56 protein-coding genes (2 of these 56 running past the window's edge) are annotated in these 55,684 nt (G+C 63.3%); 28 read left to right on the forward strand and 28 right to left on the reverse strand.

The annotated features are described in order from the left end of the window. Positions 1-671, forward strand: partial view of an FKBP-type peptidyl-prolyl cis-trans isomerase gene (locus tag IFT75_RS12815; protein ID WP_192055081.1) — the 3' portion only. 13 nt of this gene lie to the left of the window's left edge; 671 of the gene's 684 nt are visible here — the last part of the coding sequence; its start codon lies off the left edge, out of view; its stop codon occupies positions 669-671. A gap of 18 nt (positions 672-689) precedes the next feature. Here IFT75_RS12815 and rsd read toward each other — a convergent pair whose 3' ends face one another. From rsd to IFT75_RS12850, 7 genes are all read right to left on the reverse strand, one after another. Then, the gene (gene rsd / locus IFT75_RS12820) at positions 690-1,163 is read right to left on the reverse strand and encodes a sigma D regulator (RefSeq protein ID WP_122479915.1); all 474 of its coding nucleotides are present in this window, start codon (positions 1,161-1,163) and stop codon (positions 690-692) included. 285 nt (positions 1,164-1,448) lie between these two features. Then, positions 1,449-2,705, reverse strand: a complete 1,257-nt coding sequence (locus tag IFT75_RS12825) for a heme biosynthesis HemY N-terminal domain-containing protein (protein WP_192055082.1) — start codon at positions 2,703-2,705, stop codon at positions 1,449-1,451. Beyond that, positions 2,702-3,838: a uroporphyrinogen-III C-methyltransferase gene (locus IFT75_RS12830; RefSeq protein WP_192055084.1), complete on the reverse strand. Its 1,137-nt coding sequence runs from the start codon at positions 3,836-3,838 to the stop codon at positions 2,702-2,704. The genes IFT75_RS12825 and IFT75_RS12830 overlap by 4 nt, the downstream gene beginning before the upstream one ends. 49 nt (positions 3,839-3,887) lie before the next feature. Then, on the reverse strand, positions 3,888-4,646 hold the full coding sequence (locus tag IFT75_RS12835) for a uroporphyrinogen-III synthase (protein ID WP_192055086.1): 759 nt from the start codon (positions 4,644-4,646) through the stop codon (positions 3,888-3,890). Next, on the reverse strand, positions 4,643-5,584 hold the full coding sequence (hemC, locus tag IFT75_RS12840) for a hydroxymethylbilane synthase (RefSeq protein ID WP_122479919.1): 942 nt from the start codon (positions 5,582-5,584) through the stop codon (positions 4,643-4,645). Before hemC ends, IFT75_RS12835 begins: the two co-directional genes overlap by 4 nt. A gap of 90 nt (positions 5,585-5,674) precedes the next feature. Next, positions 5,675-6,421, reverse strand: coding sequence for a LytR/AlgR family response regulator transcription factor (locus IFT75_RS12845; RefSeq protein ID WP_122479920.1), 747 nt, complete (start codon positions 6,419-6,421; stop codon positions 5,675-5,677). After that, positions 6,418-7,485 carry a sensor histidine kinase gene (locus IFT75_RS12850; protein WP_122479921.1) on the reverse strand — a complete coding sequence of 356 codons (1,068 nt, stop codon included), beginning with the start codon at positions 7,483-7,485 and terminating at the stop codon, positions 6,418-6,420. The genes IFT75_RS12845 and IFT75_RS12850 overlap by 4 nt, the downstream gene beginning before the upstream one ends. 226 nt (positions 7,486-7,711) lie before the next feature. Here IFT75_RS12850 and argH point away from each other — a divergent pair, with 226 nt between their 5' ends. From argH to IFT75_RS12865, 3 genes are all read left to right on the forward strand, one after another. Beyond that, the gene (argH, locus tag IFT75_RS12855) at positions 7,712-9,106 is read left to right on the forward strand and encodes an argininosuccinate lyase (RefSeq protein WP_122479922.1); all 1,395 of its coding nucleotides are present in this window, start codon (positions 7,712-7,714) and stop codon (positions 9,104-9,106) included. Between the two features lie 129 nt (positions 9,107-9,235). Further along, positions 9,236-9,514: a hypothetical protein gene (locus IFT75_RS12860; protein WP_192055245.1), complete on the forward strand. Its 279-nt coding sequence runs from the start codon at positions 9,236-9,238 to the stop codon at positions 9,512-9,514. 125 nt (positions 9,515-9,639) lie between these two features. Beyond that, complete coding sequence (locus tag IFT75_RS12865; RefSeq protein ID WP_122479924.1) at positions 9,640-9,888, forward strand: TIGR02647 family protein; 249 nt, start codon at positions 9,640-9,642, stop codon at positions 9,886-9,888. 29 nt (positions 9,889-9,917) lie between these two features. On the opposite strand, the gene IFT75_RS12870 is transcribed toward IFT75_RS12865, so the two are convergent. Continuing rightward, positions 9,918-10,154, reverse strand: coding sequence for a DUF1289 domain-containing protein (locus tag IFT75_RS12870; RefSeq protein ID WP_192055088.1), 237 nt, complete (start codon positions 10,152-10,154; stop codon positions 9,918-9,920). Further along, positions 10,154-10,480, reverse strand: a complete 327-nt coding sequence (gene cyaY / locus IFT75_RS12875) for an iron donor protein CyaY (RefSeq protein ID WP_122479926.1) — start codon at positions 10,478-10,480, stop codon at positions 10,154-10,156. The genes IFT75_RS12870 and cyaY overlap by 1 nt, the downstream gene beginning before the upstream one ends. A 184-nt stretch (positions 10,481-10,664) precedes the next feature. Between cyaY and lptM the strand changes: the two genes are divergently transcribed. From lptM to IFT75_RS12905, 6 genes are read left to right on the forward strand one after another with little or no spacing between them, the layout of a single operon-like run. Further along, positions 10,665-10,814: an LPS translocon maturation chaperone LptM gene (gene lptM, locus IFT75_RS12880; RefSeq protein WP_043192229.1), complete on the forward strand. Its 150-nt coding sequence runs from the start codon at positions 10,665-10,667 to the stop codon at positions 10,812-10,814. A 9-nt stretch (positions 10,815-10,823) separates the two neighbouring features. Next, entirely contained in the window at positions 10,824-12,071 is a 1,248-nt protein-coding gene (gene lysA, locus IFT75_RS12885) for a diaminopimelate decarboxylase (RefSeq protein WP_192055089.1), read from the forward strand. A gap of 4 nt (positions 12,072-12,075) precedes the next feature. Continuing rightward, positions 12,076-12,906 carry a diaminopimelate epimerase gene (gene dapF / locus IFT75_RS12890; RefSeq protein ID WP_122479928.1) on the forward strand — a complete coding sequence of 277 codons (831 nt, stop codon included), beginning with the start codon at positions 12,076-12,078 and terminating at the stop codon, positions 12,904-12,906. A 13-nt stretch (positions 12,907-12,919) separates the two neighbouring features. Next, positions 12,920-13,627, forward strand: a complete 708-nt coding sequence (locus IFT75_RS12895; RefSeq protein ID WP_185794683.1) for a DUF484 family protein — start codon at positions 12,920-12,922, stop codon at positions 13,625-13,627. A 1-nt stretch (position 13,628) separates the two neighbouring features. Continuing rightward, on the forward strand, positions 13,629-14,525 hold the full coding sequence (gene xerC, locus IFT75_RS12900; RefSeq protein ID WP_192055091.1) for a tyrosine recombinase XerC: 897 nt from the start codon (positions 13,629-13,631) through the stop codon (positions 14,523-14,525). Then, positions 14,522-15,217 (forward strand): HAD family hydrolase, encoded by a 696-nt coding sequence (locus IFT75_RS12905; RefSeq protein WP_192055092.1) that lies wholly within the window; start codon positions 14,522-14,524, stop codon positions 15,215-15,217. Before xerC ends, IFT75_RS12905 begins: the two co-directional genes overlap by 4 nt. Before the next feature lie 123 nt (positions 15,218-15,340). Here the strand turns inward: IFT75_RS12905 and sutA are convergent, their stop codons facing one another. The 4 genes from sutA to glnK all read right to left on the reverse strand — a co-directional run bounded on the left by sutA (position 15,341) and on the right by glnK (position 18,104). Continuing rightward, the gene (gene sutA / locus IFT75_RS12910) at positions 15,341-15,664 is read right to left on the reverse strand and encodes a transcriptional regulator SutA (protein ID WP_192055094.1); all 324 of its coding nucleotides are present in this window, start codon (positions 15,662-15,664) and stop codon (positions 15,341-15,343) included. A 99-nt stretch (positions 15,665-15,763) separates the two neighbouring features. After that, positions 15,764-16,189, reverse strand: a complete 426-nt coding sequence (locus tag IFT75_RS12915) for a secondary thiamine-phosphate synthase enzyme YjbQ (RefSeq protein ID WP_122479933.1) — start codon at positions 16,187-16,189, stop codon at positions 15,764-15,766. A gap of 201 nt (positions 16,190-16,390) precedes the next feature. Beyond that, on the reverse strand, positions 16,391-17,725 hold the full coding sequence (locus IFT75_RS12920; protein ID WP_122479934.1) for an ammonium transporter: 1,335 nt from the start codon (positions 17,723-17,725) through the stop codon (positions 16,391-16,393). Positions 17,726-17,765: 40 nt separating this feature from the next. After that, on the reverse strand, positions 17,766-18,104 hold the full coding sequence (gene glnK / locus IFT75_RS12925) for a P-II family nitrogen regulator (RefSeq protein ID WP_002555808.1): 339 nt from the start codon (positions 18,102-18,104) through the stop codon (positions 17,766-17,768). A gap of 413 nt (positions 18,105-18,517) precedes the next feature. Between glnK and IFT75_RS12930 the strand changes: the two genes are divergently transcribed. After that, positions 18,518-18,778: an accessory factor UbiK family protein gene (locus IFT75_RS12930; protein WP_122479935.1), complete on the forward strand. Its 261-nt coding sequence runs from the start codon at positions 18,518-18,520 to the stop codon at positions 18,776-18,778. An 86-nt stretch (positions 18,779-18,864) separates the two neighbouring features. Beyond that, complete coding sequence (locus IFT75_RS12935) at positions 18,865-19,806, forward strand: LysR family transcriptional regulator (protein WP_192055096.1); 942 nt, start codon at positions 18,865-18,867, stop codon at positions 19,804-19,806. Here the strand turns inward: IFT75_RS12935 and IFT75_RS12940 are convergent. Further along, positions 19,754-20,665, reverse strand: a complete 912-nt coding sequence (locus IFT75_RS12940) for a LysR family transcriptional regulator (RefSeq protein ID WP_192055097.1) — start codon at positions 20,663-20,665, stop codon at positions 19,754-19,756. The two genes, IFT75_RS12935 and IFT75_RS12940, sit on opposite strands and share 53 nt — an antisense overlap. 90 nt (positions 20,666-20,755) lie before the next feature. Between IFT75_RS12940 and IFT75_RS12945 the strand changes: the two genes are divergently transcribed. The 3 genes from IFT75_RS12945 to IFT75_RS12955 all read left to right on the forward strand — a co-directional run bounded on the left by IFT75_RS12945 (position 20,756) and on the right by IFT75_RS12955 (position 24,142). Beyond that, positions 20,756-21,628: an aspartyl/asparaginyl beta-hydroxylase domain-containing protein gene (locus tag IFT75_RS12945; RefSeq protein WP_192055099.1), complete on the forward strand. Its 873-nt coding sequence runs from the start codon at positions 20,756-20,758 to the stop codon at positions 21,626-21,628. 9 nt (positions 21,629-21,637) lie between these two features. After that, on the forward strand, positions 21,638-22,498 hold the full coding sequence (locus tag IFT75_RS12950; RefSeq protein ID WP_197975888.1) for a DMT family transporter: 861 nt from the start codon (positions 21,638-21,640) through the stop codon (positions 22,496-22,498). A 150-nt stretch (positions 22,499-22,648) separates the two neighbouring features. Then, positions 22,649-24,142, forward strand: coding sequence for a YifB family Mg chelatase-like AAA ATPase (locus IFT75_RS12955; protein WP_192055101.1), 1,494 nt, complete (start codon positions 22,649-22,651; stop codon positions 24,140-24,142). A gap of 297 nt (positions 24,143-24,439) precedes the next feature. Here the strand turns inward: IFT75_RS12955 and amaA are convergent, their stop codons facing one another. Then, positions 24,440-25,726 (reverse strand): L-pipecolate oxidase, encoded by a 1,287-nt coding sequence (amaA, locus tag IFT75_RS12960; RefSeq protein WP_192055103.1) that lies wholly within the window; start codon positions 25,724-25,726, stop codon positions 24,440-24,442. 82 nt (positions 25,727-25,808) lie between these two features. Beyond that, a complete protein-coding gene (amaB, locus tag IFT75_RS12965; RefSeq protein ID WP_185794677.1) occupies positions 25,809-27,299 on the reverse strand; it encodes an L-piperidine-6-carboxylate dehydrogenase in 1,491 nt (496 codons plus the stop codon). Between the two features lie 131 nt (positions 27,300-27,430). On the opposite strand from amaB, the gene IFT75_RS12970 reads away from it, so the two are divergent. Next, positions 27,431-28,318, forward strand: a complete 888-nt coding sequence (locus IFT75_RS12970) for a LysR substrate-binding domain-containing protein (protein ID WP_122479940.1) — start codon at positions 27,431-27,433, stop codon at positions 28,316-28,318. 121 nt (positions 28,319-28,439) lie between these two features. Then, complete coding sequence (gene hglS, locus IFT75_RS12975) at positions 28,440-29,813, forward strand: 2-oxoadipate dioxygenase/decarboxylase HglS (protein ID WP_192055104.1); 1,374 nt, start codon at positions 28,440-28,442, stop codon at positions 29,811-29,813. 24 nt (positions 29,814-29,837) lie between these two features. On the opposite strand, the gene IFT75_RS12980 is transcribed toward hglS, so the two are convergent. Further along, positions 29,838-31,829 carry a methyl-accepting chemotaxis protein gene (locus IFT75_RS12980; protein WP_192055106.1) on the reverse strand — a complete coding sequence of 664 codons (1,992 nt, stop codon included), beginning with the start codon at positions 31,827-31,829 and terminating at the stop codon, positions 29,838-29,840. A 224-nt stretch (positions 31,830-32,053) separates the two neighbouring features. Here IFT75_RS12980 and IFT75_RS12985 point away from each other — a divergent pair, with 224 nt between their 5' ends. Next, complete coding sequence (locus IFT75_RS12985; RefSeq protein ID WP_192055108.1) at positions 32,054-33,433, forward strand: NorM family multidrug efflux MATE transporter; 1,380 nt, start codon at positions 32,054-32,056, stop codon at positions 33,431-33,433. On the opposite strand, the gene IFT75_RS12990 is transcribed toward IFT75_RS12985, so the two are convergent. Continuing rightward, entirely contained in the window at positions 33,414-35,084 is a 1,671-nt protein-coding gene (locus IFT75_RS12990; protein WP_122479944.1) for a putative bifunctional diguanylate cyclase/phosphodiesterase, read from the reverse strand. The two genes, IFT75_RS12985 and IFT75_RS12990, sit on opposite strands and share 20 nt — an antisense overlap. A 214-nt stretch (positions 35,085-35,298) precedes the next feature. On the opposite strand from IFT75_RS12990, the gene rep reads away from it, so the two are divergent. Next, complete coding sequence (rep, locus tag IFT75_RS12995) at positions 35,299-37,308, forward strand: DNA helicase Rep (RefSeq protein WP_192055110.1); 2,010 nt, start codon at positions 35,299-35,301, stop codon at positions 37,306-37,308. A gap of 58 nt (positions 37,309-37,366) precedes the next feature. Next, positions 37,367-37,939, forward strand: a complete 573-nt coding sequence (locus IFT75_RS13000; protein WP_122716026.1) for a xanthine phosphoribosyltransferase — start codon at positions 37,367-37,369, stop codon at positions 37,937-37,939. A gap of 155 nt (positions 37,940-38,094) precedes the next feature. Here IFT75_RS13000 and IFT75_RS13005 read toward each other — a convergent pair whose 3' ends face one another. The 4 genes from IFT75_RS13005 to dadA form a co-directional block, all read right to left on the reverse strand. Next, entirely contained in the window at positions 38,095-40,026 is a 1,932-nt protein-coding gene (locus tag IFT75_RS13005) for an acetyl-CoA hydrolase/transferase family protein (protein ID WP_192055112.1), read from the reverse strand. An 11-nt stretch (positions 40,027-40,037) separates the two neighbouring features. Further along, entirely contained in the window at positions 40,038-40,586 is a 549-nt protein-coding gene (locus IFT75_RS13010) for a cupin domain-containing protein (RefSeq protein WP_192055248.1), read from the reverse strand. A gap of 138 nt (positions 40,587-40,724) precedes the next feature. After that, the gene (gene alr, locus IFT75_RS13015; protein WP_192055114.1) at positions 40,725-41,792 is read right to left on the reverse strand and encodes an alanine racemase; all 1,068 of its coding nucleotides are present in this window, start codon (positions 41,790-41,792) and stop codon (positions 40,725-40,727) included. Between the two features lie 74 nt (positions 41,793-41,866). Then, a complete protein-coding gene (dadA, locus tag IFT75_RS13020) occupies positions 41,867-43,168 on the reverse strand; it encodes a D-amino acid dehydrogenase (protein ID WP_192055116.1) in 1,302 nt (433 codons plus the stop codon). 156 nt (positions 43,169-43,324) lie between these two features. On the opposite strand from dadA, the gene IFT75_RS13025 reads away from it, so the two are divergent. Then, complete coding sequence (locus IFT75_RS13025; RefSeq protein WP_043192202.1) at positions 43,325-43,813, forward strand: Lrp/AsnC ligand binding domain-containing protein; 489 nt, start codon at positions 43,325-43,327, stop codon at positions 43,811-43,813. Between the two features lie 12 nt (positions 43,814-43,825). Here IFT75_RS13025 and IFT75_RS13030 read toward each other — a convergent pair whose 3' ends face one another. Further along, on the reverse strand, positions 43,826-44,179 hold the full coding sequence (locus IFT75_RS13030; RefSeq protein ID WP_122479951.1) for a YkgJ family cysteine cluster protein: 354 nt from the start codon (positions 44,177-44,179) through the stop codon (positions 43,826-43,828). Between the two features lie 110 nt (positions 44,180-44,289). Here IFT75_RS13030 and IFT75_RS13035 point away from each other — a divergent pair, with 110 nt between their 5' ends. Then, the gene (locus tag IFT75_RS13035; protein WP_192055117.1) at positions 44,290-45,582 is read left to right on the forward strand and encodes an NAD(P)/FAD-dependent oxidoreductase; all 1,293 of its coding nucleotides are present in this window, start codon (positions 44,290-44,292) and stop codon (positions 45,580-45,582) included. A 36-nt stretch (positions 45,583-45,618) separates the two neighbouring features. Here the strand turns inward: IFT75_RS13035 and IFT75_RS13040 are convergent, their stop codons facing one another. Then, positions 45,619-45,855: a DUF1127 domain-containing protein gene (locus IFT75_RS13040; RefSeq protein WP_122479953.1), complete on the reverse strand. Its 237-nt coding sequence runs from the start codon at positions 45,853-45,855 to the stop codon at positions 45,619-45,621. 165 nt (positions 45,856-46,020) lie between these two features. On the opposite strand from IFT75_RS13040, the gene IFT75_RS13045 reads away from it, so the two are divergent. After that, positions 46,021-47,460, forward strand: a complete 1,440-nt coding sequence (locus tag IFT75_RS13045) for an aminotransferase-like domain-containing protein (protein WP_192055119.1) — start codon at positions 46,021-46,023, stop codon at positions 47,458-47,460. A 43-nt stretch (positions 47,461-47,503) separates the two neighbouring features. After that, positions 47,504-49,066, forward strand: coding sequence for a phospholipase D family protein (locus IFT75_RS13050; protein ID WP_192055121.1), 1,563 nt, complete (start codon positions 47,504-47,506; stop codon positions 49,064-49,066). 24 nt (positions 49,067-49,090) lie between these two features. Here IFT75_RS13050 and IFT75_RS13055 read toward each other — a convergent pair whose 3' ends face one another. Further along, the gene (locus IFT75_RS13055) at positions 49,091-50,584 is read right to left on the reverse strand and encodes an aldehyde dehydrogenase (protein ID WP_192055122.1); all 1,494 of its coding nucleotides are present in this window, start codon (positions 50,582-50,584) and stop codon (positions 49,091-49,093) included. 163 nt (positions 50,585-50,747) lie between these two features. Here IFT75_RS13055 and IFT75_RS13060 point away from each other — a divergent pair, with 163 nt between their 5' ends. Then, positions 50,748-51,110 carry a cupin domain-containing protein gene (locus tag IFT75_RS13060; RefSeq protein WP_122479957.1) on the forward strand — a complete coding sequence of 121 codons (363 nt, stop codon included), beginning with the start codon at positions 50,748-50,750 and terminating at the stop codon, positions 51,108-51,110. 144 nt (positions 51,111-51,254) lie between these two features. Here the strand turns inward: IFT75_RS13060 and rpmG are convergent, their stop codons facing one another. Then, positions 51,255-51,410, reverse strand: a complete 156-nt coding sequence (gene rpmG / locus IFT75_RS13065) for a 50S ribosomal protein L33 (protein ID WP_022960960.1) — start codon at positions 51,408-51,410, stop codon at positions 51,255-51,257. Positions 51,411-51,422: 12 nt separating this feature from the next. Continuing rightward, positions 51,423-51,659: a 50S ribosomal protein L28 gene (rpmB, locus tag IFT75_RS13070; protein ID WP_122479958.1), complete on the reverse strand. Its 237-nt coding sequence runs from the start codon at positions 51,657-51,659 to the stop codon at positions 51,423-51,425. A 372-nt stretch (positions 51,660-52,031) separates the two neighbouring features. Between rpmB and IFT75_RS13075 the strand changes: the two genes are divergently transcribed. Further along, entirely contained in the window at positions 52,032-53,621 is a 1,590-nt protein-coding gene (locus IFT75_RS13075; RefSeq protein ID WP_192055124.1) for an ABC transporter substrate-binding protein, read from the forward strand. Between the two features lie 16 nt (positions 53,622-53,637). Here IFT75_RS13075 and radC read toward each other — a convergent pair whose 3' ends face one another. Further along, positions 53,638-54,312, reverse strand: coding sequence for a RadC family protein (radC, locus tag IFT75_RS13080; RefSeq protein ID WP_192050170.1), 675 nt, complete (start codon positions 54,310-54,312; stop codon positions 53,638-53,640). A gap of 134 nt (positions 54,313-54,446) precedes the next feature. Between radC and coaBC the strand changes: the two genes are divergently transcribed. Both coaBC and dut read left to right on the forward strand, forming a co-directional pair. Next, positions 54,447-55,655: a bifunctional phosphopantothenoylcysteine decarboxylase/phosphopantothenate--cysteine ligase CoaBC gene (gene coaBC / locus IFT75_RS13085; RefSeq protein WP_122479961.1), complete on the forward strand. Its 1,209-nt coding sequence runs from the start codon at positions 54,447-54,449 to the stop codon at positions 55,653-55,655. A gap of 8 nt (positions 55,656-55,663) precedes the next feature. After that, a protein-coding gene (gene dut, locus IFT75_RS13090; protein ID WP_122479962.1) for a dUTP diphosphatase crosses the window boundary here: on the forward strand, positions 55,664-55,684 show its beginning. It continues 435 nt past the right edge of the window; the window shows 21 of its 456 coding nt (coding positions 1-21); the start codon lies at positions 55,664-55,666; its stop codon lies beyond the right edge, outside the window.

Below are 55,684 nucleotides of genomic sequence, written 5' to 3' on the forward strand. Positions count from 1 at the left end.
TGCTGTTGTCGTTGTCCCTGGTGCCATTGTCCCTGGCCCTGCCACAAGCGCACGCGCAAGCTGCGCCGGACGGTGCCCGCGACCTGGCCTACAGTGTGGGCGCCAGCCTGGGGGAACGCCTGCGCCAGGACGCCCCCGGGCTTCAACTCGACGCCCTGCTCAAGGGCTTGCAGGAGGCGTATCGACAAGAGCCGCTGGCATTGAGCGACGAGCGCATCGGCCAATTGCTGGCTCAATATCAGGCACAGGCGGACAAGACGGACAAGCCTGACGAAGCAGCCGATACGGAACAGGCGCTGGCCGCCGAGCGCCGCTTCATGGCCGCCGAACGAGCCAAGGCCGGGGTGCGGGAGATCGCTGAGGGCATTCTGGTAACCGTACTGGAACCTGGCGCAGGGGCACCTGCCACCGCCGATGGGCGTATGCAGGTTCAATACGTGGGGAAGCTGCCCGACGGCAGCGTGTTCGACCAAAGCACCCAGGCGCAGTGGTTTCGCTTGAACAGCGTCATCGAGGGCTGGCGTACGGTGTTGCCGCAGATGCCGGTCGGCGCGAAGTGGCGTGTGGTCATTGCATCGGCGCACGCCTATGGAACAGACGGCGCCGGTGCCTTGATACCACCCAATACACCGCTGACGTTCGACATTCATCTGCTGGCCACGGCCCCTTAGGGCCACGTCGAAAGAGAGTCACGCCTGGGCGACGGACTCTTCCTTGTGAGCGTTGTGCAAGACCTCAATCAGGCAGTCCTCGAGCTCGAAGCGCTCGTGCAACAACCGACCCAGCTCCTTGAGCTTGTCCAGAATGACGGCGGCATCGGAGCAGTCGCCCTTGTCGCAGTAATCGTTGAAGTCGAGCGCTTTCTGGGTGATTTCGTCGATGCGTGGCCAGATCGTGTCGGCCAGTTCCAGACCACGCTTGTCATTGAACGCCTTGGCTTCGTCGGTCAACTGTTCGTAGATTTCAAAATGGCCGGCCGATGTGTAGTCGACCAGCAAGCCGCAGAAATCCTGCAGCCTCTTGCGATCTTCGACCAGGGCCTGAGGCGTGTCGCCCAACGCATCGAACGCCTTGATCAGCTCATTGCGCTCCTGCAGCCAGCGATCGATCAGCAGGTGAACTCCGCCCCAACGTTCCTGGGCATTCTGGCAACTTTCCAACATGATGAGTGCTTCCCTTGTGGGTCATGCCCGGCTTCGCGCTCCTGTACGACAGGAAGCAGGGCTCGGACCGATTCGCGGTCTGTGACGGCGAATGTCGATGTACATGCAGGGGGAGATTATGCCCGTGCGCCAATGGCATCAAGGTACGCATCGGATAAAGTTCATACAAGCGTTTAATCAGGGGGACATTGCGCCAAATGCCGGTTTTACTGGCGCCTGCCCCTGCCTCCGGGTGCGCACGGGGGCAGAGCAGTGGCGCGGCCTCGTTCTACGCGCGAAAGCGATTCAGAGCGTGCGCACCGAAGTGGGCAGGGGTGCAGCCAGCAAACGTTCGTCAAGCAGCCCGAGGCCTTCCTGGAACAACTGGTTGCTGCGTTCGGTATCGCCCAACTGGGCGAGCAGGCGTGCAAGTTCTGCGCAGGTTTCCGGGCTGCGCTGCAGGCGCAGGCTGCTTTCCAGGTAGTCGCGGGCCTTGCCCCACAAGCGGTTCTGCAGGCACAGGCGACCCAGGGTCAGCAACAACCCGGCATCGTGGGGATGCTGTTTGAGCCAGCCTTCGGCAGTCTGCAATTGGCGCGCAGGGTCGGTGCCGATCACCAGGCCATAGAGGCGAGCCAGGTGCGTGTCGTACTGACGCTTCTGCGCAGTCCGTAGCACGTCTTCAGCCTGGGCTTGCGCACCCACCTGACGCAGTTGCTCGGCATAGGCGAGCACCAATGCGGGTTCCTGGCGCTGTGCCGAGCTGAGTGCCTGCCAGGCGCGCTCCAGTGCAGCCAGGCCGGCCTCTCCCTGCCCTTGTTCCTGCACGGGCGCGTGCGCCGCCACGCTCAGGTTCTCGCCCCAGGCACGTCGCTCGAGTTCGGCGAGTTCGGCCGCCGGCAGGGCCTTGTCCTTGCGCAGTTGTGGCAGCAGCTTGACCACTGCTGGCCAGTCACCACGCTGCTGATGCACACGCTGCAGCTGCCGCAGCACCTGCACGTTACGCGGATGACGCTCGTGCATGGCCTGCAGGGTCTGCAGGGAACCGTCACTGTCGCCGCGATCGCTCTGCAACTGAGCATGGCTCAAGGCAATTGCCAATTCCGCTTGTGGCTGACGTGCCAGGGCCCGTTCGAGCAGGTTGTCGCTGTCTTCGTAGCGGCCCTGCTCATTGGCGGCGCGTGCTGCGCCGAGGTAATAGAGCAATGGCTGGCGTTCATTTTCGGCTGCGTGCTGCAAGTGCTTCTGGGCACTGGCCCAGCGCCCTTCGGCAAGGTCCAGCTGGCCCTTCTCGATGGATGTCTGCACGCGGCGGTTGCGATTGCGGCCCGACCATGGATTGACCACGCGGCCGGAGCTGACCAGAACGCTGATCAGCAGGCAGATGACGAACGCCACCAAGACCAGCACCAGCAACGCCAGCAGCGTGCTCCACAGGCCCGACTCGTAGCGCATCACATGGGGGTAGTCGATCAATACGTAGCCGGGGTGTTTGGCCACGGCCAGGCCGAGGCCGACCATGGCGGCAATCACCAGAAACAGGATCACGTAGAACCGTTTCATGGTTGGCTCTCCACAGCGGCCGGCGCTGCTTCGGTCGACTTCTGCAGGCCTTCGACCGGCGTGTGACGATGTTGCAGGTAGGCCTGGATGGCGTTGAGGCTTGCATCCAGATCAGGTGTGGTGACCGAAACCGGCTGATTCTTCAGGGCGGTCAACTGTTCGATCATGGCCTGGGTCGTGCCATTCTCGCGATTGAAGCCCGCCACCAGAATACTGCGGGCGTCGTCCAGCGCTTGCGTATACACCTTGCCCTGACCATTGAGCGCGGCCCACTGGGCCTGCTCCAGCGCCAGGCTCAAGGCCAGGCGAACCTGACTCAGGCTCTGCCCGGCCAGCAACGGCCGGATGCTGTCGTCGGGGCTGAAATCGACCCGGAAGAAACCGGAAATCTTGTTCCACCACTGGCGCCAGCGGGTCTCGCCTTCTGGTGAGTTGCCCTGCGCAGCTGCCGCGGCCGCCTGGAATTCGGGCGCCAGCGCCGTCAGCTGCGTGGCCTGCTCGCGCAAGGCGCTGAGCTGCAGGAACAACCCGGTGCGATCCGGCTGGGTGGTGCCTTGCAGCGACGCCAGGCTGCGGGTCAGTTGCTCGCGTGCGGCGAAGGCCTGTGGGTCATCCTGCTCGCGCAGGATTTCGTCGGCGCCCTGCACCAGCGCCTTGGCGCTGGTGACGTCCTGCAGAGCAGACAGGCGCAGGCTGGCCAGGCGCAGCAGGTGCTCCGCTTCGGCCAGACGCCAGTCCTTGCGGCTGGCGCCCAGCACGGTTTCCAGGCGCTGGCTCAAGCGCTGCTGCTCGCCCTGCAACTGGGCGAGCAGGCGGTGGCGGTCTTCGAGTTCGTTGGAGTCGGGCAACTGCGCGAGATCGGCACTGAGTTGCCGTTCGTTGTGTTCCAGCGTCAGCGTTTGCGTGGCGAGCCCTTCGATCACCCGCGACTGCTGCTGGTGGCCGGCGGTCAGCGTGCGCACCTGCCACACGCCCCAGCCTGCTGCGGCCAGACCGGCAGCGGCAAGCAGCAGCGCAATGATCGCCAAGCCGTTGCCATTGGCCGAGCGCTGCGGGGGCAAGGCGGCTGGCTGTTCGAAAGGCACCTGTGGGGCGCTCTTGGGTTCGTCTTTGGGCAAGGCTGTTTCGCTCACGTGTCCATCCTTTGCATAGGGGCGCGGTCGCCTCGCTGGCGGTCGCGCCTTACGATCTGGGTGCGGCCTGCGTGCGCAGCGCCGCCAGCAACGCCGAGGTACTGGCACCTCGGCAATCCACAACATTCACCGCACCGGCTTCACGCGCCAGCGCAGCTACACGCGGGCTGGGCACGAACAGCGGCAGGGTACGGATCACCGACCACTGCTCGCCTGCCAATTGGTGCAAGTGTTGAAAACCCTGCCCACTGCTGACCACCAAGGCGTTCAAGCGTTCCGATGCGATACGGGACGCCAGCGCACCCGGTGGGTAGACCGGAATGCTGCGTCGGTACAGTTGCAGATACTCTACCGCCGCGCCCTGCTCACGCAAGTGCCCGGCCAGAGCCTCGCGTCCGCCTTCGCCACGGATGATCAGCACCCGTGGATGGGGGCTCGCCAATGCGGCGCGCAATTGGGCCAGATTCAGCAAGGCTTCGCTATCGTCTCCTGTTTCAGGATACGTCACGGTCAGCCCACGCGCTTCGAGAATGGCCGCCGTGCCGGCACCGACGCTGAACCACGAGGTCTGCCCGAGGTTGGCAGGCGCGCGGTCCAGGGCCAGGCGCGCGGCGGGCTTGCTGACCACGATCACGGCATTGTATCGATTCAGTTCGGCCAACACCTGCCGCTGAGTGTCGCTGTCCGCTAGCGGCTCGATCGCCAGCAATGGCAGGCTCGCCGCGAACACGCCCTGTTCCAGCAGCGCCTGGGCTTGCAGCGCGCACTCGTCGCAGGGTCGGGTCAGCAACACTCGCCAGGGGTTCAAGGATGACCGGCCTCGCCGTACACCGCGCGCAGAATGTCGTCGGCGCCCTGCTCCAGCAAGGCTTCAGCCACCTGTACGCCCAACTGTTGCGCATCGGCCAGCGGCGCGCGTGCCTGAGCATGCAGCAGACGCTGCCCAGCCGGGTCGCCCACCAGGCCACGCAGCCAGATCTGTTCCCCTTCGAGCACGGCGTAACAGGCGATGGGCACTTGGCAACCACCGTTGAGGTGCTTGTTCAAGGCACGCTCGGCGCTCACGCGAAATTCGGTATCGCGGTGATGCAATGACCCCAGCAGCGCGTGGATCTCGCTGTCGGCCGTCCGGCACTCGATGCCGACCGCGCCCTGGCCGCCCGCAGGCAGGCTGTCTTCGACGCTGATGCTGGTGGTGATGCGCTCTTCGAAGCCCAGGCGAATCAGGCCGGCCGCAGCCAGAATGATCGCGTCGTATTCACCGGCATCGAGCTTGGCCAGGCGGGTGTTGACGTTGCCGCGCAGAAAGCGGATCTGCAGGTCGGGACGTCGCGCCAGCAGCTGGGTCTGGCGACGCAGGCTGGAGGTGCCGACGATGCTGCCGGGCGGCAGCGCCTCCAGGCTGTCCCAGGCGTTGGAAACGAAGGCGTCGCGAGGGTCTTCGCGCTCGCAGATGCAGTACAGCCCCAGCCCGTCGGGGAAGTCCATCGGCACGTCTTTCATCGAGTGCACGGCGATGTCCGCCGTGCCTTCGAGCAGGGCGGTTTCCAGCTCCTTGACGAACAGCCCCTTGCCGCCGATCTTCGACAAGGGTGAGTCGAGCAGCTTGTCGCCGCGACTGACCATCGGCACCAGGGTGACCTGCAGATCGGGATGCGCCTGCTCCAGGCGGGCCTTGACGTATTCGGCCTGCCACAGAGCAAGCGCGCTTTTACGGGTGGCGATGCGGATTTCGCGAATGGGCATGAATCGATCCGTATGAAGATTAGCGGACGATGATACCAGCTGTGCGCCAGGCCGCGCCCAGCCCGGCGGACTGGGCAGGCCTGCTGAGGGCTAGAGGTGCTGCATCATCTTGCGCACGCCGGCCACATGGCGTCGGCTGACGATCAGCGCGTCGCCGTTGAGCCCCTTCAGATAGAGCTGAAAGTGACCCAGGGGCGTGCGCTGCAAGCGCTCGATGCGCTCGCGGGCCACCAGGGCGTTGCGATGGATACGCACGAAGCGATCGCCAAACTCGTCTTCCAACGCCTTGAGCGGTTCATCGAGCAAGACCTCGCCGCCTTCGTGGCGCAGGGTGACGTACTTGTGGTCGGCAATGAAATAGATCACCTGATCCAACGGAATCAACTCGATGCCTTTGCGGGTTCTTGCGCTTATATGGCTGCGCGGACCGGTCCCCGCCTCGGCTGCCGGACGTGTCAGGGCAGCCAGTTGCACGCGGTTGGGTTTTTCCGCCTTCTTCAACGCTTCGAGCAGGTGTTCGGAGCGCACCGGCTTGACCAGGTAGCCCACGGCACTGACCTGAAAGGCATCCAGGGCAAACTCGTCATGGGCGGTGCAGAACACCACCGCCGGCGGCGTGTCGCGCTCGCACAGCCTGGCGGCGACTTGCAGGCCATCCAGGCCGGGCATGCGAATGTCGAGCAGGACTACGTCCGGCTTCTGTGCCTCGATCATGCTCAGGGCTTCTTCGCCGTTGCTGGCGCCGGGTTCGAGCACATGGTAGCCCTCGAGCTCGCCAACCAGTCGGCTCAAACGTTCGCGGGCAAGGGGTTCGTCATCAACGATCAGGACATTCATAGAGCGCTGGATTCCTGCGTGAGTCTCGCACATGGATAACGTAGACAAGTGAAGTGACGACCGTCACGGCGATTCACGCTAAGACTTGCGCGCGGACCGAAAAGTGCCGCAAGTCGAGCGCCAATGTTTGCCAGCGCCTGCTGGGTTCCGCCCGACGCCTGCGCTGTGGCGGCCTCTTGGTAGGGATTGCTGATGGTCAATATGAACTCTCCCCCTTTGTAGTCGGCCTCCACGCTGACCACCCCGCCCGAAATCAAAGGGGCGATGCCATGTACCAGCGCATTCTCCAACAACGGTTGCAAAGTAAGTTGGGGGATCGGCAGATCATCCGGGATTGTTTCGATCCTCCAGTGCAACTGTAGACGCTCGCCGAGACGATATTGCTCAATCGATAAATAACGTTTGGCCAACTCCACCTCATCACGCCACATCACCAGGCTGTTGGGCTGGGCCAGACTGGCACGAAACAGGTCGGACAGATTGAGCACCGCCTGCTCGGCCTTGACCGGATCGCTGACCACCAGGCTGGCGATGCTGTTCAAGCTGTTGAACAGGAAGTGCGGGCGAATGCGCGCCTGCAAGGCCTGGATACGCGACTGCAATTCGGCCTGTTGCTGGCGCCGCCACTGGCTCTGCAGGTAGAAGTAGCGCAGCAGCAGGGCCGACATGATCAGCCCGATCAGAGCGTGGCGCAGGTACCGATTGACCTCCACGGTCGGCGTGTCGAGCCCGCCCAACTGGAAGTAGTCGATCACCGCCGTGCCCGCGAGGGTCAGGCCCACCACCAGGGCGCAGCACAACCCACCCGCCATACCGGGGCGCAGGCGCGCCAGCCAGGGGCGCAGGGCACAGAGCAACGCAGCCGAGAGCAGCACGATCCATTGCACGAACAGCGAAGTGAGGGCCAAACGCACCCAGTTGAAGCCTGGGTTCATGGGTTCGGCCAGCACCAGTACGAACACCAGCAGCTGCGCCAGCACGATCAGCATCAACAATGCCTGGGGCAGGCAAAGCTCGGGCAGGAAGAAATCCGGCTCGGGAGGGTTCGACGGCTTGCTGAACATGTACGGCTTCCTGGCTGCTGTAGTGTGTCGCAGGCCTCTTCGCGGGCAGAGACCCGCTCCCACAGGTCAACATGATCACTTGTGAGAGCGGGGGCGGGCGGCGAGCCCTCTGCCCGCGAAGGGGTGAATGCAGACAATAGACACCTGCACTATGCCGCCAACAGACCCGGGCCGCATTTGTTATTATTGCGGCAACTTCCCGTTCACGCCTTGCACGAGCCAATTCATGAGCACTGACAAGACCAACCAGTCCTGGGGCGGCCGCTTCAGTGAACCCGTCGACGCCTTCGTCGCCCGCTTCACCGCCTCGGTCGATTTCGACCAGCGCCTGTACCGCCATGACATCATGGGCTCGATCGCCCACGCCACCATGCTGGCCAAGGTCGGTGTGCTCACCGATGCGGAGCGCGACACCATCGTCGATGGCCTGCGCACCATCGAGCAGGAAATCCAGGCGGGCCAGTTCGACTGGCGCACGGATCTGGAAGACGTGCACATGAACATCGAAGCGCGCCTGACCGATCGCATCGGTGTCACCGGCAAGAAGCTGCACACTGGACGCAGCCGCAACGACCAGGTGGCCACCGACATTCGCCTGTGGCTGCGTGACGAGATCGACCTCATCCTCAGCGAAATCACCCGCCTGCAGCAGGGCTTGCTGGAACAGGCCGAGCGCGAGGCCGACACCATCATGCCGGGCTTCACCCACCTGCAGACCGCGCAGCCGGTAACCTTCGGGCATCACCTGCTGGCGTGGTTCGAAATGCTCAGCCGCGACCATGAACGCCTGGTCGATTGCCGCAAGCGCACCAACCGCATGCCGCTGGGCAGCGCCGCGCTGGCCGGCACCACCTACCCCATCGACCGCGAGCTGACCTGCACGCTGCTGGGCTTCGAAGCCGTCGGCGGCAACTCGCTGGATGGCGTTTCGGACCGTGACTTCGCCATCGAATTCTGCGCTGCGGCCAGCATCGCGATGATGCACCTGTCGCGCTTCTCCGAGGAGCTGGTGCTGTGGACCAGCGCGCAATTCCAGTTCATCGACCTGCCCGACCGCTTCTGCACCGGCAGCTCGATCATGCCGCAGAAGAAGAACCCCGACGTACCGGAACTGGTGCGCGGCAAGAGCGGCCGGGTGTTCGGTGCGCTGATGGGCCTGCTGACCCTGATGAAGGGCCAGCCGCTGGCCTACAACAAGGACAACCAGGAAGACAAGGAACCGCTGTTCGACGCCGCCGACACGTTGCGCGACTCGCTGCGGGCCTTTGCCGACATGATCCCGGCCATCAAGCCCAGGCACGCCATGATGCGCGAAGCCGCGCTGCGTGGTTTCTCCACCGCCACCGACCTCGCCGATTACCTGGTGCGCCGTGGCCTGCCGTTCCGCGATTGCCACGAGATCGTCGGGCATGCGGTCAAGCATGGCGTGGACACCGGCAAGGACCTGGCGGAAATGAGCCTGGAAGAACTGCGCCGGTTCAGTGACCAGATCGATGCGGACGTGTTCGAGGTATTGACCCTGGAAGGCTCGGTCAATGCCCGCGACCACATCGGCGGCACGGCGCCTGCTCAGGTGCGTGCGGCAGTCGCTCGCGGCCGCGATTTGCTGGCGGCTCGCTAGGCGCTTGGCAGGTCCGGCCTCTTCGCGCCCCGCTCCCACAGTAGATGTTAGATATCCTGTGGGAGCGGGTCTCTGCCCGCGAAAGGCTCCCCACAGAACCCGACATTGACCCTGATCGAGAACATCCCCATGAGCGACAACCAGCCAGACGACGACGAAGCATTTGCCGAAGCCACCCTCACCCAGGCCATCGAGAATCAGATCGAAAGCGACAACCCGCCCGCGGCCAAGGCCACGTTCAACAAGCTGACGCTGGTGGGCTATGAGCGCGAGGACATCCTCAACATGATGGCTCATGTACTGGCGATCGAGATCGATGCCATTCTGGAGCAGGATCGTGCGTTCGACACGGCCTGGTACGAAGCCGCTCTGCGCGCCTTGCCCGAGCTGCCAGCGGAAAAAGTCTGACGCTGAACAGGCGCGTTCGCCTGCGGCTGACTACACTGGAAAAACCCCGCTGCCACGGTGTCGGGGTACAGCGTTCAGCGCCCCTCGGTGCTGTCGTTCATTCCATAAGAAAGTCGGGAGCGCCTATGTCGTCCTACACCCCGGAACTGGTTGCCGAGCTGGAAATCCTTGCCCTGTTCAACCTCGGCAACACCATGGAAGGTCTGAAAATCCACCACACTGCATCACCTGCGGCCATTGCCGCCGCGACTCGCCTGCATGAAAAGGAATTGATCACCAAGCCCGATGGCGGCTACCTGACCAGCCTGGGCCATGAGGCTGCCGGGCACGCGCAGTCATTGCTCACCATCCTGACGGTTGCCGAGCCTGCCTGAGCATTGGGGCTTGATGGAAGCAGGTGCTGTCAGTCGCCAGCAGGCGCCGACAGCGCCTGCAACCGGCGCTGCTCGGCCACAGCGATGATCTGGCGCCGCGTATCGTCATCGGCCGAGCGCCAGGCGCGGATATCCTCGACATGGCGGAAACACCCTTGGCAAACGCGTTCTTCGTCCAGCCGGCACAGGCTCACGCAAGGTGACTGTACCGACGGGCTGACGTTGCTGTAGAGCGGCTTGGGGGCGCGTGCGGGCTGGCTCACCATCAGATCTCTTCGAAATCCAGCTCGACGCCGGCCTGTTCCTCGGTCGCCCGGGCCAGTACCTCGCCCAGCAATTCCTCGGATTTCTCGCAGCGCCACTTGCCCGACTCTTCGTCGTAATCGAAGTGATAGCCACCGGAGCGCGCGGCCAGCCACAGCTGGCGCAGCGGCTCCTGGCGGCTGATGATCAGCTGGCTGCCGTTGTCGAACTTGATGGTCATCATGCCGGCGGAAATTTCGATGTCGTCGGCGTGGTCTTCGAGCAACTCCTCCAGCGCCTGCTGGGTGGCATCGACCAGGTCGTGGAAACGGGCTTCGGTCAAACTCATTGCAGGAACCTCGGAAAGTGTCTGTTCGCGCTACGGGCGGCAAGATACGAGCAGCCAGCCGTTTATGCAAAGCATAATGCACCCGTCTGGATCGGTGGCACCGCTGGCGGCCCACCTGCATAGCCACCATGCCGGGCGCTGGGTATACTCGGGCGCAATTACTGCTTATACAAAGGATTTCGCCATGAAGCGCCTGATCTCTTCCCTGGCCGCGCTCGTCGCCGTTGCCTGCCTGGTGTCCGCCTGTGGTCAAAAGGGCCCGCTGTACCTGCCCGATGACAGCAAATCTCCCGAGGACCAAGCCAAGTCGTCGCAACCGCACAAGCACTACTAAGGGAACACCATGGACGCTTTTGAACGCCGCGACGGTGAACTGTTTGCCGAAGGCGTAGCCCTGTCGGCCGTGGCCCAGCGCTTCGGCACGCCGACGTACGTCTACTCGCGCGCCCACATCGAGGCGCAGTACAACGCCTACGCCGATGCCCTGCAGGGCACCCCGTCGCTGGTCTGCTTTGCCGTGAAGGCCAACTCCAACCTGGCCGTGCTCAATGTCCTGGCGCGTTTGGGCGCCGGTTTCGACATCGTCTCGGGCGGCGAACTGGAGCGCGTGCTGGCTGCGGGCGGGCGCGCCGAGCGCGTAGTGTTTTCCGGGGTCGGCAAGACCCGCGCCGACATGCGCCGCGCCCTCGAAGTAGGCGTGCACTGCTTCAACGTCGAATCCACCGACGAGCTGGAACGCCTGCAGGAAGTCGCCGCCGAGCTAGGCGTGCGCGCGCCTGTGTCGCTACGGGTCAATCCGGACGTCGACGCGGGCACCCACCCGTACATTTCCACGGGCTTGAAAGAGAACAAGTTCGGCATCGACATCGCTGCAGCCGAAGACGTCTATGTACGTGCCGCGCAGTTGCCCAACCTCGACGTGATCGGCGTGGATTGCCACATCGGCTCGCAACTGACCACGCTGGCACCGTTCCTCGACGCCCTGGATCGCTTGCTCGACCTGGTCGATCGCCTTGGCGACTGCGGCATCTACCTGCGCCACATCGACCTGGGCGGTGGCCTGGGCGTGCGCTACAGCGAAGAGCAGCCGCCCTTGGTTGCCGACTACATCCAGGCCGTGCGCGAGCGCCTGGACGGTCGCGAGCTGACCCTGGTGTTCGAGCCGGGGCGGTTCATCGTGGCCAATGCCGGGGTCTTGCTGACTCAGGTGGAATACCTCAAGCATACCGAGCACAAGGATTTCGCCATCGTCGACGCGGCGATGAACGACCTGATCCGCCCGGCCCTGTACCAGGCATGGATGAATGTCAGCCCGGTCAAGCCGCGGGAAGGTCAGGCACGTGCCTACGACATCGTCGGGCCGATCTGCGAAACCGGTGACTTCCTCGCCAAGGAGCGTGAACTGGTGCTGGCCGAAGGCGACTTGCTGGCCGTGCATTCGGCCGGCGCCTACGGTTTCGTCATGAGCTCGAACTACAACACGCGCGGCCGCTGTGCCGAGGTGCTGGTCGATGGTGACCAGGCATTCGAAGTACGCCGCCGCGAAACCGTGGCCGAGCTTTTCGCCGGCGAAAGCCTGTTGCCGGAGTAATCCCATGCTACTGCGTTTTACCAAGATGCATGGCCTGGGCAACGACTTCATGGTGCTGGACCTGGTCAGCCAACATGCCCATATCCTGCCCAAGCATGCCAAGCAGTGGGGCGATCGCCACACCGGCATCGGCTTCGATCAATTGCTGCTGGTCGAAGCGCCGAACAATCCCGATGTCGACTTCCGCTATCGCATCTTCAATTCCGACGGTTCGGAGGTGGAGCAATGCGGCAACGGCGCGCGCTGCTTCGCCCGCTTCGTGCTGGACAAGCGCCTCACGGCCAAGAAGACCATTCGCGTGGAAACCAAGGGCGGCATCATCACCCTGGACGTCCGCAGCGATGGTCAGATCAGCGTCGACATGGGCCCGCCGCGCCTGGTGCCGGCCGACATCCCGTTCCAGGCCGACTCCCAGGCGCGCAGCTACGAGCTGTCCGTCGATGGCCAGAGCGTCGAGATCGCCGCCCTGTCCATGGGCAACCCCCACGCAGTCCTGCGTGTCGACGACATCAACAATGCGCCGGTGCACGCACTGGGGCCGAAGATCGAACACCATCCGCGCTTTCCGGCACGGGTGAACGTGGGCTTTCTGCACGTAGTCGATCGCACCCGCGCGCAGTTGCGTGTCTGGGAGCGTGGCGCCGGCGAGACCCAGGCCTGTGGCACCGGCGCCTGTGCTGCCGCAGTCGCAGCCATCAGCCAGGGCTGGATGGATTCGCCACTGCTGCTCGACCTGCCGGGCGGCCGCCTGTCCATCGAATGGGCCGGGCCAGGCCATTCGGTGATCATGACCGGCCCTGCGGTTCGGGTCTTCGAAGGACAAGTGCGTTTATGACCGAGTACAGCCAATGACCGACCAGCCTCAAGTACCCGCGCCTGCGGAGGTCCTGGAGGCTTCGGCCGTGGCCGACTTTCTTGCCGCCAACCCGGCGTTCTTCGAGCAGCATGAGGAATTGCTGACTCAGCTGCGCCTGCCCCACCAGCGCGGCGACACGGTGTCGCTGGTGGAACGGCAGATGACGCTGCTGCGTGACCGCAACGGCGAGATGCGCCAGCGCCTCTCGCACCTGATGGAGGTCGCGCGCGACAACGATCGCCTGTTCGAGAAGACTCGCCGCCTGATTCTGGCCATGCTCGATGCCGCGTCCCTGGACGAGCTGGTGATCAGCGTCGAAGACAGCCTGCGCGAAGACTTCCAGGTGCCCTTCGTCAGCCTGATCCTGTTCAACGACATTCCCGCCCCGGTAGGCCGCAGCGTGACCAGTGGTGAAGCGCAGCAGGCCATCGGTGGGCTGTTGTCGGAGGGCAAGTCGCTCAGTGGTGCCTTGCGCGAACACGAACTGGCGTTCCTGTTCGGCAGCGACCAGGCCCCGCAGGTCGGCTCGACCGCGCTGGTGCCATTGCTGCATCAAGGCCTGCACGGCGTACTGGCCATCGGCAGCCGCGACCCTGCGCACTACAAGAGTTCGGTGGGCACGCTGTTCCTCAGCCATATCGGCGAAGTGCTCAGCCGGGTATTGCCACGCTACACCGGCGCGCTGCGCTCGGTACGTTGAGGTGCGCGAACAACTGGATGCCTACTGCACGCACCTGCGCAGTGAGCGCCAGGTGTCGGTGCATACCCTGGATGCCTACCGGCGCGACCTGACCAAGGTCGTCGAATTCTGCGAGAAGGAAGGCCTGGCGACCTGGCAGGCACTGGACATCCAGCTGCTGCGGCGTCTGATCGCTCGCCAGCATCAGCAAGGGCAGTCGTCGCGCAGTCTGGCGCGCCTGCTTTCGGCCGTGCGTGGCCTGTATCGCTACCTCAATCGCGAAGGCCTCTGCAGCCACGACCCGGCCAATGGCCTGGCGCCGCCCAAGGGCGAGCGTCGCCTGCCCAAGACGCTGGACACCGATCGCGCCCTGCAGCTGCTCGAAGGTGCGGTGGAAGACGACTTCCTGGCCCATCGCGATCAGGCCATTCTCGAGCTGTTCTATTCTTCGGGTCTGCGCTTGTCGGAGCTGACCAGCCTCGACCTCGGGCAGCTCGACCTCGCCGACGGCCTGGTGCAGGTGCATGGCAAGGGCAGCAAGACCCGTGTACTGCCCGTGGGTCGCAAGGCGCGCGCGGCGCTGGAGCAGTGGCTGGCGCTGCGCTCGATGAGCGACCCCATCGACGATGCCGTGTTCGTCAGCCAGCAGGGGCGCCGGCTCGGGCCGCGTGCCATCCAGGTACGGGTCAAGGCCGCCGGCGAGCGTGAGCTGGGGCAGAACCTGCATCCGCACATGCTGCGTCATTCGTTTGCCAGCCACCTGCTCGAGTCGTCCCACGACCTGCGCGCCGTGCAGGAGATGCTTGGCCACGCCGACATCGCTACCACGCAGATCTATACCCACCTGGACTTCCAGCACCTGGCCAGTGTCTACGACAGTGCCCACCCACGGGCAAAACGCAAAGGCGGCGACTCATGAGCATCAAGCTGATCACTTTCGACCTCGACGACACCCTGTGGGATACCGCCCCGGTCATCGTCAGCGCCGAAGCCATCCTGCGCGACTGGCTGGCCGACCAGGCGCCGGCACTGGGCCCAGTGCCGGTCGAGTACCTGTTCCAGATCCGCCAGCGCCTGGTCGACGCCGACCCTTCGCTCAAGCACCGCATCAGCGCGCTGCGCCGTCGTGTGCTGCGGCACGCCATGCAAGACGCTGGCTATGCCGAGGATGAAGCGGCCTCGCTGGCCGACAAGGCCTTCGAGGTATTCCTGCACGCTCGGCATCAGGTGGACATCTTTCCCGAGGCCCAGCCAGCCCTGGAGATCCTTTGCCAGCGTTATACCCTGGGCGTGGTTACCAACGGCAACGCCGATGTGCGTCGACTGGGCATCGCTGATTTCTTCACCTTTGCGCTGTGTGCCGAAGACCTGGGCGTGGGCAAGCCGGATTCGCGGCCCTTTCTGGAAGCCATGCGCCTGGGCGATGCGGGCGCCCACGAATCGGTGCACATTGGCGATCACCCCAGCGATGACATCGCCGGCGCGCAGAAGGCGGGCATGAAGGCCATCTGGTACAACCCGCAAGGCAAGCCATGGGCCGCCGAAGGCAAACCCGACGCCGAGATCGCCAGCCTGGCACAGTTGCCTGCACTGCTGCTGCAACTGGGCTAGCTGTGGGAGCGGGCGAGCGGCGAGTTCTCTGCCCGCGAAGAGGCCGTCAGTGTCTACCCCGCACCCACAAAAAAGCCCGCAGCGACCGCGGGCTTTTTCTATGTTGCTTCGAGCGACGAGCCTTCAGATAGGGCGGCTGCCGTACTTGTTGTCGGGCTTCTTGGGTGGATCGGCCACCACGTTGGGCTCGACTTCCTGCACCTTGCCGCCGCGCGACAGGAACTCTTCCATCGCCCGAGCCAGCGCATCGCGCTCTTTGTTCTTGACTTCGATACTCGGCAGTTCATCCACCGACACCGCCGCCTTGGCCTTGCCCTTGGCAGCGGGTACGGGTGTGTCGCCACCGTCGTCCTCCGCAACGTCTTCGGCAGCCGCCTCGAGGGTTTCTTCGGCCTCGTCTTCTTCGCCTACTTCGAGGTCGTCGTTTTCCAGATCATCGTCGCTCATGTTCTACCTCATGACTTGCGAAAGCAGATTATTTATAGCCCAGCTTTACCTTATGTCGACGGTTGCCGGAAAAAATTCACATCCACTGGTAACCAGCGGTCAAGCGTCCTCACCATACAGCGTGGCAAGGACCCGACGCGCGCCGCCATGATCGCGATGCTCGCCCAAATAAATACCTTGCCAGGTACCTGTCGCCAGCCTTCCCGAGGTCACCGGAACGGTCACCTGGCAGCCCAGCAAGCTGGCCTTGAAGTGCGCTGGCAGGTCGTCGGGCCCTTCGTCGTTGTGTTCGAAACCGTCTGCACCCTGTGGCACGAGGCGGTTGAAGAAACGCTCGAAGTCCCGGCGAACGGCCGGATCGGCGTTTTCGTTGACGGTCAACGACGCCGAAGTGTGTTGCAGCCACAAATGCAGCAGGCCCACGCGGCATTCGCGCAGGCGCGGCAGTTGTGCGAGCAACTCGTCAGTCACCAGGTGAAACCCGCGAGGCCTGGCTCGCAAGGTGATGAGGGTTTGCTGCCACATACCGTTCTCGTCCGTTCGGGGCGCATTCTAGCGCGCTCTGGGAAAAAGCAAAGAGCCTGTTCGCGACTGTTTTGCACTGAGCCGCCGCGCGCGATCGCTACGGCAGCCGACAGCCCCGGCGGCAAACCCGCCGGACCTGAAGCAGATGACAAATCGCAGGCAAAAAAATGCCCGGCAAGCCGGGCATTTTTTTCCGAACGGTTACAAGTTGTAGCCGCGCTCGTTGTGCTGCGCGAGGTCAAGGCCCACGGCCTCTTCTTCTTCGTTGACTCGCAGACCCATCACCGCATCCAGCACCTTGAGGATGACGTAGGTCACGATACCGGTGTAGACCACGGTGAAACCGACGCCCTTGAGCTGGATCCAGACCTGCGCGCCGATGTCTTCGACGGTGCCGAAACCACCCAGCGCGGGCGCTGCGAACACGCCGGTCAGAATCGCGCCGACGATGCCGCCGATGCCGTGTACGCCAAAGGCGTCCAGTGAGTCGTCGTAGCCCATCTTGCGCTTGAGCGTAGTAGCGCAGAGGAAGCAGATGACACCGGCCACCAGGCCGATTGCCAGTGCACCCATCGGACCGACAGTACCGGCCGCCGGGGTGATGGCCACCAGGCCAGCAACCACGCCCGAAGCGATGCCCAGTGCGCTTGGCTTACCGTGGGTCAGCCACTCGGCGAACATCCAGCCCAGCGCCGCAGCGGCGGTGGCGATCTGGGTGACCAGCATTGCCATACCGGCAGTGCCGTTCGCCGCTGCAGCCGAACCGGCGTTGAAGCCGAACCAGCCGATCCACAGCATGGCCGCGCCGATCAGGGTGTAGCCCAGGTTGTGCGGCGCCATCGGGGTGGTCGGGTAGCCCTTGCGCTTGCCCAGCACGATGCACGCAACCAGACCGGCAACACCGGCGTTGATATGCACCACGGTGCCGCCCGCGAAGTCCAGCACGCCCCAGTCCCACATCAGGCCGCCGTTGCCGGACCAGACCATGTGCGCGATGGGTGCATAGACCAGGGTGAACCAGATGGCCATGAAGATCAGCATCGCGGAGAACTTCATGCGCTCGGCGAAGGCGCCGACGATCAGCGCCGGGGTGATGATGGCGAAAGTCATCTGGAAGGTGATGAACACTGCCTCAGGGAACAGTGCCGCCGGGCCGGTGACGCTGCTCGGCGTCACGCCACTGAGGAAAGCCTTGGACAGCCCGCCGACGAACGAATTGAAGTTGACGACGCCCTGCTCCATGCCAGTGGTGTCGAAAGCCAGGCTATAGCCGTAGACCATCCACAGGATGCTGATCAGGCCAGTAATGGCGAAACACTGCATCATCACCGAGAGCACGTTCTTGGAGCGCACCATGCCGCCGTAGAACAACGCCAGGCCAGGAATGGTCATGAACAGCACGAGGGCGGTCGCGGTCAGCATCCAGGCGGTATCGCCGGAGTTGAGAACGGGGGCTGCCGCCTCGTCCGCCAGGGCAAGGCCTGGCATTGCGAGGGACAACAGGGCTCCTAGCCCTGCGAATTGACGCAGAGTCATATTGTTTACTCCTGGGGCGTTGGGTTGTGTCGGCTTTTTTTTAGATTGCGTCGGTATCGGTTTCGCCGGTACGAATGCGAATCGCCTGTTCCAGATTGACCACGAAAATCTTGCCGTCGCCGATCTTGCCGGTGTTGGCGGCCTTGGTGATGGCTTCGATGACGCGATCCAGATCCTTGTCATCGATGGCGACGTCGATCTTGACCTTGGGCAGGAAGTCGACCACGTACTCCGCGCCGCGATACAGCTCGGTATGGCCTTTCTGCCGACCGAAACCCTTGACTTCGGTAACGGTGATGCCTTGCACGCCGATTTCCGACAACGACTCGCGCACGTCGTCCAGCTTGAATGGCTTGATGATGGCAGTGACTAGCTTCATGAAACTCTCTCCCGAATTGGTGGACTTGCCCCAGGAAAACAAACCCGGATCAAGTCTAAGCGCAGTGCCTGGCTTTGTAACGCGTCGTCGACCCCGCAGCCCGGACCGACAACCGATAAACAACTGCTGACGAAACACTTCCCTTGAAGCTGCGCACCGTTCTCGTCACGACGAGTCCATCAGTGCCTGGGTCTCTTGGCTCTAAGCAGAAAGCTTGCCATGTCGTGCAAACCGCGAGATTTGGCCACCCTGCGCGGCTTTTGTGCAGCGGTTTGAGCAGGCAGCGCGGGCAAGCGCACAACAAGGGTGCAGCGCTGGGCACACCTGTGCGCGAAAACCGTGCGCCGCGGCTCGGCTTTTCAGCGCATGGCTGCGTGATACACTGCGCATCACTTTGTCTCAGGAAATTTCCCATGCTCCCGCCCAAAGCGTTCCTCGACACCCTGAGCGACCACGCCTCGCGCTTGTTCAGCGGTGACACCGCACAGCCGCGCGCGGAGCTCGAAGGTCAGTTCAAGGCATTGCTGCAGTCCGGCTTCAGCAAGCTCGACCTGGTCAGCCGCGAGGAATTCGACAGCCAGATGGTCGTGCTGGCGCGTACCCGCGCGCGCTTGGAGAGCCTGGAAGCCAAAGTCGCCGAGATGGAAGCCAAGGCAGCACCCAAGGCCGAGTAATATCTGAGACGCAGCTCGGTTGCCGATCGGCTGCACCGCTTTGTGCCACGCTCGGCATTGCCATTGAACAGCAGGGACGTGCTTCGATGAACCGCAACGAGCTGCGCAAGGCTGATATCAACCTGATGGTGGTGTTCGAAGCCCTCATGCTCGAGCGCAACGTCACCCGCGTCGCGGAAAAGCTGTTCCTCGGCCAGCCCACGGTCAGTTCAGCGCTGAACCGACTGCGCGCCCTGTTCAACGACCCGCTGTTCATCCGCATCGGCCATCGCATGGAACCCACCGCGCGCGCCGAGGAAATCATCCGGCACCTGTCCCCGGCGCTGGACGCGATGTCGATGGCGCTGAGCCTGACCCATGATTTCGACCCGGCCGTAAGCACCATGACCTTCCGCATCGGCCTGTCCGACGACGTCGAGTTCGGCCTGCTGCCGCAAGTGCTGCGCGCACTGCGTACCGAGGCGCCGAAAGTGGTGATCGTGGTGCAGCACGTGGATTACTGGCGTATTCCCGACCTGCTCGCCTCCGGCGACATCACCGTGGGCATCAGCCAGACCCGCGGCCTGCCGGCCAATGCCAAGCGCAAACTACTACGCCGCATGCGCCCGCGCGTGCTGCGCGCCGACAAGTCGGCTACCCCACTGACCCTGGACGAATACTGCGCCCGCCCCCACGTACTGGTGTCGCCGACTGCGCACACCAGCGGCATTGCGGACGAGTGGCTGCAGGAAATTGGCCGCACCCGCCAAGTGGTGCTGTCGGTGCCCCAATTCAGCTCGCTGCCCGCCCTGCTCGCCGGCACCGACATGCTCGCCGGCCTGCCCGACTACGCCGCGACCGCGATGGCCGCTCACGGCAACCTGTTCGACGAACCGCTGCCGTTCGATGCGCCGACGCTGGATTTGTCGATGGTGTGGTTGAGCATCACCGATACGGATCCGGCGGAGCGGTGGTTGCGGTCGCGGTTGGAGGCGTTCATGGGGGATCGGGGTGGGGTAACGGACTTTTCTGCTGCTCGAGGTGTTTGAAGTAGCTACGTACTATTTCACTGAAATGTTGCAGTACGTTTGAGTTGGCGTCGCTGCGGCAAGCGAGCGACAAGCCCACTCGGCCAAGCCGTGGAAATCCATCATCCGGGCCTAGCGCGCGATAGTCACCCGTCATCGAGCTGGGGAGAACAGCCGATACATAGCGACCAGAACCGATTGCGGCTAAAATGCCAGCATACGTTGTGCTCTGTAGGCCGACGCTATATGCCTTACGCACCCGATCCAGCGCACTCAGCGCCACAGCACGGTCGCCGCATCCGGAAGTGAACAATGCCAAGGGTAGCGGCTCAATAGACGCAACGTTACTCGCTGTTGAGCATACCCAAGCGAGTGTTTCGGTATAAACAAGTTCGGCGTTTATATGATGAGGACAGGCCTGGGTCAAGACGAGATCAAGCTGTCCAAGCTCGTAAAGCTTCCATATGTCAACGCCGTATCCTGTAACAACCTCAAAATTCACCTCTGATGTATCTGTTGCAAGAAATGCGCGCAACAACTCAGATAGATAACTTGATGCATAGACGTCTGAGGTGCCGATACGAATCACCCGAACGGAGCGCTGGCCTGTAAGCTCTGACACTGCCCGATCGTTGACCTCAAGCAGGCGTAGAGCATAGGACAACAACCGCTCCCCGCTAGCCGTCAGTTCAAGGCCATGCGTATCTCTTTTGAATAACCGTACTTGTAGTTGAGCCTCCAGCTTTTGTATCTGTTGACTGACCGCTGACTGCACCCTGTGCAATCGCAAAGCGGCCCTGGAAAAACTCTTGGTGTCCACGACCGTCACGAACGCTCGGAGCTGGTTGTGATCTAAATTCACAATTTTATCGGTTATCACGTTTCAAGATACCTCTCATCATCATTTCTCGTACACAGCCGATCAATCAAGCCGCTAATATTGGCGCATCAAAAGCACAAGGAGTGCAATATGACATCCATCATCATCGGAAAAATAGACATAGCTTCTTACAATATTGAAAGTGAAATAAAGCATCTGAATGGTATCGAAAAAATCCCTGAAGCCTACGACGAGTTTGGTCAAGGGCATTGGAAGAACATATCGCTTTACAATGCTTCCGGAGACTGTGGTGATAGCACCTACCGGAACACTAGCGAATGTCGACCAACCTCACACTTGACAACGTGCGTTGAAATCAATCGCTTGATAGTTGAAAACTTTAAATTTGACGATTTGAAGATGGTCCGCGCACGCAGCCTTGTCGATGGCATGGTTATTCCGCATCGGGACTTCGTCGAGTTTGATGGACAACACCAATATTTGCGCTTATTTGTACCGCTTGAAGATAACTCTGAAGCTTTTCATTCCGATGAAACAGGTGTATTTCAAATGAAATCGGGCGAAGTCTGGTTTCTTGACGCAGCGGTGAATCACGCCGCTATCAATGTTGGCCTGAAGAGCCGGATGTTTCTGTGCTTGGACTTTCTGCTTGGGCCGGAAGACGAACAGCGATCTGTGCTCTTGCAATCTTCAAAATTATTACCTCTAGAGCAGAGAATTGATATCACGCGAGCGGCGATAGCGGAAAGCCGCATTGAAGGAATCATAGACGCAGTGGCCGTGATCATCAGCCGCCATACAATGAAAGATATTATCTTTGCCCTGTCAAAGTACCACTTCAAGTATGACATTCCTGTTCTGGCGTGTTACGACTGGATAAGGGATGCGGCATTACGTGCCGGCGATCAAGAAGTAGCGGCCAGGATGCAGGCCCTCAAACATTATCTGGTCGAACATAGGTCGATCAACGAACGCTTCAGGATCAACGACTGGCGTAACTAAGGGCGCGGTATGATGATCGCCTTACAGAGTTGCTTGCCTCTTTTATTCCTGCTGGCGTGGAGCAGTGGAGCCGTGTTTGCCAAGCTAGGGTTGGAAGACGCTTCGGTTTCAGTTTTCCTGGCTATCCGCGCATCAGGTGCTCTGCTGGCGGTGTTGGTTTTGTGCACACTGTATAGCGGAGGAGCAGGCATAAGGTCCAAGCTATCATTACCTGTCAACCTCTTGCTAAAAACGCTCGTCACAGGACTTCTACTGCAAGTTTTTTATCAATCAGCCTACTTCCTTGCCTTGGACCACGGCCTGACTCCAGGGCTGCTGGCGCTGGTATTGGGATTACAGCCATTGCTTACTCCGTTGATAGCGGGCGAGCCCATTGCCCGCCATCGGTTTCTCTTCCTAGCGCTAGGGTTAGGTGGCCTAGTGCTCGCGGTGATAGGCGCCAAAAATGTCAGCGGTTTCACATTAGCGGGATTGGCATTCGCATGGGTTTCTGTCATAGCGATCACTCTCGGCTCGGTCATGCAAAAAAAATTGAGCATTGACCCTATGGTATCTGCTTTTTATCAAAACCTGATCGCCGCAAGTGTCTTTATAACAGCACTACCATTAACGACTGTCCGGCTCGACATTACACCTACCTTCATGATGTCGGCAGCGTGGATGATCCTTGTTGTCTCAACGCTCGCCGTACTCCTGTTGTTTTATATGCTGTCATCTAGGTCGGCCAGCCAAGTTAGCTTTTTATTCTATTTGGTACCGCTATTTACGATAGCACTGGACTACCTGGTCTTTGGACACTCTATAAGCATCGTTACGTGTATCGGTGCGTTCTTCATCATCATGGCCATGAGAGGTTTCAACCAGACGTAGGAGCGTATGCCACCTCCTGCGAGGTGAACTGACAGCAACTTCCAATCAGTAGCACCGTGAATCACTTCCCCACTGGCATACCCGCCCTCATCCACTACCCTCGCACCACCACCGCAGGAAGCGGTTCATCTTTCAACGCATGGAGCATGCATGTCTCTCGCTATCGTTCACAGCCGGGCTCAGGTGGGTGTGGGTGCGCCTGCGGTCACGGTCGAGGCGCATCTGGCCAATGGGCTGCCGGCGCTGACGCTGGTGGGGCTGCCGGAGGCCTCGGTCAAGGAGAGCAAGGATCGGGTGCGCAGCGCGATTCTCAATTCGGGGCTGGAGTTTCCGGCGCGGCGGATCACCCTGAACCTGGCGCCGGCGGATCTGCCGAAGGACGGCGGGCGGTTCGACCTGGCCATTGCGCTGGGTATCCTGGCGGGCAGCGGGCAGATTCCGGCCATTACCCTGGATAACGTGGAATGCCTGGGCGAGCTGGCGCTGTCGGGCGCCGTGCGGCCGGTGCAGGGTGTCTTGCCCGCTGCCCTCGCCGCTCGCGATGCGGGGCGAACGCTGATCGTGCCCAGGGATAACGCCGAAGAGGCAGCGCTGGCCTCGAACCTGACGGTGATTGCCGCGGATGATCTGATGCAGCTGGTCAGTCACTTCAATGGGCGCAACCCGATCAGTCCTTTCAATGCCAATGGCCTGCTGCTGTTGAGCAAGCCTTATCCGGACCTGAGCGAAGTGCAGGGCCAGGTTGCGGCCAAGCGTGCGCTGCTGGTGGCCGCTGCTGGCGCGCACAACCTGTTGTTCAGCGGCCCACCGGGAACGGGCAAGACCTTGCTCGCCAGTCGATTGCCCGGATTGCTGCCGCCGCTGGACGAGCGCGAAGCGCTGGAGGTGGCGGCCATTCAGTCGGTGGCCAGCCATGTGCCGCTGAAGAACTGGCCGCAGCGGCCCTTTCGGCATCCTCATCATTCGGCCTCGGGCGCTGCCTTGGTAGGCGGTGGCAGTCGGCCGCAGCCAGGAGAAATCACCCTGGCGCATCATGGCGTGCTGTTTCTCGATGAATTGCCGGAGTTCGACAGGAAGGTACTGGAAGTCTTGCGCGAACCCTTGGAAAGCGGAGAGATCGTGATTGCGCGGGCGCGGGACAAGATCCGTTTTCCGGCGCGGTTCCAGTTGGTGGCGGCGATGAACCCGTGCCCGTGTGGGTATCTGGGTGACCCCAGCGGCAAATGCCAATGCGGCAGCGACCAGATTCAGCGGTACCGCAACAAGCTGTCCGGGCCGTTGCTCGACCGGATCGATCTGCATCTGACGGTGGCGCGCGAGGCGACGGCGCTGAGCCATGTGCCACAGGCGGGTGAGAATACGGCCAGCGCTGCCAGCAAGGTGGCCGAGGCGCGCGAGTTGCAGAGTCGGCGTCAGGGGTGTGCCAATGCCTTTCTCGATCTGCCGGGGTTGCGCGAGCATTGCAGGTTGTCGGCCGAAGATGAGCGCTGGCTGGAAACCGCCTGTGAACGGTTGACGCTGTCGCTGCGGGCGGCGCACCGGTTGTTGAAGGTGGCCCGCACCTTGGCGGATCTGGAGCAGGCGAAAGACATCGAGCGGGCGCATGTGGCGGAGGCGTTGCAGTATCGGCCGTCGGCGCAGTGATCGGTAAGACGCCGGGCGTCATTGCGTTTCAGCAGGCCAATCGGGGATACCGCCGACGCGGCTTGCGCCGCTGCTACAGGGGATTGGGTATTCATACATGACCGCGTCGGCCATGGATGCGGTGGTCGTGCAGCACCACGTCGGTCGTGAATGCGGTGTTCGGGGCTCACCACGCCGGCGGGGGATTGCGATACCTCTGTAGCAGCGGCGCGAGCCGCGTCGGCGGTGGGTGCGGTGTGGCTGTCGGAACGCGATCGGGGCCAAAGCGGCTTGCGCCGCTGCCACAGGGCTTGGAGGCTACAAAACCACGCGCAGGACTTGGCCGGCGTGGTAGAGCGAGAAGCCGGTTTCATAGACGCCGGTGCGCAGGGTCGGTACCGAAACGGGTTTATCCGTGCAGAACGGCAGGGGCAGCCTGTCGGCCTGGCCATGCAGCAGAAACTGCGCCAAGGCCTTGCCCACGACGGTGCCGGTGGTGTTGCCGCGGCCGTTGTAGCCGGTGACCGAAACCAGCCCCGGGGCGGGTTCGAACAGGCGCATGAGGTGGTCGGGGGTGAAGTCGATGCAGCCGGTCCAGTGCATTTCCCATTCGACCGTGCCCAGTTGGGGAAAGTAATGGGTCTGGATGCGGTCGGCCCAGCGGCGGATGAACCAGGCCGGCTTGTTGTCCACGCGGCCCATGCTGCCGAGCAACAAACGGCCATCGTCGTCACGGCGAATGCTGCTCAGTACCAGGCGGGTGTCCCAGGAACCCTGGCCGTGTTTGAGCACAGCGTCTGCCGCGGCCGAGTGCAGAGGTTTGGAAGCCACCTGGTAGTAGTAACCACGGAAGAACTGGCCATGCAGGTTGCACCAGTCGCCTTCGGTGTAGGCGCCGGTGGAGATCAGTACCTTGTCGGCGTTGACTTCGCCTTTGGCAGTCTTGACCAGCCAGCCACCACCCTGCTGTTCCAGGCCCAACACCGGCGAGTGCTGGAACACCTGCCCGCCCAGACGCTCGACGGCCGCGCCGAGGCCACGGGTATAGGCCATGGGGTTGATGGTACCGGCGCGCCGGTCGAGCAAGGCGGCCTCGATCTTTTCAGTGCCGCAGTAGTCGACGCATTGCGCCCCGGTGAGCAGCTCGACGTCGGCGCCGCGCCGTTGCCATTGCTCGCAGCGCGATTTCAGGTCGGCCACGCCATTGGCGTTGTGGGCCATGTGCAGGGTGCCGTCGTTGTGCGCCTGGCAGTCGATGCCATAGCGCTTGATCAGTGCGAACACTTCAGCCGGCGCGCCGCCGAGCACGCTGTTGAGGCGACCGCCCACCGCACTGCCCAGGGTCTGCTCGACTTCGTCGGGCGGAATCCAGGTGCCAGCGTTGACCAGTCCGACGTTGCGGCCCGAGCCGCCGGTGCCGATTTCACTGGCATCGAGCAGCACCACACGCTTGCCCTGCTCCAGCAACTCGATGGCAGCGCACAACCCGGTGATGCCGCCGCCGATCACGCAAACATCCGCCTTTACCGCACTGGCCAGGGCCGCCGTGTGAGGGGGCCTGGCGGTGATGTGTTCCCAAAGACATTGTTGCCGTAGTTCGCTCATGACTCATTCCAAGCCAGGGAAATCGGGTTCGGACCGCGCCGTCGTCATCGCGGGCAGAGCCCGCTCCCACATCAATCAACCATCAATCAAACACGATGCCTTGGGCCAGCGGCAGTTCGCGCGAGTAGTTGACGGTGTTGGTCTGGCGGCGCATGTAGGCTTTCCAGGCATCGGAGCCGGATTCGCGTCCGCCACCGGTTTCCTTTTCGCCGCCGAAGGCACCGCCGATTTCCGCGCCGCTGGTGCCGATGTTGACGTTGGCGATGCCGCAGTCGCTGCCCGCTGCGCTCTGGAATCGCTCGGCTTCACGCAGGTCGGTGGTGAAGATGCACGAGGACAGGCCCTGTGGCACTTCGTTGTTCAGGCGCAGGGCCTCGTCGAAGTCTTCGTAGCTCAATACATACAGGATCGGCGCGAAGGTTTCGTGGCGCACGACATCCGACTGACCAGGCATTTCGACGATGGCGGGTGCGACGTAATAGGCGTTCGGGTATTGATCGGCCAACTGACGCTCACCGCCGAACACTTCGCCCCCCTCGTCACGCGCCTTGGCCAGGGCACCCTGCATGGCATCGAAGGATTGCTTGTCGATCAGCGGGCCGACCAGGTTGTCCTTGCGCGGATCGCCGATGCGTACTTTGGCGTAGGCGGCTTTGACCCGAGCAACCACTTCGTCCTTGATCGAGCTGTGCACGATCACCCGGCGCAAGGTGGTGCAGCGCTGGCCAGCGGTGCCCACGGCACTGAAGAGAATGCCGCGCACGGCCAGGTCGAGGTCGGCGCTGGGGGCCAGGATCATGGCGTTGTTGCCGCCCAGTTCGAGGATTGTGCGGCCGAACCGCGCAGCGACCCGCGGACCGACTTCGCGCCCCATGCGAGTGCTGCCGGTAGCGCTGACCAGGGCGACGCGCGGGTCATCGACCAACGCCTCGCCCGCTTCGCGGTCACCGATGATCAATTGCGCCAGGCCTTCTGGCGCATCGCCGAACTGCTGCAGGGCCTTGTCGAACAGTGCCTGGCAGGCCAGCGCGGTCAACGGGGTCTTTTCCGATGGTTTCCAGATCACCGAATCGCCGGCGACCAGGGCCAGGGCGGTGTTCCATGCCCACACTGCCACCGGAAAGTTGAAGGCGCTGATCACACCGACCACGCCCAGCGGCTGCCAGGTTTCACGCATATGGTGGCCTGGGCGCTCGGAAGCGATGGTCAGGCCGTACAGCTGGCGAGACAGGCCGACGGCGAAATCGCAGATGTCGATCATTTCCTGCACTTCACCCAGACCTTCCTGGGTGATCTTGCCGGCTTCGACCGAGACCAGCTCACCGAGCTGGGCCTTGTGTGCGCGCAGGACTTCGCCGAACAGGCGCACCAGCTCGCCACGACGGGGGGCCGGCACGGTGCGCCAAGCCAGGAACGCCTCGTGCCCGAGGGCGATCTTGGCCACGACCTGCGCCTTGGATTCCAGGCTCACCGAGGCGATCTGGCTGCCGTCGATTGGGGTGTGAACAGGATGGTTGCCATCCTTGAATGCACTCGCCGCAACACCCAGGCTTTCGAGCAGGCCATCGACCATTGTTTTCTCCTCACAAGGCTTTAACGATAAGAACGGATTGAGATCAGTATTAATCCGCAGGCCAGACCACCACAACGGAGCAATATTCCATATATCATTCCCTCACCTCATGACCTTGCGGCGATGCCTCCATGTCAAAACGCCTTGTTCCTTCGATGACGGCCTTGCAGTGCTTCGAAGCGGCCGCCCGCCACCTGAGCTTCACCCGCGCAGCGGAAGAACTGCACCTGACCCAGAGCGCGGTCAGCAAGCAGGTTGCGCAGCTCGAAGACATGCTGCGTCACCACCTGTTCCTGCGCATCCGCCGACGCCTGCAACTGACACCGGCCGGCTCGCTGTACCTGGCCGAGGTGAACAAGATCCTCACTCAGGTGGACATTTCCAGCCGCTACATCCTGTCCTACGGCGACGAAACCGAAGTGCTCACCGTCGCCACCCAGCCCAGCTTCGGCGTGGGCTGGCTGATCCCCAAGCTCAAGGGTTTCGGCAAGGCGCACCCCAATATCCATCTGGACATCCGCAACGAACTCGAGCCGTTCGCCTTGCTGCAGGCCAAGGCCGACGTGGGGTTTTTCTTCGGCCAGGGCACCTGGCCCGGAGCGACCTGCATCGAGCTGTTCGACGATCAGGTGGTGCCGGTGTGCGCGCCCGACCTGCTCGATCAGCCGCTGACCCACGCCGAACAGTTGGCCGAGCTGGTATTGATGCAATGTACGTCGCGCCCCGAGGCGTGGCACGAGTGGTTTCTGGAGCAGGGCCTGAGCGCCCAGAACAGCTACCACGGCCCGCGCTTCGATACTTTCTACATGTGCCTCAGCGCTGCCCTGTCCGGCTGTGGCGTGGCCCTGGTGCCGCGCTACCTGGCAGAGAACCACCTGGCCAACGGCAACCTGGTCATGCCCTGGCCGCACACCATGAGCAGCCAGGGCGCGCATTTCGTCGCCTTTGCCGAACACGCCGCGGAAGTGCCGAAGGTGCGCGCGCTGGTCGACTGGATTCTGGGGCAGATCGCCCACTAGCGGCGCAGCATGAACGACAGCGAAGCCGACCTGCGGGAATGACCCCCGCACTTTTTTTCGCTTGATCGCACAGGTCATTCCCCGCTTTCATACTCCCAGCCCTTTGCGCCAGGAGTTCGCCATGCCTTTCGTCAGCCCCGACCAGACCCGTACCGCGTTTTCCCGCGCCATGTCCGAGATGTACAAGAACGAAGTGCCGTTGTATGGCGACTTGATGAGCCTGGTCGGCGAAGTCAATCGCCAGGGGCTGGAACAACAGCCGGATTTGGCCGCGTCCCTGGCGCGCACCGGCGAGATCGAGCGTCTGGATGCCGAGCGCCATGGCGCGATTCGGGTCGGCACCGCCGCAGAGCTGGCGACCATCGCTCGGCTGTTCGCGGTGATGGGCATGCAACCGGTGGGCTACTACGATCTCACCTCGGCGGGTGTGCCGGTGCACTCCACGGCATTTCGCGCGGTGCACGAACAGTCTTTGCAGGTAAGCCCGTTTCGCGTGTTCACGTCCCTGCTGCGTCTGGAACTGATCGAGGATGCCGCATTGCGCGAACAGGCCACCCACCTGCTGGCGCAGCGGCAGATATTCACCTCGCCGTGCCTGGCCCTGATCGAGCGATTCGAGCGCGACGGCGGCCTCGACCAAGCCGACGCCGATGCGTTCGTCGAGCAGGCCCTGGAAACCTTCCGCTGGCACCACGATGCCACGGTGACAGCGGACCAGTATCAACGCCTGCACGACGCCCATCGACTGATCGCCGATGTGGTGGCGTTCAAGGGGCCGCACATCAATCACCTGACCCCGCGCACGCTGGACATCGACAAGGTGCAGGCGCTGATGCCCGCGCGCGGGATCACACCCAAGGCCGTCATCGAAGGGCCGCCGCCGCGTCGCCATGCCATCCTGTTGCGGCAGACCAGCTTCAAGGCGCTGCAGGAAAAGGTCGCCTTCACCGATCAGGCCGCTGTCGCCGAAGGCAGCCACACCGCGCGCTTCGGCGAGATCGAGCAACGCGGCGCGGCGCTGACGCCCAAGGGGCGTGCGCTGTACGATCGCTTGCTGAACGCCTCGCGCAGCGCGCTTGCCGGGTTCCCCAGCGAGACCAATGCCGACGAGTACATGCGTCTGCTGGGCGAGCAGTTCAGTGAGTTTCCGGATGATCTGGGCCAGATGCGCGAGCAGGACCTGGCGTTCTTTCGCTATTTCGCCAGCGGCCAGCCCAGCGCGGGCCAGACGACGCTGAAAGGTCTGCTGGACAATGGCGCGATTCGCTGCGAGCCCTTGGTCTACGAAGATTTCCTGCCGGTCAGCGCCGCAGGCATCTTCCAGTCCAACCTGGGCGACGATGCCCAGGCCGACTATGGTTTGGGGTCGAGCCAGGAGGCGTTCCATCAGGCCCTGGGCCGAACGGTGCTCGACGAGCTGGCGCTGTACGCCCAGACCCAGCAGCGCTCGCTGGACGACTGCGCCCGCGCACTGGGCCTTGCCGCGCTGAACTGAGGCCGGTCGCGCCGAAGCCTGCCGCTAGCGGGCACCGCCTACACGGAAACGGTTCACTTCCTGGCGCAGCTCTGCGGCCAGGCCTTCCAGCTCGCGGGCGGTCTGGGCCAGGTTGGACACCACCTCGCGCTGCTCGCCGTTGGTCATGGCAATGCTCTGCAGGTTGCTGCTGAGCATGGTGGCCGTGCTGCTCTGCTCCTGGGTGGCGGTGCTGATGGCATCGAACTGATGCCCGGCCGAACGGCTCTGCTCGTCGATCTGCGCCAACGCCTGGGCGACCTTGGCGTTGCGCGTCAGGCCTTCGCGCATCAACACGTTGCCCTGGTCCATGGTGCTGATGGCGTTGGCGGTTTCCTTCTGGATGCTGCTGATCATGCCGGAGATTTCATCGGTGGCCTGACGGGTGCGCGAGGCCAGGCTGCGCACTTCGTCGGCGACCACGGCAAAGCCCCGGCCCTGCTCGCCGGCACGGGCCGCTTCGATGGCGGCGTTGAGGGCCAGCAGGTTGGTCTGCTCGGCAATCGAGGTGATCACGCCGACGATGCCGCCGATTTCCTGCGAGCGCTGGCCCAACGTGTTGATCACCCCAGCGGTGCTGTTCAGCGCGCCGGCGATCTGCTCGAGAGAATTGGACGCCTCGTCCATGGAGGTTCGACCGATGCGGGTCTGCTGGGCGTTGTCCTGGGCCATCCGCTGGGTGTGGCCCATGTTGTCGGCGATATCCAGGGACGTCGCACTGAATTCCTCGACCGCGCCGGCCATGCTGGAAATCTCGCCGGACTGGTGTTCCATGCCCTCGTAGGCGCCCGCCGACAGGCTCGACAACGTTTGCGCGCGGCCACTGACTTCATGGGCGGCATTGCGGATGTGCACGACCATGTTCGACAAGGCTTCGCCCATGTGGTTGAAACTGCTGGCCAGCTGGCCTATTTCGTCATGGCTGGACACCTTCAGGCGTGCATCGAGGTCACCCGCGCCCAGGGCTTCGGCCTGGCGCACCAGTTCGCCCAGAGGCCGCAGCTTGCTGCGCAGCAGCCAGATGGCTGCGCCCACGGCGATCAGCATGGCCAGCAGGCTGCCGATCGCCAGTTGCGTCCCCACGCTCCAGGTCACGGCATTGATTTCTGCCTTGGGCATGCTCGCCACGACGCTCCAGGGCCCGCCGGGGAATGTCACCGCTTCGGAAAAGATGTCCTGCTTGCCGTCGTTCCACAACCGGCCCTTGCCATCCAGCAGTGCCAGGTCGGCCAATGCCTTGGCGGCGGCGTCCGGGTCGTTGACGTTGGCTGGCGCTACCAGCCAGCGATTCTGCTCGTCGAGCAAGGCCAGCGAGCCGGTCTGGCCGATGCGGAAGCGCTGCAGGTTGGCGAACTGGGTGTTCTGCGCGTCGGTGTAGTCGAAGCCGACGAACAATACCGCAATCACTTGGCCCGAGCCGTCGCGCACCGGTGTGTACTGGGTCATGTAGGAACGTTCGAACAACACCGCACGGCCGATGTAATTCTGGCCGTCGAGCAAACGCTGGTAGGCGGGATGGGCATGGTCGAGCGCGGTACCGATCGCGCGGCTGCCATCCTGCTTGGTCAGGGAAGTACTGATACGCACGAACTCGGCGCCGCTGCGCACGAACACCGTAGCGACACCCGCTGTCAGCTGCTTGAAATCGTCGACTTCCTTGAAGTCGTTGTTCAAGGTCTGGCTGCCCAGGCGCAGGCTCGGTGTCTGCTGGTTGGCCACGGTGACCGGGCTGTTGGCGTCCACGCTGAGGCCGCCGGCGAAGCGCTTCTCGAACAGCCCGCTCAAACGCTGGGTGCTGTCGCGCAGGGTGCTGTGGAAGGTGCTGAGCTGGTCGGCCAGCAGCCGCGCCTCGCTGGCCATGTGCTGTTCGCGGATGGCCAGGTTGGCGATGTCCAGCGAACGCAGGGCGAAGGCGGTGCTGCCGGTGATGACGATCGCGAGGATCACGGCCAGGGCAATGCCCAGTTGCGTGGCGATACGAGCGCGAGGTTGAGACATGTGAAGCTCCTGGGAAACGTGTACGTGGCAGGCAGTGCCAGGGATGGTCCAGACCTTTCTTGCACCTGCCATCCTTGATTTTATTGGTACTGCTACATCGGCGATCCAAACGAATACTTGAGCGCCGCACTGCGACATGAACGTTACACATCACATTTGCGTTGCGCTGCCACAAGGCTGAGAATCCTGCGTCCCACCCCTGAGCCGACCGAGCCGGATTCATCATGCAGCCCACCGTACGTATCGAACTTCAGGCCCTGCTTCGGCTGGCGGGGCCGCTGATCGCCTCGCAGCTGGCACACATGCTGATGGTCCTGACCGACACCCTGATGATGGCCCGCCTGAGCCCCGAGGCGCTGGCTGGCGGCGGCCTGGGGGCGGCCAGCTATTCCTTCGTCTCGATTTTCTGCATCGGCGTGATCGCTGCAGTCGGCACCCTGGTGTCGATCCGCAAGGGTGCCAACGACCAGCAAGGCGTGGCGCGCCTGACCCAGGCCGGGTTGTGGCTGGCTTGGGGCATGGCGGCGGTGGCGGCGGTTCTGCTGTGGAACCTGGGGCCGGTCCTGGCCATGCTCGGGCAGACTCCGGCCAACGTCGCTTTCGCCACCCAGTTCCTCTTGCTGCTGCCCTTCGCGCTGCCAGGCTTCCTGAGCTTCATGGCGCTGCGCGGCTTCACCGCCGCGCTGGGTCGGGCGACGCCGGTGATGGTCATCAGCATCATTGCCACAGTAGCCAACTACCTGCTCAACCATGCGTTCATCGAGGGCCTGTTCGGCTTGCCCAAACTGGGCCTGGTGGGCATCGGCATGGTCACCGCGATCGTCAGCAACCTGATGGCCATCGCGCTGGCGCTGTACATCCGCTATCACCGTGCCTACACGCCCTACCCGCTGCTCAAGGGTCTGGCCCGGCCGAACCTGCCGGCCTTGCGCGAGTTGTGGCGATTGGGGCTGCCGATCGGTGGCACCTACGCCGTGGAAGTCGGCCTGTTCGCCTTCGCCGCGCTGTGCATCGGCACCATGGGCAGCACGCCCCTGGCGGCGCACCAGATTGCCCTGCAGATCATCTCGGTGGCTTTCATGGTGCCTGCCGGCATGTCCTACGCGGTGACCATGCGCATCGGCCAGCACTACGGCGCCGGGCACTTGCTGGCTGCGCGCCTGGCCGGGCGGGTCGGCATCGGCTTCGGTGCGGTGGTGATGCTCGGCTTCGCCCTGCTGTTCTGGCTCGCACCGGGCCCTTTGGTGGGCGTCTTTCTGGACCGCGCCGATCCGGCCTTCCACGGTGTCATCGAACTGGCCATCAGCCTGTTGGCGGTGGCGGCCTGGTTCGAGATGTTCGACGGCATCCAGACCATTGCCATGGGCGCCATTCGCGGCCTCAAGGACGCCAAGACCACGTTTCTGGTGGGGCTTTTCTGCTATTGGGCAATCGGTGCGCCAGCGGCCTGGAGCCTGGCGTTCCACTTCCAGCTGGGTGCGGTGGGCGTGTGGTGGGGGTTGGCGCTGGGCCTGCTGTGCTCGGCCTGTACCTTGACCTGGGCGTTCGAGTGGCGCATGCGCCGACTGCGCCGTCTGGCCGGGCCTACGGCGCTGGCGACCTGATGGCCTGGGCCTGGCCGAAACGCAGGAATGCCTGCAGCTGCTCCAATGGCAGGGGCCGGCTGATCAGGTAACCCTGCACCTGATCGCAGCCGAAATCACGCAGCAACGCCAGCTGCTCGGGGGTTTCGACGCCCTCGGCAACGACCTTCAGGTCAAGGTTGTGCGCCAGGTTGATCATGGCGTGAACCAACTTGCTGTTTTCCGGACGCTGCTCCATGCCACTGACGAAGCTCTTGTCGATCTTGAGCAAGGCGATCGGCAGGCTGCTCAGGTGGACGAACGAGGAGAAGCCGGTGCCGAAATCGTCGAGGGAGAAACGCACGCCCAGGCAGCCCAAGGCGTCCATGGTCCGCTTCACCAGGTCGTTGCGGCGCATCACGGCGGTTTCGGTGAGTTCGAATTCCAGCCAGCCGGCGTCGATGCCGCGCTCGGCGATCAAGCGCCCCAGAGTGCTGAGCAGCTGGCTATCCTGGAACTGCCGGAACGACAGGTTGATTGCCATGTGCAATGGTTCGAAGCCACCATCGCGCAAGGTCTGCATGTCGCGCAGGGCGCGGGCGATCACCCAGTAACCCATCGGTACGATCAGCCCACTCTGCTCGGCCAGGGGCACGAATTCGCCGGGGGCAAGCACGCCACGCTCGCGGTGGCGCCAGCGCACCAGGGCCTCGAGACCGACGATGGTATTGCCGCTCAGGTCCAGCCGCGGCTGGTAGTGCAGCTCCAGCTCGTCACGCCGCAGGGCGCGGCGCAGCTCGCTTTCCAGGTCCGCCAGGCTGCGCGCGTGACGGTTGATGCGTTCGTTGAACAGATGATAGCTGCAGCCCTGGGTGCTCTTGGCCTGCTGCATGGCGATGTGCGCATGCCACATCAGCGGATCGGCGCCAGCACCGGCACGGGCATGGGCGATGCCCAGGCTGCAGCCGATCAGCAGGCTCTCGCCGTCCACGTAATACGGCTCGGCCATGGCCTCGATGATGTTGGCGGCCAGGCGTTCGGCGCGCGATGGATCGCGCCGGGTGTCGAGCAACAAGGCGAACTCGTCGCTGCCCAGGCGAGCGACCTGATCGCCCGCCTCGAGCTGCTTCTTCAGGCGCGCCACCACCTGCAGGATCAGCCGGTCGCCGGCCTGGTGCCCGAGCGCATCGTTGGCATGGCGGAAGTTATCCATGTCCAGGTGGCCCAGGGCTACGCCACGGCCCTCCTGCTCGGCCAGGCGCGCGGCCAGTAGTGTCTGGAAACCGGGGCGGTTGGCGATGCCGGTCAGCGGGTCCTGCTCGGCCAGGCGCTGCAGGGTGTCCTGCAGCACGCCACGCTCGCGCACATGGCGCAGGCAGCGGCGCAGCGTGTCGCTGGTGAGTTCGCCCAGCACCAGCCAGTCGCTGGCACCCGGCGGCGGCTCGTCCGGCTCCTGGGTCAGCAGCAGCACGATCGGCAGCGCGCAACGGCCGGGCGCCGGCAGCAGGGCGGTGGTGGTCAGCAGCAAGGTGCCGGGCTGGTTGTCGAAGTGCGCAGCCACAGGATCCCAGGCGGACGCCTCGATCAATGTGGCCACATTGCCAAGGGTCGCCAGACACTCACGCAGCGACGTGGCCCAGGTGCGATCCTGGGCCAGCAGCAACAGCCGCGCGGGTTCGACAGGCGTAGACAAACGAGCTCCTTGGGACAGTTTCACAGTCATTCGATAGCGCTTAAAAACGGCCTCGCCAGCAGCTCGGGGCAGACCCAATCCACAGTACGTGTCAACGTGTAACCACATCCTGCTGCAAAGTCGGCAAACCGGCAAATTTTAATGGATCTGCGGTCGCGGCACAGTTGAACCAGCGGTGCTAAAATGCGCGGCCATTTCGTCAGTGACTCCCGTCATGTCCCGACTCAACCCCCGGCAGCAAGAAGCCGTGAACTACGTCGGCGGCCCTCTTTTGGTGCTCGCCGGTGCAGGCTCCGGCAAGACCAGCGTGATCACCCGCAAGATCGCCCATCTGATCCAGAACTGCGGTATTCGTGCCCAGTACATCGTCGCCATGACCTTCACCAACAAGGCGGCGCGCGAGATGAAAGAGCGCGTCGGCAGCCTGCTGCGCGGCGGCGAGGGCCGCGGCCTGACCGTGTCGACCTTTCACAACCTGGGTCTCAACGTCATCCGCAAGGAACACGCGCGGCTGGGCTTCAAGCCAGGCTTCTCGATCTTCGACGAAGCCGACGTGAAAGCGCTGATGACCGACATCATGCAGAAGGAGTACTCGGGCGAAGACGGCGTCGACGAGATCAAGAACATGATCGGCGCCTGGAAGAACGACCTGGTCCTGCCGCCCCAGGCGCTGGAGCAGGCACGCAACCCCAAGGAGCAGACCGCCGCCATCGTCTACAGCCACTACCAGCGTACGCTGCGCGCGTTCAACGCGGTGGACTTCGACGACCTGATCCTGCTGCCGGTCAAGCTGTTCCAGGACCACCCCGACGTTCTCGAAAAATGGCAGAACAAGGTCCGCTACCTGCTGGTGGACGAATATCAGGACACCAACGCCAGCCAGTACCTGCTGGTGAAGCTGTTGATCGGCGCGCGCAACCAGTTCACCGTGGTCGGCGACGACGATCAGTCGATCTACGCCTGGCGTGGCGCGCGTCCGGAAAACCTGATGCTGCTCAAGGACGACTACCCGTCGCTGAAGGTGGTCATGCTGGAGCAGAACTATCGCTCCACCAGCCGTATCCTGCGCTGCGCCAACGTGCTCATCTCGAACAACCCCCACGCGTTCGAGAAACAGTTGTGGAGCGAAATGGGTCACGGCGATGAAATCCGCGTGATCCGCTGCCGCAACGAAGATGCCGAGGCCGAGCGGGTGGCCGTCGAGATTCTCAGCCTGCACCTGCGCACCGACCGGCCCTACAGTGACTTCGCCATCCTCTACCGGGGCAACTACCAGGCCAAGCTCATCGAGCTGAAGTTGCAGCACCACCAGATTCCGTATCGCCTGAGCGGCGGCAACAGCTTCTTCGGGCGTCAGGAAGTGAAGGATCTGATGGCCTACTTCCGCCTCATCGTGAACCCGGACGACGACAATGCCTTTCTTCGCGTGATCAACGTGCCGCGCCGGGAAATCGGCTCGACGACCCTGGAGAAACTCGGCAACTATGCCACCGAGCGCAAGATCTCGATGTACGCGGCCACCGATGAGATCGGCCTGGGCGAACATCTGGACGCCCGCTTCACCGATCGCCTGGGCCGCTTCAAGCGCTACATGGACAAGGTCCGCGAGCAGTGCGCCGGTGAAGACCCGATCGGCACGCTGCGCAGCATGATCATGGACATCGACTACGAGCAGTGGCTGCGCACCAACAGCTCCAGCGAGAAGGCCGCCGACTACCGCATGAGCAACGTGTGGTTTCTGGTCGAGGCCTTGAAGAACACCCTGGAGAAAGACGAAGACGGCGCCATGACGGTTGAGGAAGCGATCGGCAAGCTGGTGCTGCGCGACATGCTCGAACGTCAGCAGGAAGAAGAGGACGGCGCCGAGGGCGTACAGATGATGACCCTGCACGCCTCCAAGGGGCTGGAATTTCCCTACGTGTTCATCATGGGCATGGAAGAGGAAATCCTGCCGCACCGTTCCAGTATCGAAGCCGACACCATCGAGGAGGAACGCCGTCTGGCCTACGTGGGCATTACCCGCGCGCGGCAGACCCTGGCGTTCACCTTTGCCGCCAAGCGCAAGCAGTACGGTGAGATCATCGATTGCGCGCCCAGCCGCTTCCTCGACGAGCTGCCGCCCGACGATCTGGCCTGGGAAGGCAACGACGATACGCCCACGGAAGTCAAAGCCGTGCGCGGCAATACTGCATTGGCCGATATCCGCGCCATGCTCAAACGCTGAATTCAACCCTGCCCGGGCCACAGCCGGCCCGCGCACATTGGTACATCGAGGAACCACCGTGGAAGCTCTGCACAAAAAGATTCGCGAAGAAGGCATCGTGCTTTCCGATCAGGTATTGAAGGTCGATGCCTTTCTCAATCACCAGATCGATCCGCTCTTGATGCAGCAGATCGGCGACGAGTTCGCCCGCCGCTTTGCCGATGCCGGGATCACCAAGATCGTCACCATCGAGGCCTCGGGTATCGCGCCGGCGGTGATGGCCGGGCTGCGCCTGGGCGTGCCGGTGATCTTCGCGCGCAAGCATCAGTCGCTGACGTTGACGGAAAACCTGCTGGTGGCTTCGGTGTATTCGTTCACCAAGCAGACCGAAAGCACCGTGGCCATTTCGCCGCGTCATTTGAACAGCAGCGATACCGTGTTGGTGATCGATGATTTCCTGGCCAACGGCAAGGCGTCGCAGGCATTGATTTCGATCATCAACCAGGCCGGTGCCAAGCTGGCCGGGCTGGGTATCGTCATCGAAAAATCCTTCCAGGGCGGCCGCGCCGAGCTCGATGCACAGGGCTATCGCGTAGAGTCCCTGGCGCGCGTGCAGTCGCTGGCCAACGGCGTCGTGACCTTCCTGGAGTGACCTGATACACCGCATCCAGCCCTTCGCGGCCGATGACCGCTCCTACGGCGAGCATCATCGGCCTGCGTAGGAGCGGCCCATGACCGCCATGGCTGGCATCATTGGCCTGCGTAGGAGCGGTCATCGGCCGCGAAGGGAGCCACGCGGTGTAGCGCCTAGAACACCGGGGTTTCGGTCTCCTGCAGGGCGGCCAGTACCAAACGCTGGTAAAGCTCTTCGCGCAAACCCTGCGGCTGGTCCAGCGCCATGCGCTGCAGGTGCAGCGGGTAGCGGTTGGCCGGGGGCGCTTCGAGCGCCGCCTTGCCCAGCTCGAGCATTTCGCTGAGCTTGAACTTGCTCTTGAGCCAGTTCAGCGCCCGCAGCAGGTCCTTTTCCTCATCGGTGAAGTCACACCCCAGCGGATACTCCGGAAACAGTGGAGCATGCCGCTCGCGAATCGCCTGCAGACGCTCGCTGGTGTTGTTCGCGAAGCGCGGATCGAGCACGAAATCCCGGCTCAACTTGCCGGCACGCTGGGCCTCGTCGATCAGGCTGGGCTGAAAGCGCGAATCGCTGATGTTGATCATCGCCTCGATCACCTCGGCGTCGGTACGCCCACGCAAGTCGGCGATGCCGTACTCGGTCACGACGATGTCGCGCAGGTGCCGTGGAATCGTGCAATGGCCGTAGTCCCACAGCACATTGGAACTGATCACCCCCGCCGACTCGCGCCAACTGCGCAGGATCAGCACCGAACGCGCGCCTTCCAGGGCATGCCCCTGCACGACGAAGTTGTATTGCCCGCCGACCCCACTGATGACCCGACCGTCTTCGAGCTGGTCCGACACCGCCGCACCCATGACCGTGGCCGTGAACACGGTGTTGATGAAGCGCGCATCGCGCCGCTGCAGACGCTTGAGCTGCTCGTCGCCGTACAACTCGTTGATGTAGCTGATCGCGGTCATGTCGAACTGCGCAAGGCTGGCCGGGGGCAGCTCGCGCAAGCGCTCATAGAAACTGTTCGGCCCGAGGAAGAAACCGCCGTGCACCACCACTCCGTCCCGGTCCTCGTCGGCGTGCAGCACACCGGCGTTGGCCGCCGCCTGGCGAGCCACGTCGGGATACACCTTGCGGCGTATCACGCCTGCTTCGGCCAGGGCCAGCAGGCCGTTGACGAACATCTCGCTGCAACCGTACAGGCCGGTAGCAAAAGGCTCCACCCCACCTTCGGCCTGGATCAAGGCCTGCCAGGGCGACAGATCGAGCTCAGCGAGCAGCGCCCGGTAGCCGCCGTTGTCCGCCTGGCGCGCGAGCAAGGCAGCGCTCAGCGCATCGCCCATTGCACCGATGCCGATCTGCAGGGTGCCGCCGTCGCGCACCAGGGTGCTGGCGTGCAGACCGATGAAGTGATCCTGCAGGCCGACCGGCATGTTCGGCGTCGAGAACAGCGTCGAGCGCTCTGCGGTATCGACCAGCAGGTCAAAGGCCGCGCTGTCGATTTCGGCACTGCCCGGCATGAACGGCAATGCCTCGTGGATCTGGCCCAGCACCAGGATGGTCTCGCCGGCAGCGCGACGCTTTTCGATCATCGGCAGCAGGTCCAGAGTGATGTCCGGATTGCAGCTCAGGCTCAGGCGACCGGCCTGCTCGGGGTGCTGGCTGACCAGTTGCGCTACTAGGTTCAGCCCCTTGGCATTGATGTCGCGAGCGGCGTGGCTGTAGTTGCTGCTGATATAGCTCTGCTGCGCCGTCGTGCTGCTCAACAAACTGCCCGGCTGCATGAAGAATTGCTGCACGCTGACGTTTGCGGGCAGCTCGTCACGGCGCAGGTCGGCGAGAAACTCGAACTCGGGATAATCACCGAAAACGCGCTCCACGAAAGGTTCGAGCAAGCGCTTCTGCAAACCGTCGCCCAAGGGTGGCCGGCCCAGCACCAGTGCGGTATAGATCGTCAGGCGTCGATGGGGAAGGCTCTTGATCCGGGCATACAGCGCGTTGACGAAGCGGTTGGGTTTGCCCAGGCCCAACGGCATGCCCATGTGAATGTGGGCAGGCAGTCGTTCGAGCACCTGGTCCACGGCTGCCTCGATGGAACATCGCTGGACCATGCACAGGCTCCCTAGAAATTGGCCGGTGTGGCGGCGCTGATAAGGCGTGCCGGCGTATCGAACGGATTGCGGAAGCGATGCGGCTTGCTGCTTTCGAAATAGTAGCTGTCGCCCTCTTCCAGCACGTAGGTGTCCTGGCCGACCACCAGTTCCAGGCGCCCTTCCACCAGGATGCCGGTCTCCTCGCCCTGATGCATGAGCATTTCCATGCCCGTGTCGGCGCCGGGTGGATAGACCTCGCTGAGAAAGGCAATGGCCCGGCTTGGATGGGCCTTGCCCACCAGCTTCATGGTGACCGCGCCGTCGGAGATATCGATCAGCTCACTGGCCTTGTAGACCACCTGGGTTGGCCGTTCGGCCTGCAGCTCTTCGGAAAAGAACTCGACCATGGACATCGGGATCCCGCCCAGCACCTTGCGCAGCGAGCTGATCGAGGGGCTCACGCTGTTCTTCTCGATCATGGAAATGGTGCTGTTGGTGACGCCCGCCCGTTTGGCGAGTTCACGCTGGGACAAACCCTTGAGTTTGCGAATGGCTTGCAGTCGTTCGCCGACGTCCAATGCGTAAGCCTCCTGGAATGCTGTGCAGTTCATGATGGCCGGTATCATGGCAACAGCGTTCGGGATTTACAACACATTGGCAGGCGCCGCCGCGGCACATGGGCGCAACGCGCCCCGGCCGTGGCGCCAGCGGTTGCGCTAGAGGTACTGCAGAGGCACCCGGCGCAGGTTGCAGAAGATCTGGTAGGCGATGGTTCCGGCGGCATGGGCCACGTCGCTGGCCAGCACCTGCTTGCCCCACAGTTCGACCGTGCTGCCGACGCCGGCATGGGGCACATCGGTCAGGTCGACATTGAGCATGTCCATCGACACCCGCCCTGCCAACCCGGTGCGTACGCCGTCGACCAGCACCGGCGTCCCGTTGGGTGCCAGGCGCGGGTAGCCATCGGCATAACCCATGGCCACCACGCCGATTCGGCTCGGCCGCTGGGTGACGAAGCGCGCACCGTAGCCCACGGCCTCCCCGGCAGGCAGCTCACGCACGCTGATGACCTTGGATTGCAGGGTCATCACCGGCTGCAGAGCGGCGCTGGCAGGCGTGGCGGTTTCGAACGGTGTGGCACCGTAAAGCATGATGCCCGGACGCACCCAGTCGCTGGGGATCTGCGGCCAGCCAAGCACGGCCGGGGAATTGCGCAGGCTGACTTCGGCTGACAGGCCTTGGCGCGCCGTGTCGAATACCGCCAATTGCTCGGTACTGCTCGGGCAGTCCAGTTCATCGGCGCGGGCGAAATGGCTCATCAGCACGATCTTGGCCACCTTGCCGCTGGCCAGCAGGCGCTGATAGGCGCTCTGGTAATCCTTGGGGTGCAGGCCCACGCGGTGCATGCCCGAGTCGAGCTTGAGCCAGACCTGCAGCGGCTGGCTCAACCGCGCCTGCTCGATGGCTTCGAGCTGCCACAGCGAGTGCACCACGCACCACAGCCCATGCTCGGTGATGAGGGGCAATTCGCTGGCTTCGAAAAAACCTTCGAGCAGCAACACCGGTGCCTCGATGCCAGCCGCGCGCAGTTGCAGGGCTTCCTCGATGCAGGCCACGGCGAACCCGTCCGCTTCGCCCTCCAACGCCTGCGCGCAGCGCACTGCCCCGTGACCGTAGGCGTCGGCCTTGACCACTGCCAGTGCCTTGGCCCCGCTCATTTCACGCGCCAGGCGATAGTTGTGGCGCAGGGCCGAAAGGTCGATCGAGGCGCGAGCTGGACGCATGGCGGGCTTCTTGTGCAAAAGTTGACGAAGTCGCCCGGTTGTATACCGAACCGGGCGAGGAGCAGGTGTGAAACTTACGAGTGCGCCGGCGCTGACTGGCCTCGGCGAACCGTGTCATGCGGCTGGCCGTAGCGCGATATGTCGAGACCGGCAGCGCTGATCTGCGGCGTTTTACGCGCGATCAGGTCGGCAAGCAAGCGCCCCGAGCCGCACGCCATGGTCCAGCCCAGGGTGCCGTGACCGGTGTTGAGAAACAGGTTCTTGAACGGTGTGGCACCGACGATCGGCGTACCGTCGGGGGTGGTAGGCCGCAGCCCGGTCCAGAAACTGGCCTGGGCCAGATCGCCGCCCTGCGGGTACAGGTCATTGACGATCATTTCCAGGGTCTCGCGGCGACGTGGGTTCAGGCTCAGGTCGAAGCCGGCGATTTCGGCCATCCCGCCCACGCGGATACGGTTGTCGAAACGGGTGATCGCGACCTTGTAGCTCTCGTCGAGAATGGTCGAGGTCGGCGCCATCGCCGGGTTGATGATCGGCACGGTCAGCGAATAGCCCTTGAGCGGGTAGACCGGCGCCTTGATGCCCAATGGCTTGAGCAACTGCGGCGAATAGCTGCCCAGTGCCAGCACGTAGCGGTCGGCGGTTTCCAGCTTGCCGTCGATCCATACACCGTTGATGCGGTCACCGGCGAAATCCAGGCGCTCGATGGCCTGGCCGAAGCGGAACTGCACACCCAGATCCTTGGCCATCTGCGCCAGGCGGGTGGTGAACATCTGGCAATCGCCGGTCTGGTCGTTGGGCAGGCGCAGGGCGCCGGCCAGAATGCCGGTCACCGATGCCAGGGCCGGCTCGACGCGGGCAATGCCCTCGCGGTCGAGCAATTCGTAGGGCACGCCGGACTGTTCCAGCACGGCGATGTCCTTGGCCGCGTTGTCCAGTTGCGCCTGGGTACGGAACAGCTGAGTGGTGCCCAAGGTGCGGCCTTCGTAGGCGATGCCGGTTTCCGCGCGCAGCTCGTCGAGGCAGTCGCGGCTGTACTCGGACAGGCGCACCATGCGCTCCTTGTTCACCGCATAGCGGCTGGCGGTGCAGTTGCGCAGCATCTGCGCCATCCACAGGTACTGGTCGACATCGCCGGTCAACTTGATCGCCAGCGGTGAATGACGTTCCAGCAGCCATTTGATCGCCTTGAGCGGCACACCCGGCGCCGCCCAGGGCGAGGCATAGCCCGGCGATACCTGCCCGGCATTGGCGAAGCTGGTTTCCATGGCGACGGCCGGCTGGCGATCGACCACGGTCACATCCATGCCTTGCCGAGCCAGATAATAGGCACTGACGGTGCCGATCACACCACTACCGAGTACCAGAACGCGCATGTGTGTCGCCCTCATCGCGGAAATCCGCTGACGTAAGATGTTAGGTCCGAAGATGTGGGCAGTATAAAAAGGTCCAGCCAGTGCTTTTCACTGTATGCAAGGCTATATTTGGCGACAATTCTCGGCCATCAGCGCTTTAACGGAGGGGCATCGCCTGTGCGTACCCAGCACCAGAGCAAACGCGAACTCGACAAGATCGACCGCAACATCCTGCGCATCCTGCAGGCCGACGGGCGCATGTCGTTCACTGAACTGGGCGAGAAGGTCGGCCTGTCGACCACACCGTGCACCGAGCGAGTCCGCCGCCTGGAGCGCGAAGGCATCATCATGGGCTATTACGCCCGGCTCAATCCGCAGCATCTGCGCGGCAGCCTGCTGGTGTTCGTCGAGATCAGCCTGGACTACAAGTCGGGCGACACCTTCGAAGAATTTCGCCGCGCCGTGCTCAAGCTGCCCCATGTACTGGAATGCCATCTGGTGTCGGGTGACTTCGACTACCTGGTCAAGGCACGTATCTCGGAGATGGCGTCCTACCGCAAGCTACTGGGCGATATCCTGCTGAAACTGCCCCACGTGCGCGAATCCAAGAGCTACATCGTCATGGAAGAAGTGAAGGAGAGCCTGAACCTGCCGGTGCCGGACTGACCCACAGACGCTTCAGACCAGCACCTGACGCGTACTGGCGATCAACTTGTGCACCTGATGTTCCACGGCAGGGTCGATCAGCTCGGTGGGGCGCCGTCCGTTGGGGCACGGCAATGTCGGCGTGGTCCCGAACAGCCGGCAGATCAGCGGGCGCTCCTCGTACACCGTGCATCCCTGCGGCCCCAGGTGCACACAGTCGAGGCGGGCCATCGCGGCCTCCTGCTCGGCGGCCGTCTTGCGCGGCAGCCGGGCCATTTCCTCGGACGATGTGGTCACCGGACCGCAGCAGTCGTGGCAGCCCGGCACGCATTCGAACGAGGGAATCTGCTCGCGAAGAAAGCGGAGCTTGTGGCTGTTGCAGCTCATGACGGGTCACCTGGTGGGCAAGGCGCCATTGTGCCGCGCGGTTGCCGCCATGGGAAACCCCGGCTTATGCTGCGTCAGGTTTTCCACACACTGCCATCAGGACCCTATCCATGAATGCTCACGCCGAGCACGCCGCTTCGTACTACGCCGCCAGCCTGCACCGGCAGCCGGTATACCCGCCCCTGCTGGGTGAGGTCAGCGTCGACGTCTGCGTGGTGGGCGGCGGTTTCTCCGGGCTCAATACCGCGATCGAGCTGGCTCAGCGCGGGCTCAGCGTCGCGCTGCTCGAAGCCCACCAGATCGGCTGGGGCGCCAGTGGGCGCAACGGCGGGCAATTGATTCGTGGGGTCGGCCACGGCCTGGAGCAGTTCCGCAAGGTCATCGGCGACGACGGTGTGCGCGACCTGACCCTGATGGGGCTGGAAGCGGTCGAAATCGTGCGCCGGCGCATCGACCAGCATCGTATTGAGTGCGATCTGACCTGGGGCTACTGTGACCTGGCCAACAAACCGGCCCAGTTGCAGGGCTTCATGGAAGAAGCCGAGGCGCTGCGCAGCCTGGGCTACGCGCATGAGTTGCAGATCGTCGAAGCGCAGGACATGCGCAGCGTGGTCGGGTCGGATCGCTATCACGGCGGCCTGGTCGACATGGGCTCCGGCCACCTGCATCCGCTGAACCTGGCCTTGGGTGAAGCCGAGGTGGCGCGGCAGCTCGGCGTGCAGCTTTTCGAGCACTCGCGGGTGACACGCATCGAGTATGGCCCGCAGGTGCGCGTGCACAGCGCTCAGGGCCAGGTACGGGCACGCTACCTGGTGCTGGGCTGCAATGCCTACCTGAACGATCTCAACCCACAGCTGAGCGGCAAGGTGCTGCCTGCAGGCAGCTATATCATCGCCACCGAGCCGCTGGATGCCGAGCAGGCGCGGCAGTTGCTGCCGCGCAACACGGCGGTGTGCGACCAGCGCGTGACGGTCGACTACTACCGATTGTCTGCCGATCGGCGCTTGCTGTTCGGCGGTGCCTGTCACTATTCAGGGCGTGATCCGAAGGATATCGCCCAGTACATGCGGCCCAAGATGCTCGAGGTGTTCCCGCAACTGGCGGATGTGCGCATCGACTATCAGTGGGGCGGCATGATCGGCATCGGCGCCAACCGTTTGCCGCAGCTCGGCCGGCTCAAGGAACAGCCCAACGTGTTCTATGCCCAGGCTTACTCCGGGCACGGCCTGAACGTTACCCACCTGGCCGGCAAGCTGCTTGGCGAGGCCATCAGCGGCCAGGCCAGCCGTGGTTTCGACCTGTTCGCCAAGGTGCCGCACATGACCTTTCCCGGCGGTCGCCACCTGCGCTCGCCGCTGCTGGCGCTGGGCATGCTCTGGCACCGGTTCAAGGAACTGGGCTAGCGCTGCGAACGCTGCAGCCGCCAGGAACTCGCACGACTACAGGCGCCAGAACGGCTTCAAGCCTTCGCTACGCGCCTGCTGCGCATCCAGGCCGATATCGCGCAACTGGTCCTTGTCCAGTTCCAGCAAGGCTGGCCGTGTGCGCAGGCGATGCAGCATCAGCGCCCAACGTCCCAGGTCTGCCGGTGCGCGCTCGGCGCAGGGGCGCAGCCTCGGCTCTTCCAGCAATTCTTCGGTGCGCAGCAGCAGACGTACATCGGTCAAGCCGTTCATGGCCGTTCTCCTTGAAGTGTTTGGACAGCAAGGCCATGGTGCCGCAGCCGAGGGCATCTCATACAGATTCAAAAAGGGCTTATGTTTTCCATACAGCCAGCTGACCTACCGGTCTGAATGCTGTATTTTGGGCGCATCTGTATGGTTACCCGCGCGAGCGACCCTATGACCCTGTACATGAACCTCGCCCAGCTGCTCACTCAGCGCATCGAACAGGGCCTCTATCGCCCCGGCGATCGACTGCCCTCGGTGCGCGCCCTTAGCATCGAGCACGGCGTCAGCCTGAGCACCGTGCAGCAAGCCTATCGCCAGCTCGAAGACCACGGCTTGGCGGCACCGCGGCCCAAATCCGGTTATTTCGTGCCCACCGTCCGTGAGCTGCCGGCGCTGCCAGCGGTAGGCCGGCCCATGCAGCGTCCGGTGGAAATCTCGCAGTGGGACCAGGTTGTCGAACTGATGCGCGCCGCGCCGCGTGATGATGTGGTGCAGCTGGGCCGCGGCATGCCCGATGTCAGCAGCCCGACCCTGCGCCCCCTGCTGCGCGAGCTGGCCCGCCTGAGCCGACACCAAGCCATGCCAGGCCTGTACTACGATTCGCTGTATGGCACCCAGGCCTTGCGCGAGCAGATCGCCCGGTTGCTGGTGGACGCCGGTTGCCAGTTGAGCATTGGCGAACTGGTGGTCACCACTGGCTGCCACGAGGCGCTGTCGGCCAGCGTGCGCGCCATCTGCGAACCCGGCGATATCGTCGCCGTGGACTCGCCGAGCTTCTTCGGCGCCATGCAGACGCTCAAGGGCCTGGGCATGAAGGCCCTGGAAATCCCCACGGACCCGCTGACCGGCATCAGCCTGCAGGCACTTGAGCTGGCATTGGAACAGTGGCCGATCAAGGCCATACAGCTGACGCCCAACTGCAACAACCCATTGGGCTACGTCATGCCCGAAGCCCGCAAGCGCGCGCTGCTGACGCTCGCCCAGCGCTTCGACGTGGCGATCATCGAGGACGATGTGTATGGCGACCTGGCCTTCAGCTACCCACGTCCGCGCACGATCAAGTCGTTCGACGAAGACGGCCGAGTGCTGTTGTGCAGTTCGTTCTCCAAGACCCTGGCGCCGGGTCTGCGGATCGGTTTCGTTGCCCCGGGCCGCTACCTGGAACGGGTGCTGCACATGAAGTACATCGGCACCGGGTCGACATCGACACAGCCGCAGCTGGCCATCGCCGAGTTCATCAAGGGCGGCCACTACGAACCGCATCTGCGGCGCATGCGCACCCAGTATCAGCGCAGCCGCGACCTGATGATCGACTGGGTCACTCGTTACTTTCCCGCCGGCACCCGCTGCAGCCGCCCGCAAGGCGGGTTCATGCTGTGGGTCGAATTGCCCGACGGCTTCGATACCCTCAAGCTCAACCGCCTGCTGCTCGACCAGGGGGTGCAGATCGCGGTGGGCAGCATTTTTTCGGCGTCGGGCAAATACCGTAATTGCCTGCGCATGAACTTCGCCAGCAAGCCCACGCCGCAGATAGAGGCCGCGGTGCGCGCGGTGGGCAGCTGCGCACGGCAACTGCTGGTGGAAAATCCACACCCCGATGCCGACCTTTGACGGCCTGCCAGGGTCGAACTGCACGCCTCCCCCTCTGCCAAGGATGATCGCTTTGCCCTGCCCCAGGCTGTTACCGCTGCTGTTGACCTTGATCCTGGCCCTGCAAGGCTGCGCCAGCGTGAACGCGCCGCGGGACTACAGCGAAATGTTACCGGCCGAACAATCGGCCTTCGGCAGGTCGGTGCAGGCCCAGGTGCAGGCCCATCATGGCCAATCGGGCTTCCGCCTGCTGTCGAGCAGTGACGAGGCCTTTCGCGCACGTGCCGAGCTGATCCGCAATGCCCAGGTCAGCCTCGACCTGCAGTACTACATTGTCCACGACGGTTTCAGCACCCGCGCCCTGGTCGACGAACTGCTCAAGGCCGCCGACCGCGGCGTGCGCGTACGCATCCTGCTGGACGACACCACCAGTGATGGGCTGGACAAGACCATCGCCACCCTGGCCGCGCATCACAACATCCAGATCCGCCTGTTCAACCCCACCCACCTGGGTCGCTCGACCGGCGCCACGCGCGCGGTGGGCCGCCTGCTGCAACTGTCTCGGCAGCACCGGCGCATGCACAACAAGCTGTGGCTGGCCGACAACAGCGTGGCTATCGTCGGCGGACGCAATCTGGGCGACGAATACTTCGACGCCGAGCCGGACATGAACTTCACCGACATCGACCTGCTCGGCTTCGGGCCGGTGGCCCAGCAACTGGGCTACAGCTTCGATCAGTACTGGAACAGTGCGCTGAGCCAGCCGATCGCCAACTTTCTGTTCACCGTTCCCACGGCCAGGCACCTGGCATCCACGCGCGTGCGCCTGGAGCAGTCGCTGCTTGAATCCAGACGCCAGCACCATGTTCTCTACGAACGCCTGATGACCTATCAGAGCGCGCCACAGATGGACATCTGGCGGCAGCAACTGATCTGGGCCTGGGGCCAGGCGCTGTGGGATGCGCCAATCAAGGTGCTGGCCCGCGGCGAGCCCGATCCGCACCTGCTGCTGACCACCCAGCTCGCGCCTGAGCTGACCCGGGTCAAGCATGAACTGATGTTGATCTCTGCCTATTTTGTACCGGGCGAGGCTGGCCGCGACTACCTCACCGGGCGCGCCGACGCCGGGGTCGACGTCAGCCTGCTGACCAACTCACTGGAAGCCACCGATGTACCCGCAGTACACGGCGGGTACGTGCCCTACCGCAAGGCGTTGCTCGAACATGGCGTGAAGCTGTTCGAACTGCGTCGCCAGCCAGGTGACGATGGCGACGTGTCCCTGAGTTTCACCGGCAGTTCCGATTCCAGCCTGCACAGCAAGGCGATGATCTTCGATGCGCGCAAATCCTTCATCGGCTCGTTCAATTTCGATCCGCGTTCGGTGCTGTGGAATACCGAGGTCGGAGTGCTGGTCGACAGCCCGGAACTGGCAGCGCAGATGCGCCACCTGGCCCGTGAGGGCATGTCGCCTGCGCGCAGCTACCAGGTGCGCCTGGAAAATGGCCAAGTGGTTTGGGATACCGAGGACCACCAGCAGATGCATACCCTGCATCGCGAACCGGGTGACTGGTGGCGAAGGCTGAACGCATGGTTCAGCGAGGCAGTGGGGCTGGAAAAGATGCTTTGATTCCCCAGCCCCCCTGGCGATGGATCAGAGCTTGATCCAGGTGGCCTTCAATTCGGTGTATTTGTCGAACGCGTGCAGCGACTTGTCACGGCCGTTGCCCGACTGCTTGAAACCACCGAACGGCGCGGTCATGTCGCCACCATCGTACTGATTGACCCACACGCTGCCGGCACGCAACGCCTTGGCCGTCAGGTGCGCCTTGGAGATGTCCGCCGTCCATACCGCGGCGGCCAGGCCATAGGCGCTGTCGTTGGCGATGCGCACGGCCTCCTCGGCAGTATCGAAGGTAAGCACCGACAATACCGGCCCGAAAATCTCTTCCTGGGCGATCTTCATGGCATTGGTCACGCCATCGAAAATGGTCGGTTCTACGTAAGTGCCGCCGGTTTCCTCGAGGATGCGCTTGCCGCCCACCAGCAGCGTTGCGCCGCCTTCCTGACCGGCCGCAATGTACGACAGCACGGTGTTCATCTGCTGGGTGTCCACCAGCGCACCGACGTTGGTCGCCGGGTCCAGCGGGTTGCCGGGTTTCCAACCCTTGAGCGCCTCGACCACCATCGGCAGAAAGCGCTCCTTGACCGAACGTTCCACCAGCAGGCGCGAACCGGCCGTACAGACTTCGCCCTGGTTGAAGGCAATGGCACTGGCCGCCGAATCGGCCGCGGCCTGCAGGTCCGGCGCATCGGCGAACACGATGTTGGGGCTCTTGCCACCTGCTTCCAGCCAGACACGCTTCATGTTCGACTCGCCAGCGTAGATCATCAGTTGCTTGGCGATCCTGGTCGAGCCGGTGAACACCACGGTGTCCACGTCCATGTGCAGGGCCAGCGCCTTGCCCACCGTGTGGCCGTGGCCCGGGAGCACGTTGAGCACGCCTTTGGGAATGCCCGCCTCGATTGCCAGCTGGGCGATGCGAATGGCCGTCAGCGGAGATTTTTCCGAAGGCTTGAGAATCACCGAGTTGCCCGTGGCCAGGGCCGGCCCCAGCTTCCAGCAGGCCATCATCAGCGGGAAGTTCCACGGCACCACTGCGGCGACCACGCCCACGGCTTCGCGGGTGACCAGGCCGAGCTGATCGTGCGGGGTCGGGGCGACTTCGTCGTAGACCTTGTCGATTGCCTCGCCGCTCCAGGCCAGGGCATTGGCCGAACCAGGCACGTCGATGTTCAGCGAATCGCTGATCGGCTTGCCCATGTCCAATGTTTCCAGAAGCGCGAGCTCTTCGGCATTTTCCCGCAGGAGGCTGGCGAAACGAATCAGGGTGGCCTTGCGCTTGGCCGGCGCCACCTTGGCCCAGACGCCGGAGTCGAACGTGGCGCGGGCATTCTCGACCGCTCGCTGGGCATCGGCAGCGTCGCAGCTGGCTACCTGGGCCAACAGCCGGCCATCGACGGGGCTTACGCATTCGAAGGTCTGGCCCGACACGGCGTCGGTGTATTCGCCGTCGATGAACGCGCGCCCTTCGATCTTCAGCTGCTGGGCACGTTGTTCCCAGTCAGCGCGAGTCAGAGTGGTCATACGGATCTCCTGTGATTGAATGCAAAGCCCGGCCGTGCAAGGCTGGACGGGGTGACATCGAACCACCCTAAACCACCGGTGTGACGCTTTTCAATATATTTGACACTTGGCGCACAGAGGCCCACGGATGTGCGTTTTATCCAACAAGCGAGGGGTTTCCTGCATGAACATCACCAGCATCGTCGATTTTGCTCAACACAGCGTCGCCCCGGAACGCTACCGGCCTGCGCCCGAGAAGATCCTTGGCGGCGACCCCGAACAGACACTGTTCAACCACTACCAGAGCCCCTGCGGGCAGATGAACGCTGGAGTATGGGAAGGCCAGGTAGGGCAATGGACGGTCAACTATACCGAGCATGAATACTGCGAAATCGTGCAGGGCGTCTCCGTGTTGCGCGACAGCCAGGGCAACGGCAAGACGCTGCGCGCCGGCGACCGCTTCGTGATCCCCGCCGGTTTCAGTGGCACTTGGGAAGTACTGGAAGCCTGCCGCAAGATCTACGTGGTGTTCGAAGCCAAGGATTGAGGCTGCTCCACACACCCCCTGTAAGAGCGAGTGCACCTGTGGGAGCGGGTTCTACCCGCGAAAGCACCCCCGCGATCCAGAATTCACACCAAAAAAAAGGCCCGCATCTTTCGATACGGGCCTTTTTCTGGTCGCCAAAATCAATTACTTGATTTTGCCTTCCTTGTACATCACGTGCTTGCGAACAACCGGATCAAATTTCTTGATCTCGATCTTGTCCGGAGTAGTACGCTTGTTCTTGTCGGTAGTGTAGAAGTGACCAGTACCGGCGCTCGAGATCAAACGAATCAATTCACGCATGATAAAGCTCCCTTAAACCTTGCCGCCATCGCGACGGATTTCGGCCAGCACGACAGTGATGCCACGCTTGTCGATGATACGCATGCCCTTGGCGGATACGCGCAGACGCACAAAACGTTTCTCTTCTTCAACCCAGAAGCGGTGATGCTGCAGGTTCGGCAGGAAACGACGACGGGTTTTGTTGTTTGCGTGGGAAATGTTATTCCCAGTCACCGGACCCTTACCGGTAACTTGACAGACTCTCGACATGCCTCAGCCCTCTAAAACCACATGCCCAACCCGGCATGGGTTGGCCGCTTATCTTTCAGTCATTTGGCGCACGGCGCCGCGTTTCTTCAGGGTCTTACCCACCTCACCGTAAAGGCAGAGGAACAGGGCCCTAGAAAAGAGCGCTGCTTTATACCAGAAAGCCTTGGGCGCAACAACTGCAGATGCACAATCAATGTGTCGCGCAACACAGCTACTGGCTCACGCGCAGCAGTGGCGGGCGTGCTGCGGCACGACCACTCGTCGCGCAAAAAAACGATTTAGGGATAGTCAACGCTGCCGGACATCTCTAGGGTAGGACTTTTCTCCAGACTGCATAGGCAGATGGGCCCTCGACACGCCAAGGAACACACCATGCGTCTTGCGACTTTGCCGTTCTTGCTTGCTCCCCTGTTTGCCTCTGCGCTGGCTCATGCCGCGCCGCTGACAGTCTGTACCGAGGCCAGCCCCGAAGGCTTCGACGTGGTCCAGTACAATTCACTGACCACCACCAACGCGTCGGCCGACGTGCTGATGAACCGCCTGGTGGAGTTCGATGCCAAAGCCGGCAAGGTCGTTCCCAGCCTGGCGGACAGCTGGGCCGTATCGGCCGATGGCCTGACCTACACGTTCAAGCTGCACCCCGGCGTCAAGTTCCACGGCACCTCGTACTTCAAGCCCGACCGCGAGCTCAATGCGCAGGACGTGCTGTTCAGCTTCCAGCGCATGCTCGACCCGGCCAACCCCTGGCACAAGGTCGCGCAGAGTGGCTTTCCGCACGCCCAGTCGATGCAGCTGCCGGGGCTGATCAAGAAGATCGAGGCGCCTGATCCGCTGACCGTCCGGTTTATCCTGGATCATCCCGATGCGACGTTCCTGGCGACCTTGAGCATGGGCTTCGCCTCGATCTATTCGGCGCAATACGCCGAGCAACTGATGCAGGCCGGTACTCCGGAAAAACTCAACAGCCAGCCGATCGGCAGCGGTCCGTTCATCTTCGTACGCTTCGAGAAGGACGCCGTGGTGCGCTACAAGGCCAACCCGGACTACTTCGCCGGCAAACCTGCGGTCGACCCGCTGCTGTTCGCCATCACCCCGGACGCCAACGTGCGCCTGCAGAAGCTGCGGCGCAACGAGTGCCAACTGACCCTCTCGCCTAAGCCGCTGGACATTGCCGCAGCCGCCGACGACAAGAGCCTTCAGGTGATCAAGACCGAGGCCTTCATGACCGCGTTCCTGGCCATCAACAGCCAGCACCCGCCGCTGGACAAGCCCGAAGTGCGCCAGGCGATCAACCTGGCGTTCGACAAGGACAGCTACCTCAAGGCCGTGTTCGAGGGCACTGCGGAGGCGGCCAATGGGCCCTACCCGCCCAATACCTGGAGCTATGCGCGGGACCTGCCGGGTTACCGGCAGGACACCGCCAAGGCGCGTGAATTGCTGGCCAAGGCCGGCCTGAAGGACGGCTTCAACACCACCATCTGGACCCGCCCATCGGGCAGCCTGCTCAACCCCAACCCCAGCCTGGGGGCGCAGCTGCTGCAGGCGGACCTGGCCAAGGTCGGCATCAAGGCCGAGATCCGCGTGATCGAGTGGGGCGAGCTGATCCGCCGTGCCAAGGCCGGTGAGCATGACCTGTTGTTCATGGGCTGGGCTGGCGACAACGGTGATCCGGACAACTTCCTGACGCCGCAGTTTTCCTGCGCGGCGGTACAGTCCGGGACAAACTTCGCGCGCTATTGCGACAAGACCCTGGACAAGCTGATCAGTGACGGCAAGGCCGTCACCGACCAGGCCCAGCGCAGCAAGCTGTATCACCAGGCCCAGGCGCAGATCCAGCAGCAGGCGCTGTGGCTGCCACTGGCGCACCCGACGGCGGCCGTGCTGGCCCGCAAGGGCGTCGAGGGGTACGCCGTCAGCCCGTTCGGCCGGCAGGACTTTTCCAAGGTGTCTGTAGGTAAATAGGACGCGGCGAGGCTGCTTACATCCAGCCGTGCTCGACCATCGACAGCGGCTCTCCCTCGCCGATGATGATGTGGTCGAGCACCCGGACATCCACCAACGCCAGTGACTCCTTGAGGCGCAGAGTCAGGGCGCGGTCAGCCTGGCTCGGGGTTGGGTTTCCGGAAGGGTGATTGTGCGTCAGGATCAGCGCCGCAGCGTTCATGGCTATGGCTCGCTTGACCACTTCGCGCGGATACACCGCTGCACTGTCGATCGTGCCGCGAAACAGCACCTCGAAACCCAACGGCTGGTGCTTGGTGTCCAGGAACAGGCAACCGAACACTTCCTGGCGCTCATGGCGCAGCTTGGCCTTGAGGTAGCGGCGCACCGACTCGGGATCTTCCATGGCCGGTCCGCGGTTCAGGCGTTCGGCCATGTAGCGGCGGTTCATCTCGATGGAGGCCTGCAGCTGGGCGTATTTGGCAGGCCCCATGCCGAAGTGCTGGCTGAAGGTTTTCTGGTCGGCCTCGAGCAGGGCGCGCAGGCCGCCGAAGCGGATCAGCAGGTTGCGCGCGACGTCCACGGCGCTGTGCCCGGCCACGCCGGTACGCAGGAATATCGCCAGCAGCTCGCCATCGGAAAGACTGCCCGGACCATGCGCCAGCAGGCGCTCACGTGGCCGCTCGGCCTCGGGCCAATCGCGAATACTCATCCCCACTCCCTGTCTGTGAGCCTCGCTGTTCCATAGCGAGCGCTGTGCTATCTTAGCGCAACTTTTTGCACGGCGACCCGGCCCCGGGAGGCGGTTTCACCGTGGTGTTATTACCAGATGATAAAGGCAGGCCTATGCAGCGGCTGTATCGAAAACGCATCATTCTGGGCGTCGGCGGCGGCATTGCCGCCTACAAGAGCGCCGAGCTGGTACGTAGGCTTCTGGAACAGGGTGCCGAAGTACGCGTGGTAATGACCAAGGGCGGCAGCGAGTTCATCACGCCGCTGACGTTGCAGGCGCTTTCCGGCCACCCGGTGCACATGGACCTGCTCGACCCTGCTGCCGAAGCTGCCATGGGCCATATCGAGCTGGCCAAATGGGCCGACCTGGTGCTCATCGCCCCCGCCACTGCCGACCTGATGGCGCGCCTGGCGCAGGGCATGGCCAACGACCTGTTGACTACGCTGGTACTGGCCACCGACGCCACCGTGGCCATCGCGCCGGCCATGAACCAGGCCATGTGGCGCGATCCGGCCACCCAGGACAACCTGCACCTGCTGCGCAGCCGTGGCCTGAAAGTCTTCGGCCCGGCTGCGGGTAGCCAGGCCTGTGGCGACATCGGCCTGGGCCGCATGCTCGAAGCCACCGAGCTTGCGCTGTGCGCGGCCGACTGCTTCGAGCACCTGGCCTTGACCGGCAAGCACGTGCTGATCACCGCCGGCCCGACCCAGGAAAACATCGATCCGGTGCGCTACATCACCAACCACAGCTCCGGCAAGATGGGCTTTGCCCTGGCCGAAGCGGCCGTCGAGGCCGGCGCCCGCGTCACCTTGATCTGTGGCCCGGTGCACCTGCCCACGCCCGACCGCGTGACGCGCATCGATGTGGTCAGCGCACGCGACATGCTCGCTGCCTGCGAAGCCGGCATGCCCTGCGACGTGTTCATCGCATCCGCCGCCGTGGCCGACTACCGCCCCGAAGTGGTGGCCGCGCAGAAGCTCAAGAAAGACCCGGCCAGCGGTGACGGCCTGTTGCTGCAGATGGTGCGCAACCCGGACATCCTGGCGACCATCGCCGGCCGCGCCGACCGCCCATTCAGCGTCGGCTTCGCCGCCGAAACCGAACACCTGCTCGACTATGCCGCGCGCAAGCTCCAGGACAAGAACCTGGATTTGATCGTGGCCAACGACGTCGCCAACCCCAGCATCGGTTTCAACAGCGAAGAAAACGCCTGCAGCGTGATCGACCGCCAGCTGCAGACCACTGCTTTCGCCCAGACCAGCAAGGGCAAGATCGCCCGCCAGCTGGTTTCCTTCATCGCCAAGCGCCTCGATCAGGTTTAACGACATTCATGCACGCCCTTCAAGCCAAA

The sequence above is a fragment of the Pseudomonas sp. CFBP 8758 genome (assembly GCF_014841725.1).
GTDB classification, from domain to species: Bacteria; Pseudomonadota; Gammaproteobacteria; order Pseudomonadales; family Pseudomonadaceae; genus Aquipseudomonas; species Aquipseudomonas baltica.

What these genes read in the sequence shown, in the direction of transcription:
- rsd (WP_122479915.1), bottom strand. Translation starts at nt 1,163, where the DNA reads ATGTTGGAAAGTTGCCAGAATGCCCAGGAACGTTGGGGCGGAGTTCAC.
- IFT75_RS12825 (WP_192055082.1), bottom strand. Translation starts at nt 2,705, where the DNA reads ATGAAACGGTTCTACGTGATCCTGTTTCTGGTGATTGCCGCCATGGTC.
- hemC (WP_122479919.1), bottom strand. Translation starts at nt 5,584, where the DNA reads ATGCCCATTCGCGAAATCCGCATCGCCACCCGTAAAAGCGCGCTTGCT.
- IFT75_RS12845 (WP_122479920.1), bottom strand. Translation starts at nt 6,421, where the DNA reads ATGAATGTCCTGATCGTTGATGACGAACCCCTTGCCCGCGAACGTTTG.
- IFT75_RS12850 (WP_122479921.1), bottom strand. Translation starts at nt 7,485, where the DNA reads ATGTTCAGCAAGCCGTCGAACCCTCCCGAGCCGGATTTCTTCCTGCCC.
- argH (WP_122479922.1), top strand. Translation starts at nt 7,712, where the DNA reads ATGAGCACTGACAAGACCAACCAGTCCTGGGGCGGCCGCTTCAGTGAA.
- IFT75_RS12860 (WP_192055245.1), top strand. Translation starts at nt 9,236, where the DNA reads ATGAGCGACAACCAGCCAGACGACGACGAAGCATTTGCCGAAGCCACC.
- IFT75_RS12865 (WP_122479924.1), top strand. Translation starts at nt 9,640, where the DNA reads ATGTCGTCCTACACCCCGGAACTGGTTGCCGAGCTGGAAATCCTTGCC.
- IFT75_RS12870 (WP_192055088.1), bottom strand. Translation starts at nt 10,154, where the DNA reads ATGGTGAGCCAGCCCGCACGCGCCCCCAAGCCGCTCTACAGCAACGTC.
- cyaY (WP_122479926.1), bottom strand. Translation starts at nt 10,480, where the DNA reads ATGAGTTTGACCGAAGCCCGTTTCCACGACCTGGTCGATGCCACCCAG.
- lptM (WP_043192229.1), top strand. Translation starts at nt 10,665, where the DNA reads ATGAAGCGCCTGATCTCTTCCCTGGCCGCGCTCGTCGCCGTTGCCTGC.
- lysA (WP_192055089.1), top strand. Translation starts at nt 10,824, where the DNA reads ATGGACGCTTTTGAACGCCGCGACGGTGAACTGTTTGCCGAAGGCGTA.
- dapF (WP_122479928.1), top strand. Translation starts at nt 12,076, where the DNA reads ATGCTACTGCGTTTTACCAAGATGCATGGCCTGGGCAACGACTTCATG.
- IFT75_RS12895 (WP_185794683.1), top strand. Translation starts at nt 12,920, where the DNA reads ATGACCGACCAGCCTCAAGTACCCGCGCCTGCGGAGGTCCTGGAGGCT.
- IFT75_RS12905 (WP_192055092.1), top strand. Translation starts at nt 14,522, where the DNA reads ATGAGCATCAAGCTGATCACTTTCGACCTCGACGACACCCTGTGGGAT.
- sutA (WP_192055094.1), bottom strand. Translation starts at nt 15,664, where the DNA reads ATGAGCGACGATGATCTGGAAAACGACGACCTCGAAGTAGGCGAAGAA.
- IFT75_RS12915 (WP_122479933.1), bottom strand. Translation starts at nt 16,189, where the DNA reads ATGTGGCAGCAAACCCTCATCACCTTGCGAGCCAGGCCTCGCGGGTTT.
- IFT75_RS12920 (WP_122479934.1), bottom strand. Translation starts at nt 17,725, where the DNA reads ATGACTCTGCGTCAATTCGCAGGGCTAGGAGCCCTGTTGTCCCTCGCA.
- glnK (WP_002555808.1), bottom strand. Translation starts at nt 18,104, where the DNA reads ATGAAGCTAGTCACTGCCATCATCAAGCCATTCAAGCTGGACGACGTG.
- IFT75_RS12930 (WP_122479935.1), top strand. Translation starts at nt 18,518, where the DNA reads ATGCTCCCGCCCAAAGCGTTCCTCGACACCCTGAGCGACCACGCCTCG.
- IFT75_RS12935 (WP_192055096.1), top strand. Translation starts at nt 18,865, where the DNA reads ATGAACCGCAACGAGCTGCGCAAGGCTGATATCAACCTGATGGTGGTG.
- IFT75_RS12945 (WP_192055099.1), top strand. Translation starts at nt 20,756, where the DNA reads ATGACATCCATCATCATCGGAAAAATAGACATAGCTTCTTACAATATT.
- IFT75_RS12950 (WP_197975888.1), top strand. Translation starts at nt 21,638, where the DNA reads ATGATGATCGCCTTACAGAGTTGCTTGCCTCTTTTATTCCTGCTGGCG.
- IFT75_RS12955 (WP_192055101.1), top strand. Translation starts at nt 22,649, where the DNA reads ATGTCTCTCGCTATCGTTCACAGCCGGGCTCAGGTGGGTGTGGGTGCG.
- amaA (WP_192055103.1), bottom strand. Translation starts at nt 25,726, where the DNA reads ATGAGCGAACTACGGCAACAATGTCTTTGGGAACACATCACCGCCAGG.
- amaB (WP_185794677.1), bottom strand. Translation starts at nt 27,299, where the DNA reads ATGGTCGATGGCCTGCTCGAAAGCCTGGGTGTTGCGGCGAGTGCATTC.
- IFT75_RS12970 (WP_122479940.1), top strand. Translation starts at nt 27,431, where the DNA reads ATGTCAAAACGCCTTGTTCCTTCGATGACGGCCTTGCAGTGCTTCGAA.
- hglS (WP_192055104.1), top strand. Translation starts at nt 28,440, where the DNA reads ATGCCTTTCGTCAGCCCCGACCAGACCCGTACCGCGTTTTCCCGCGCC.
- IFT75_RS12980 (WP_192055106.1), bottom strand. Translation starts at nt 31,829, where the DNA reads ATGTCTCAACCTCGCGCTCGTATCGCCACGCAACTGGGCATTGCCCTG.
- IFT75_RS12985 (WP_192055108.1), top strand. Translation starts at nt 32,054, where the DNA reads ATGCAGCCCACCGTACGTATCGAACTTCAGGCCCTGCTTCGGCTGGCG.
- rep (WP_192055110.1), top strand. Translation starts at nt 35,299, where the DNA reads ATGTCCCGACTCAACCCCCGGCAGCAAGAAGCCGTGAACTACGTCGGC.
- IFT75_RS13005 (WP_192055112.1), bottom strand. Translation starts at nt 40,026, where the DNA reads ATGGTCCAGCGATGTTCCATCGAGGCAGCCGTGGACCAGGTGCTCGAA.
- alr (WP_192055114.1), bottom strand. Translation starts at nt 41,792, where the DNA reads ATGCGTCCAGCTCGCGCCTCGATCGACCTTTCGGCCCTGCGCCACAAC.
- dadA (WP_192055116.1), bottom strand. Translation starts at nt 43,168, where the DNA reads ATGCGCGTTCTGGTACTCGGTAGTGGTGTGATCGGCACCGTCAGTGCC.
- IFT75_RS13030 (WP_122479951.1), bottom strand. Translation starts at nt 44,179, where the DNA reads ATGAGCTGCAACAGCCACAAGCTCCGCTTTCTTCGCGAGCAGATTCCC.
- IFT75_RS13035 (WP_192055117.1), top strand. Translation starts at nt 44,290, where the DNA reads ATGAATGCTCACGCCGAGCACGCCGCTTCGTACTACGCCGCCAGCCTG.
- IFT75_RS13040 (WP_122479953.1), bottom strand. Translation starts at nt 45,855, where the DNA reads ATGAACGGCTTGACCGATGTACGTCTGCTGCTGCGCACCGAAGAATTG.
- IFT75_RS13045 (WP_192055119.1), top strand. Translation starts at nt 46,021, where the DNA reads ATGACCCTGTACATGAACCTCGCCCAGCTGCTCACTCAGCGCATCGAA.
- IFT75_RS13050 (WP_192055121.1), top strand. Translation starts at nt 47,504, where the DNA reads ATGATCGCTTTGCCCTGCCCCAGGCTGTTACCGCTGCTGTTGACCTTG.
- IFT75_RS13055 (WP_192055122.1), bottom strand. Translation starts at nt 50,584, where the DNA reads ATGACCACTCTGACTCGCGCTGACTGGGAACAACGTGCCCAGCAGCTG.
- IFT75_RS13060 (WP_122479957.1), top strand. Translation starts at nt 50,748, where the DNA reads ATGAACATCACCAGCATCGTCGATTTTGCTCAACACAGCGTCGCCCCG.
- rpmG (WP_022960960.1), bottom strand. Translation starts at nt 51,410, where the DNA reads ATGCGTGAATTGATTCGTTTGATCTCGAGCGCCGGTACTGGTCACTTC.
- rpmB (WP_122479958.1), bottom strand. Translation starts at nt 51,659, where the DNA reads ATGTCGAGAGTCTGTCAAGTTACCGGTAAGGGTCCGGTGACTGGGAAT.
- IFT75_RS13075 (WP_192055124.1), top strand. Translation starts at nt 52,032, where the DNA reads ATGCGTCTTGCGACTTTGCCGTTCTTGCTTGCTCCCCTGTTTGCCTCT.
- radC (WP_192050170.1), bottom strand. Translation starts at nt 54,312, where the DNA reads ATGAGTATTCGCGATTGGCCCGAGGCCGAGCGGCCACGTGAGCGCCTG.
- coaBC (WP_122479961.1), top strand. Translation starts at nt 54,447, where the DNA reads ATGCAGCGGCTGTATCGAAAACGCATCATTCTGGGCGTCGGCGGCGGC.